We start from the raw sequence: 56,466 nt of genomic DNA on the forward strand, positions 1-56,466 counted from the left end.
GCGGTACCCACCTCGACGGACGGTACGGTCGGTGCGCTCATGATCGGGGCTCCCATGCGTACAGGGTCCAGGCCGGGCTGATGTCACTGTCCGGGAAGTCGAGATATGTTGCGCTGACGGGCATCCCGATCTTCACGTCGACGGGATCGACGCCCCGGAGTTCGCCGAGCATGCGGACGCCCTCCTCCAGTTCGACGAGTGCGATCACGAACGGCAGCGTCCGCCCGGGCACTTTCGGCGCGTGGTGGACGACGTAGCTGTACACCGTGCCGTTGCCGCTGGCGACGACGTAGTCGACCGGGTCGTCCTTATCGGCCCACACCGCGGGTACCGGCGGATGCTGCAGGCTGCCGTCGGGGCGGCGTTGGATGCGCAACTCGTGCGCAGCGACCCCGTCCCAGAAGAACTTGGTGTCCCGGGACGACGCCGGGCGCATCAGTTTGTCGGGGTCGAGATCGTCGGGAACAGCCGGTGCGTCCTTGACGCGAGGCGCGAATTTCATGATGCGCCACTTCATCTCCGCGACCTTCTCACCGTCACCGGTGACCCAGGTGATCAGCTGGTTGATGAAGTAACCCTCGCCCAGCGCGGTCTGTTTCGGTCCGACCACGTCGGTGATCTCGGCGTGGATCTCGACCTCTTCGCCGGGACGTAGATACCGGTGATAGGTCTGTTCGCAGTTGGTGGCGACCACGCCGACGAAGCCGGCATCGTCGAAGAGCGCCATCATCTTCGACAGCGGATCGTCGTCGGAGCGGCCCTCGCCGAGCCCGCCCATCGTCCAGACCTGGATCATCGCCGGCGGGGCGACGATGCCGGGATGGCCGGCCGCCCTGGCCGCCTCCTCGTCGACGTAAATCGGATTCTTGTCGCCGATCGCGTCCACCCAGTGGTGGATCATCGGGAGGTTCACCGGATCCGGGCCGCGGCGCGGCTCACTCCGGCCCGCCGCGGTGACCTCGTCGATCGCGGCGCGCAGATCACTCACCGCGACCCTCTACTCTTCGCGCAAGCGCTCATCGTGACACCCTCGGCACCTTCAGACCCGACGCCGCGATCTGTTCGCGCATCACCTCGTTGACACCACCACCGAAGGTGATGACCAGGTTGCGCTTGGTCATCTTGTCCAGCCAATCGAGCAGTTCGCCGGTCTCGGGGTCCGCGGGATTGCCGTAGGCGCCGACGATTTCCTCGGCAAGCCGGCCCACATCCTGAACCCGTTCGGTGGAGAACACTTTCGTGGCGGCCGCGTCGGCGACGGCGATGGTCTCACCCGAGGCGGCCACCTGCCAGTTCAACAACTCGTTGACCCGCCAGATCGTCTTGATCTGTGCCAGCAGACGCCGGACATCCGGCTGCTCGACCGGCGTGACGCCATCCGAGCCGGGCTTCGACGCCCACACGTGCACTCTGTCGTAGATGCCGGCGATGCGCCCGGCCGGACCGAGGCCCACCCGCTCGTGGTTGAGCTGGGTGGTGATCAGCTTCCAGCCGCCGTTCTCCTCGCCGACGAGCATGTCGGCCGGCACCCGGACGTCGTTGTAATAGGACGCGTTGGTGTGGTGCGCCCCGTCGGACAGGATGATCGGCGTCCAGGAGAAGCCTGGATCCTTGGTGTCGACGATGAGGATCGAAATGCCCTTGTGCTTGGCCGCTTCCGGATCGGTGCGGCACGCGAGCCAGATGTAGTCGGCGTCGTGTGCGCCGGTGGTCCACATCTTCTGCCCGTTCACGATGTATTCGTCGCCATGCCGGACAGCGGTCGTCCGCAGCGACGCCAAGTCGGTACCGGCATCCGGCTCGGAGTAGCCGATCGCGAAATGGATGTCACCGGAGAGGATTCCGGGCAAGAACTTCTTCTTCTGCTCGTCGGTGCCGTAGACCTGCAGCGTCGGTCCGACGGTCTGCAGCGTCACCAGCGGCAGCGGAACGTCGGCGCGGTTGGCCTCGTTGACGAAGATCTGCTGCTCGATGGGGCCGAAACCCAGACCGCCGTACTCCTTGGGCCATCCCATGCCGAGCTTGCCATCAGTTCCCATGCGCTTGATGACCGCGCGGTAGGCCTCGTTGTGCCGATTCGACTCCATGGCCTCGGCCTCGTCGGGCGTGATCAACGTCGAGAAGTACTGGCGCAGTTCGGCTTGCAGTGCGCGCTGCTCGGGGGTCAGTTCGATGTACATTTACGCTCCCACCAGATCGAGACGGTGCGTCGGACCACCCAGCGCGCGGGTCAGGTCTTTGATCGACGAGAAATAGCGGTCCATCGGATAGGTGATGTCCATACCCATTCCGCCGTGCAGGTGATGGCACAGCCGCATGGCCGGCGGAGCCTGCGAGGTGAGCCAGTAGCCGAGGATCGCCAGATCGTCATCGGCGTCGAGCCCCTGGGCCAGCAGCCACGCCGCCGAGGTCGACACCAGCGAGATCGTCCGGGACGCGATGTACACCTCGGACAGCTGAGCCGCCACGGTCTGGAAAGTCGACAGCGGGCGGCCGAACTGCTCGCGGGTGGCGACGTAGTCCGCGGTCAACCGCAGCGCGCCGGCCACCAGTCCCGCCGCGAACGCGCCGAAAGCGGCCAGCACCACTTGGTTCACCCGGTGCGCGTCGACGCCGGCCAGCACGTCGACGTCGGCGACCGCCACGGCGCGGAACGTCACCACGAACTCGTCGGCGCCGCTGGCCGACGGTGTCTTCGTCGTCGAGACACCCTCGGCATCACCGCGCACCACCACGACGCCCGAATCTGTGGTGACGACCATCCATTCGGCATCGGCAGCGAATCCGACCGCGAGCTTGGTGCCGTTGAGGACTCCCCCGGCCAACGTGGTGGCGGGCCGGTCGGGCTGGGACGCGCCGGGCTCGTTCAGAGCGACCGTGAGGACTGACCCTTTGGCCAACCCGGAGAGAAAACGGTCCTGTTGCTCAGCAGACGCCGAACTGAGAAGCACGGCCGCCGCGGCGAGCGTCACCGGCGCTGGGCTGACGGTGCCGTGCCTGCCGATCTCGGTCAACGCGGTCGCGATCTCGGCGAGTCCGAGACCGTCACCGCCCAGGCGCTCGGGAGCCGCCAGCGCCAGCACGCCGCCGGAAACCAGGGCGTCCCAGGTGTTGTCGCGGTCCAGCACGGACGTGACCACGTCGGCAACAGCCTGCTGGCCCTCGTCTGGAGTGAAATCCACCCGACTCCTCCTCGAGTCTTCTTCTGCGTCAGTGCTTGACCGGACAGCCCTGCCCGGTGTAGTCCACCTGCCAGTGCTTGATGCCGTTGAGCCAGCCCGACTTTAACCGTTCGGGTTCGCCGATCGGTTGGAGATCCGGCATGTGGTCGGCGACGGCGTTGAAGATCAGGTTGATCGTCATCTTCGCCAGGTTCGCGCCGATGCAGTAGTGGGCGCCCGTACCACCGAATCCGACGTGCGGGTTGGGGTTGCGCATGACGTCGAACTTGTCCGGGTCGGTGAAGACGTCCTCGTCGAAGTTGGCCGAACGGTAGGACATCACCACCCGCTCACCCTTCTTGATGCTCACTCCGCCCAGCTCGGTGTCCTCCAGCGCGGTGCGTTGGAACGCCGACACCGGCGTGGCCCAGCGCACGATCTCGTCGGCCGCGCTCTCCGGACGTTCCTTCTTGTAGAGCTCCCACTGATCGGGATTCTGCGAGAACGCGATCATGCCGTGGGTGATCGAATTGCGGGTGGTCTCGTTGCCGGCCACCGCCAGCATCACCACGAAGAAGCCGAACTCGTCGTCGGAGAGCTTCTCCCCGTCGAAGTCGGCTTGGATCAGCTTGGTCACGATGTCCTCGGTCGGGTTCTTGGCCCGCTCCTCGGCCATCTTCATCGCATAGGTGATCAGCTCGAACGACGACATCGCGGGATCGACGTCCGCATACTCGGGATCCTCGCCTGCGGTCATCTCGTTGGACCAGCGGAAGATCTTGTCGCGGTCATCCTGCGGCACGCCGAGCAGTTCGGCGATCGCCTGCAGCGGCAGTTCGCAGGACACCTGTTCGACGAAGTCACCAGCGCCCTCCGCGCGGGCGCTCTCGGCGATCTTCTGTGCGCGGGCGCGTAGTTCGTCCTCGAGGCGCCCGATCGCCCGCGGCGTGAATCCCCGGGAGATGATCTTGCGCAACCGGGTGTGCTGCGGCGCGTCCATGTTGAGCAGAACGGCCTTCTGCAGGTCGATCGCATCGCGGGTCATGTCCGCCGGCCAGGTGGGGATCGCGCCGTCGGGCGAGCTGCCGAAGATGTCGTTGCGCTTGGACACCTCTTTGACGTCGGCGTGCTTGGTGACGAGCCAATAGCCTTTGTCTCCGAAGCCGCCGGTGCCGCCGGGGATGTCGACCCAGTGGACGGGCTCGGACTTGCGCAGCTCCGCCAACTCCTCCACCGGTAGACGCTCGAGATTCAGGCTCGCGTCGAGGAAGTCGAAGTGGGGGCTGATCGGGCAGGTGTTCGGGCCTGGCATAGGGAAGCGCTCCTCAATTGCAACGTGTTCTAGTGCCAGTAAAACATGCCTCTACCGCAGATAAAAGGCACAGCGGCATCGCCGCTTGTCAGAGTAATGAAACGTGTTCTAGCCTGACGCCATGGGTAACCCTGTCATCGTCGAAGCCACCCGTAGCCCCATCGGCAAGCGCAATGGATGGCTCTCCGGACTGCATGCCACCGAGCTGCTGGGGGCGGTACAGAAGGCGCTGGTCGACAAGGCGGGCGTCGACGCGGCGGGCATCGAACAGGTGATCGGCGGCTGCGTCACCCAGTACGGCGAGCAGTCCAACAACATCACCCGGGTGGCGTGGTTGACGGCCGGGCTTCCCGAACACGTCGGGGCCACCACGGTGGACTGCCAGTGTGGCAGCGGCCAGCAGGCCAACCATCTGATCGCCGGGCTGATCGCCGCCGGGGCGATCGACATGGGCATCGCGTGCGGCGTCGAGGCGATGAGCCGGGTCGGTCTGGGCGCCAACGCCGGCCCCGACCGGTCGAAGATCCGCGCGGAATCCTGGGACATCGACATGCCCAACCAATTCGAAGCGGCCGAGCGGATCGCCAAGCGCCGCGGCATCACCCGTGAGGACATCGACCGCTTCGGGTTCGAGTCGCAGCGCAAGGCCAAGCAGGCGTGGGCTGAAGGTCGTTTCGACCGCGAGATCAGCCCCATCGAGGCGCCTGTGCTCGACGAGAACAAGCAGCCCACCTCCGAGAGGGCGCCGGTCACCCGCGACCAGGGTCTGCGGGACACCACGCTGGAAGCCCTGGCGTCGCTGAACCCGGTGATGGAGGGCGGTATTCACACCGCGGGCACCTCGTCGCAGATCTCCGACGGGGCCGCGGCGGTGCTCTGGATGGACGAAGACGTCGCCAAGGCGCACGGGCTGCGGCCCCGGGCGCGCATCGTCAGCCAGGCCTTGGTGGGAGCCGAGCCGTACTACCACCTCGACGGACCGGTGCAGTCGACCGCGAAGGTGCTCGAGAAGGCCGGCATGAAGATGGGCGACATCGACATCACGGAGATCAACGAGGCGTTCGCGTCCGTCGTGCTGTCCTGGGCCCGGGTGCACGAGCCCGACATGGACACGGTCAACGTCAGCGGTGGGGCGATCGCGTTGGGCCACCCGGTGGGGAGCACTGGTAGCCGCCTCATCACCACCGCGCTGCACGAGTTGGAGCGCACCGACAAGACGACGGCGCTGATCACCATGTGCGCCGGCGGTGCACTGTCGACCGGGACCATCATCGAGCGCATCTGATGGCCGTCCCGGACGCCGAGCGGATCGCCGCGGCGCAGGCGTACATCAGTGCATTGGCCAGCCACCGGGCCGACGACGTGCCGTTCGCGCCCGGGTGCACCCGGGTCGAGGTCGGGCTCAAGACCGGGTTCTCGGGAGATCATCTGCGGCGCAGCCTCAATCGTGGGCTGCAGTACCGCGTCATCGAGAAGGTCTCCACCCCGGAGTTCACGATCGACGGGGACACGGTGCGCGCGCGGTTCGAACTCTCCACCAAACCGAAGCTGGGCGGGCGCAGTGTCGGGGCCCGCATCGACGAGACGTTCCTGATACCGGCTTCCGACGGGTTGATCCACCACATCAACGCCTCGATCCGGCCCTTCCTGACGAGATAGGGTGCATCCATGGCCAATCCGCCTCGCCCGCTGAGCCCCAGACAAATCGAAGGCCTCAATTCGGCCAAGGTCGGCACCGCGATCAAATGGATGTCGAAGGCCAACACGTGGCTGTTCAAGAAGTCGGGCGGCAGGCTCGGCAACAAGTTCCTGCGCGGCGCCGAAGTCGGCATCCTGACCACGATCGGCCGCAAATCCGGCGAGGCTCGGGACAGTCCGCTGCTGTTTCTCCAAGAGGGCCGTCGCATCGTGCTCGTCGCCTCACAGGGCGGCCGAGCCACCAACCCGATGTGGTACCTCAATCTCCGAGCCAATCCCGAGGTCACCTTCCAGACCAAGAAGGAAACCCTCACATTGGTCGCCCGCGATGCCACCGACGCTGAACGCGACGAATACTGGCCCAAGCTCGACGCCATGTATCCCGACTTCGCCAACTACCGGTCCTACACCGACCGCAAGATCCCGATCGTCATCTGCGACCCGGCTTGAGTCAGGCCCCGTAGACCGGTACCGCCGGACGGGCTTTGCCGAGCAGGTCGGCGACCACGGGACCCAGCTCGGCCGGGTCCCACTTCGCCCCCTTGTCGATCTCCGGCCCGTGCGCCCACCCCTCGGCGACGCGAATCTTTCCGCCTTCCACTTCGAACATCTTCCCAGTGACGTCGCGAGATTCCACACTGCCCAACCACACCACCAGAGGCGAGATGTTCTCCGGAGCCATCGCGTCGAAATCCTGCCCCTGCGTGGACATCATGTCTGCGAACACCGTCTCCGTCATCCGGGTGCGTGCCGACGGCGCGATCGCATTGACCGAGACGCCGTAGCGCCCCATCTCGGCTGCCGCGACGAGCGTGAGTGCCGCGATCCCGGCTTTGGCCGCGCTGTAATTCGCCTGTCCGACGCTGCCCTGCAGACCCGCCCCCGAGCTCGTGTTGATGATGCGGGCGTCGACGGATTCGCCCGCCTTGGACTTGGCGCGCCAGTACGCGGCCGCATGCTTCATCGTGGCGAAGTGGCCTTTCAGATGCACCGCGGTGACGGCGTCGAACTCTTCTTCGCTGGTGTTGGCGAACATGCGGTCGCGCACGATTCCGGCGTTGTTCACCACCACGTCGAGTCCGCCGAAGGCATCGACGGCGGTCTGGATCAGCCCCTCGGCCTGAGCCCAGTCGGCGACGTTGGCGCCGCTGGTGACGGCTTCGCCTCCCGCAGCGGTGATTTCATCGACGACGGACTGAGCGGCACTGCCACCCCCGGCCGGCGACCCGTCGAGGCCGACACCGATGTCGTTGACGACGACGCGCGCCCCCTCGGCGGCGAAGGCGAGAGCATGCGCGCGGCCGATGCCGCCACCCGCGCCCGTCACGATGACCACGCGGCCGTCGAGCAATCCCATTCCCGTTGTCTCCTCTACTTCTTGATGTCGGCGGTGGTGGTGGACAAGTAGTGCGGCGGCTCCCCGCCACCGTGCACTTCCAGCGATGCCCCGCTGATGTACGAGGCCGCCGGTGAGGCGAGGAATGCCGCGGCCCAGCCCACGTCGCTGGGTCGGGCGAGTCTGCCCAGAGGCACATTGCGGGAGATCGCGGCGATCGAATCGGCGTCACCGTAGAAGAGGTCGGCCTGCTCGGTCTCCACCATGCCGACCACCACCGAGTTCACCCGGACCTTCGGGGCCCACTCGACCGCGAGTGTGCTGGTGATGCTCTCGATGCCGGCTTTTGCGGCACCGTAGGCCGCGGTTCCAGGTGTGGGCCGCCGGCCGCTGACGCTGGAGATGTTGATGATCGATCCGCCCGAATCCTGCTGTTGCATAACGGTGTTCGCATGGTTGGCCACCGACAGAGCGCCGAGCAGGTTCAGCTCCACGATCTTGCGACTGAAGTTCGCCGAGGCTTCGGCGGCGGGCACATACGGCGATCCGCCGGCGTTGTTGACCACGACATCGAGCCGTCCGTGATCGGCGGCGATTCCCGCGATCAACCCTGCCACCGCATCGTCGTCGCGGATGTCGCAGGCGCGGAACTCGAACGGTGACCCGTCGACGGCGCGGCGGGCGCAGGTGACGACGACGGCACCCTGCTCGGCGAACACCGTGCTGATGCCCGCCCCGACGCCGCGGACACCGCCGGTCACCAACACGACGCGGCCACTGAGGGCGAGGCTGATGGCGCTGTCGAGGGCGTCGGTCACTGTGCTAGCGTACCAAGCAAGTGCTTGCTTAGGTAGCCACCCAGGAGTTGCGCATGCCGATCACCACCGCGACGGTGGAACCGGGAATCGTCTCGGTGACCGTCGACTACCCACCCGTCAACGCGATTCCGTCGAGGGGCTGGTTCGAACTCGCCGACGCGATCACCGCCGCCGGGCGTGAGCAGAGCACGCATGTGGTGATCCTGCGGGCCGAGGGTCGCGGCTTCAACGCCGGTGTCGACATCAAGGAGATGCAGAACACCGAGGGCTTCACCGCATTGATCGACGCCAACCGCGGGTGCTACGAGGCGTTTCGGGCCGTGTACGAGTGCGCGGTACCGGTGATCGCCGCGGTCAACGGCTTCTGTGTCGGCGGGGGCATCGGGCTCGTCGGCAACGCCGACGTCATCGTCGCCTCCGACGACGCGAAGTTCGGGCTGCCCGAGGTCGAACGTGGCGCTCTCGGCGCTGCGACGCATCTGTCCCGTCTCGTGCCCCAGCACATGATGCGTCGACTGTTCTTCACCGCCGCCACCGTCGACGCGAACACGTTGCACCACTTCGGTTCTGTGCACGAGGTCGTCCCGCGCGCCGATCTCGACGAGGCCGCCCTGCGGGTGGCCCGCGACATCGCGGCCAAGGACACCCGGGTGATCCGTGCGGCCAAGGAAGCGCTGAACTTCATCGACGTGCAGCCGGTCACCGCGCGCTACCGGATGGAGCAGGGCTTCACCTTCGAGCTCAACCTGGCCGGCGTGTCCGACGAACATCGGGATGCGTTCGCGGGCACGGACAAGGGGTCAAAATAGTGTCAGATAAAAGAACCACTCTCGACGAGGCCGTGGCCGGCGTCGAAAGTGGCATGACGATCGGCATCGGCGGCTGGGGATCACGGCGCAAGCCGATGGCGTTCGTACGGGCGCTGCTGCGCACCGACGTCACCGATCTCACCGTGGTCACCTACGGCGGACCGGATCTCGGCCTGCTGTGTTCTGCAGGCAAGGTCAAACGGGCCTACTACGGCTTCGTCTCGCTGGACTCCCCGCCGTTCTACGATCCGTGGTTCGCCAAGGCGCGCACCAGCGGTGCCATCGAGGCGCGCGAGATGGACGAGGGCATGCTCCGCTGCGGTCTACAGGCCGCCGCACAGCGCCTGCCGTTCCTGCCGATCCGCGCCGGCCTCGGCAGCGATGTGCGTGCGTTCTGGGGCGACGAACTCAAGACCGTACGGTCGCCGTATCTGACAGGCGAGGGCTACGAGGAGCTCATCGCGATGCCCGCCCTGAATCTCGACGCAGCGTTCGTGCACATGAATCTCGGTGACGCGCAAGGCAATGCGGCCTACACCGGCATCGATCCGTACTTCGACGATCTGTTCCTGATGTCGGCGCAGCGCCGGTTCCTGTCGGTCGAGAAGGTGGTCTCGACGGAGGAACTCGTCAAGTCCGTTCCGCCGCAGGCCCTGCTGATCAACCGGATGATGGTCGACACGGTGGTCGAGGCGCCCAACGGGGCGCACTTCACCACCGCCGAGCCCGATTACCGCCGCGATGAGAAGTTCCAGCGGCACTACGCCGAGGCGGCCGGCTCCGACGAGACGTGGACGACGTTCGTCGAGACCTATTTGTCCGGCAGCGAATCCGACTATCAGGCAGCAGTGCGCACATTCCAGGAGGCGGCCCAGTGATCTCGGCAACCCGTGCAGAGGTGTGCGCCGTCGCCTGCGCCGAATTGTTCCGCGACGCAGGCGAGATCATGGTCAGCCCGATGACGACGATCGTCTCGGTCGGGGCGCGGCTGGCCCGGCTGACGTTCTCGCCCGACATCGTGCTCACCGACGGTGAGGCCCGGCTGATCGCCGACACCCCCGCCATCGGAGCGGCCGCCGCCATCGAGGGGTGGATGCCGTTTGGCCGTGTGTTCGAGACGCTGGCCTGGGGCCGTCGCCATGTGGTGATGGGCGCCAACCAGATCGACCGCTACGGCAACCAGAACCTCTCGGCGTTCGGCCCGATGCAACACCCGAAACGGCAGATGTTCGGGGTGCGGGGCGCGCCGGGAAACACCATCAACCATGCGACCAGCTACTGGGTGGGCAACCACTCGACGCGGGTGTTCGGTGAGTCCGTCGACATCGTCTCTGGAATCGGCTGGGACAAGATCGATTCCGACAATCCCGCCTACCGATTCGTCAACGTCTTCCGGGTCGTGACCAATCTGGGCGTCTTCGACTTCAACGGTCCCGACCATCAGATGCGCGCGCTGTCGCTGCACCCCGGCATCGAGGCCGAGCAGGTCGCCGAGAACACCTCGTTCGAGGTACACGGGCTCGGTGACGCGGACACCACGCGGCTGCCCACCGAGGAGGAACTTCGCCTTCTTCGTGAGGTCATCGATCCGAAGTCGCTGCGGGACAAGGAAGTGAAGTGAGCAGTCTGCGCACCCCGCTCACGGAGCTGGTGGGCATCGAGCATCCGGTCGTGCAGACCGGCATGGGCTGGGTCGCCGGAGCACGGCTGGTGTCGGCGACGTCGAATGCCGGCGGCCTCGGCATTCTCGCGTCGGCGACGATGACTCTCGACGAGCTCACGACCGCGGTCGCCAAGGTCAAAGCCGCCACCGACAAGCCCTTCGGCATCAACATCCGTGCCGACGCCGGCGACGCGAACGACCGCGTCGACCTCCTGATCCGCGAGGGAGTCAAAGTCGCCTCCTTCGCCCTGGCTCCCAAGCCCGACCTGATCGCCAAGCTGAAAGACGCCGGCGTAGTGGTGATTCCCTCGGTGGGCTTGGCCAAGCACGCCAAGAAGGTGGCCGGTTGGGGTGCCGATGCGGTGATCGTGCAGGGCGGCGAAGGCGGCGGCCACACCGGTCCGATCGCCACGACGCTGCTGCTGCCCTCGGTGCTCGACGCCGTCGCCGATACCGGGATGCCGGTGATCGCGGCGGGCGGCTTCTTCGACGGCCGGGGCCTCGCCGCCGCGCTGTCCTACGGTGCCGCGGGCGTCGCGATGGGTACCCGCTTCCTGCTCACCTCCGACTCCACCGTGCCCGACGCCGTCAAACAGCGCTATCTGCAGACAGCCCTGGACGGAACGGTCGTCTCCACGCGTGTCGACGGCATGCCGCACCGGGTACTGCGCACCGGCCTGGTCGAGAAGCTGGAGGGCGGATCGCCGGTGCGCGGGCTCGCCGCCGCGGTCGGCAATGCGCAGAAGTTCAAGAAGATGAGCGGGATGACGTGGCGGTCGATGCTGCGCGACGGCATGGCAATGCGGCACGGCAAAGATCTGACCTGGGCTCAGGTGGTGATGGCCGCCAACACGCCGATGCTGCTGAAAGCCGGCCTGGTCGAGGGTAATACGGACGCCGGCGTGCTGGCCTCCGGGCAGGTCACCGGGATCATCGACGACCTGCCGTCGTGTGCCGACCTGGTTCCGGCGATCGTGGCCGAGGCCATCGAGCACCTGCAGTCGGCCACCGCTCACATCACGCCGTGAGCGGCACCACCGCAGAGGACAGACTCCCTCGGCCCATACAGAAGTGAAGTGTCCGGCTTCATCTTCTCAATATGAAGTTATCATCTTCATATGGCACGAATGAAGTCGGCGTCTTCAGCGCCACGCGCGACGCTCATCGGTGACGTCGTCGGCTCCCGCACGTTCCCCGATCGACGCGCCCTGCACCGCCGTGTCACCACCGCGTTGGCCGCCGTGGCCGAGGGTGCCCTCGACCCGCCGTCGCTCACGGTTGGCGACGAGTTCCAGGGCGCGTACCCGACGGTCGGGCTCGCGATCGACGCCGCACTCACGCTGCGCCTGACGCTGGCGCCCGATGTCGACATCCGCTTCGGACTCGGTTGGGGCGCTGTGACCGCGCTCGACGAGGCGTCCGGGATCCAGGACGGGCCGGGCTGGTGGGCGGCGCGCGCGGCCATCGAGTGGACCGCCACCAGTCAGCAGCAACCGGGGATGACACACGTGCGCACCGCGTTCCGCAACGAGACGGGCGGAGGAGCCGACCCCCACGCCATCAATGCCGCCCTGATGTGTCGGGACCATCTGCTTGGCTCACTCGACGATCGCTCCCTGCGGATACTCGCCGGGATGCGCGCGGGACGCACCAAGAAGGAGTTGGCGATGGCGGAAGGCATCAGCGCATCGGCGGTATCCCAGCGCGCCGGCAGGGACGGGCTCGATCTGCTCCTCGCAGCCGCCGCCGAACTGCGGGAGCTGTGATGGGTGTCCTGGCGGTGTTCCTCATCGCCGTCGGTGTCGCCGACATCGTCCGCAAGCTCAGCGGCCGCCGATGGCCTGCACTGGTCGCCGGACCGCTCATGGTGATCGTCGGCGCTACCGCGGCGGGGCTCTGGCACCTCGGCGACATCGCCCTGCTCGCCGTCGCCGCCGCGGTCTCGGTCGTCTGGGTGGTCCTCGGCGACGCCGCGGAGCGCACCGGGACGCGGCAGGGTCGTGCACTCGCGGTGTTCGGCGCGGGCGCCGCACTGATCGTCGCGTTCGGCGGCTCGGCCTCGCCGGCGGCGGGCCCGCTCGGGTGGTGGCTGCCGTGGATCGGTTTCGCCGAGGTCGAGCCGGACCGGGCTCTGATGATCGCCGGCGTGGTTCTGCTGCAGCTGGTCACCGCGAATCAGCTGGTGCGGCTGATCCTCGGCGCGGTCGGCGCGGTCCGCCCGGTCGGCATGCCCCAGCCGTCGGACCGCCTCAAGGGTGGCCGGTTGCTCGGCCCGATGGAGCGACTGCTGATCCTCGGGCTGGCGCTCGGCGGCGAGTTCGGTGCGGCCTCGGCGGTGATCGCAGCCAAGGGCATCATCCGCTTTCCCGAGCTCACCGCGGCCCGTCGAGAGTCCGCGGAGACCACCGATCTGAAGGGCCTCGGCATCGATGAGGTGACCGAGTACTTCTTGGTCGGCAGCTTCGCGAGCTGGTTGATCGCTCTGGCGGGGCTGGCGCTGACCGCGGTCTGACACGTGTCGGGCGAAATCGCCGCGGGCGGGCCGGAGCGCTTCTTAGACTCGGCCGATGAAGACCAACGCCGCGATTCTGTGGGAGTACGGCTCGGACTGGAGCGTCGAGGAGATCGATCTAGATCCGCCCGGTGACGGCGAGGTGCTGGTCTCCTGGGAGGCCACCGGTCTGTGCCACTCCGACGAGCACATCCGCACCGGTGACCTCCCCTTCCCCCTGCCGATGATCGGCGGGCACGAGGGAGCGGGGATCGTCCGCGAAGTCGGTCCGGGCGTGCGCGATCTGGCCCCGGGCGACCATGTGGTGGCGTCGTTCCTCCCGGCATGCGGCCGCTGCCGGTTCTGCTCGACGGGCCACCAGAACCTCTGCGACCTCGGCGCGATCATCATGGCCGGCACCCAGCTGGACGGCACCTACCGGCGACGCGCCCGAGGGCAGGAGATCGGCGTCATGTCGTTGGTGGGCACGTTCTCGCAATACGGCACCGTGCCGGAGGCCTCCATCGTCAAGATCGACGACGACGTACCGCTTTCCCGAGCCTGCCTGCTCGGCTGCGGCGTGACGACCGGGTGGGGATCGGCGGTCAACACCGCCGATGTTCAGCCCGGCGACACGGTCGTGGTGATCGGGTTCGGCGGGATCGGCAGCGGCGCAGTGCAGGGCGCGCGGCTGGCCGGCGCCGAGAAGATCGTCGTGGTCGAGCCGGTCGAGGACAAGCGCGCCAAGGCTTTACAACTCGGTGCCACGCACTTCGTCGCATCACTGCCCGAGGCGACCGCACTCGTCGCGGAGCTGACCCGCGGAGTGATGGCCGACTCCGCGATCCTGACCGTCGGCCTGCTCGAGGGGACGATGATCGACGACGCGGTCAACATCATCCGCAAGGGCGGGGCGGTCGTCGTGACCGCGCTGTCGACGATGGCCGACAATCAAGCCACGTTGTCGATGATGATGTTCACGCTGTTCCAGAAGCGGCTGCTCGGGAGCCTCTACGGTGAGGCCAACCCGCGCGCCGACATCCCGCGCCTGCTCTCGCTCTACCGCGAGGGCAAACTGCTGCTCGACGAGACCGTGACCCACGAGTACAAGCTGGCCGAGGTGAACGAGGGCTACGAGGACATGCGTGCCGGGCGCAACGTCCGCGGCGTGATCCTGCACGACCACTGACGTTCCTTCGGCGAGGGGCCCCCCGTTCCTTCGGCGTGGGGCCCCCACGGAGTAGGGGACAGACGCGAACTCGAGCGGACACGCCGCTGAATCACTCGAGTTCCTGTCTTCTCGCGGGAGAAACGGGAGCTGCAACATCGCGGAAACGTGCGCGTCACGGTAGGTGAGCGCAGCTGTCGGATCCTGAACCGATGTCGACACCGACCGCCCGCGGCACGAGCAAGCGCACCCATCCAGTCGACGAGGTGCTGCCCGTCCCGAAGCTCGCCACCTACGGGTTCCAGCACGTCGTCGCGTTCTACGCGGGCGCCGTCCTCGTGCCGATCATCATCGCCGGCGCGGTCGGACTGTCCCAGCAAGAACTCGTCAAGCTGATCACCGCCGACCTGTTCACCTGTGGCATCGCCTCGATCATTCAGGCCGTCGGCTTCCGCAACATCGGCGTGCGCCTGCCGCTGCTGCAGGGCGTCACGTTCGCGGGGGTGTCACCGATCATCGCGATCGGCCTCGCCCACGGCGGGGGCGCGGCGAGCATGCTCTACGTGTACGGGGCGGTGATCGTCGCCGGTGTGTTCACCTTCCTGATCGCGCCGGTGTTCATCAAACTGCTGAAGTTCTTCCCGCCCGTCGTCACCGGCACCCTGATCACGATCATCGGCCTGTGCCTGGTACCCGTCGGCGCCATGGACGCCGTCACCAACCCGCGCACGCACGAGCCCGACCCGACCAACATCCGATGGTTCCTCTACGCCGTCGGCACCATCGCGGTCATCGTCGCGATCCAGCGCATCTTCCGCGGCTTCCTGGCGACCATCGCTGTGCTGCTCGGCCTGGTGATCGGGTGCGCTGTCGCATTCGTGTTGGGCGACATGGACTTCGCGCGAGTAGGCGAGGCGTCCGCGATCGGCTTCACGCCGCCGTTCCTGTTCGGGTTGCCCAAATTCGACTTCGTGGCCTGTTTGACGATGATCATCGTGCTGATGATCACCGCCGTCGAATCGACGGGGTCGACCATCGCCACCGGCGAGATCGTCGGCAGGCGGGTCAAGGCCTCCGACATCGGCAACGTGCTCCGCGCCGACGGGCTGGCCACCACGATCGGCGGCGTCTTCAACTCCTTCCCCTACACCGCGTTCTCCGAGAACGTCGGCCTGGTGCGACTCACCGGGGTCAAGAGCCGCTGGGTGGTCGCCGCGGCCGGGGTGTTCATGATCCTTCTCGGCTTCCTGCCCAAGGTCGCGGCTGTCGTTGCCTCCATCCCCAATCCCGTGCTGGGCGGCGCCGCACTGACGTTGTTCGCCACCGTCGCCGTCGTCGGCATCCAGACACTGGGCAAGGTCGACTTCACCGACCACCGCAACCTCATCATCGTCACCACGAGCCTCGCACTGGCGCTGTGGGTCACGGCCTACCCGGACATCGCCAAGGCCATGCCCACCGGCCTCGACCTGATCTTCGGCAGCGGCATCAGCATCGGCGCGGTCAGCGCGATCCTGCTCAACATCGTGTTCTTCCACACCGGTTCGGCCGGTCCGCGGGTCGCCGGCGGCGGCTCGATCACGCTCGGCGAGGTCAACGCGATGACCAAGGAGCGCTTCACCGAGGTGTTCGGCCACGTGCTACAGGACGTGCCGTGGGCCGTCGAACGCGCGTACGAGCAGCGGCCGTTCGCCGACACCGCCGCACTGCGCGAGGCGTTCCAGGACGCGGTGCTCACCGGCACGTCCGACCAGCAGGCCGAACTGCTCGACGCGTTCCCCGATCTGGGCGCCGAGGACGAGACGGGCCAGGTGCTCGCCGTGGACCACGTGGCCCTGTCCAATCTCGACGACGACGACCACAATGACGTCGTGGAGCTCGCCACCGCGTACCGAAGCCATTTCGGCTTTCCGTTGATCATCTGCGCCAAGGAAACCGAGCGCTTCGACCGGGTGCTGCGTAACGGGTGGTCCCGCATGGACAACTCGCCGGCGGCGGAGAAGGCGTTCGCCCTGATCGAGGTCGCCAAGATCGTCAACCATCGGTTCACCGATCTGGTCGCCGACGCCAATCCCGTTGCGGCTGACCGTTTCAGCAGGCTCAACGAACTCTCGTGAGAGCGGTCGGGCTGACAGGCTTCAACGCCGCCTCCGAGCGCCGGCAGATGCATCTGCTGTTCGAGGTGTGCTCGTCGCCGATCTGGGCGCGACGGGTGTTGGCCGCCGCGCCGTTCCGCGACGCCGACGCGCTCTACGACCGCGCCGATCGGGTGCTGGCCGAGCTGCCCGACGCCGAGCTCGACGCCGCCCTCGACGGGCATCCCCGGATCGGCGCCGCCCCCGACAATCCGTCGTCGGCACGCGAGCAGGCCCGCGTCGCAGGTGCCGACGACGAGGTCAAGGCGGCGCTCGCGGCCAAGAACCGCGAGTACGAAGACCGCTTCGGTTACGTGTATCTGGTGTGCGCCAGCGGTCGCTCGGCCGAGGAGTTGCTGACGATCCTGACCGAACGGCTGAACAATGACCCGGACACCGAGCGTCGGGTGATGCGCAGCGAACTGGCGAAGATCAACCGGCTGCGGCTGGAGCGTCTGCTCAGCGAGCCGCACACATGAGCCCGGATCGGGGATGCTGATCCCATGAGCCTGTCCACCCATGTTCTCGACGCCACCACGGGCCGCCCCGCCGCCGGCGTCGCGGTCACCCTCACCCGATCCGGCAGCGAGGTGTCGGCCGGTGTGACCGACGACGACGGCCGCATCGGGGTGCTGGCCGCCGACCTCGAAACCGGCACGTATCGGTTGCGCTTCGACACCGCAGGCTATTTCGCGGCCCAGGGCGTCACCGGGTTCTACCCCGAGGTCGTGATCGCCTTCGAGGTCACCGATCCCGCGGCACACCACCACGTTCCGCTGCTGCTCTCGCCCTACGCCTACTCCACCTACCGAGGGAGCTGACCGTCGTGAAAGCCGTGATCATCGGTGCCGGCATGGGAGGTATGAGCGCGGCGATCGCGTTGAGGCAGATCGGCGTCGACACCCACGTCTACGAACGCGTCACCGAGAACAAGCCCGTCGGCGCGGCGATCTCGGTGTGGTCCAACGGTGTCAAATGCCTGAACTACCTCGGCCTCGCCGAGGAGACGGCCGCCCTGGGCGGCCGCGTCGAGACGATGAGCTACGTCGACGGGCACACCGGGGCGACGATGTGCCGGTTCTCGATGCAGCCGCTGATCGACCAGGTGGGCCAACGCCCCTACCCGATCGCGCGTGCCGAACTGCAGTCGATGCTGATGAACCACTACGGCATGGACGAGATCCACTTCGGCAGGAAGATGGTGGCGGTCGAGGACGGGCCCGACGCCGCGGTGGCGACGTTCGCCGACGGGACCACCGTGTCCGCGGATCTGATCATCGGCGCCGACGGGGCGAACTCGATCACGCGCGAGTACGTCCTGGGAGGTCCGGTCACGCGTCGGTATGCGGGGTACGTGAACGTCAACGGGCTCGTACCGGTCGACGAGGCGATCGGGCCCGCCACGGAGTGGACGACCTATGTCGCTGAGGGGCAACGAGTTTCGGTGATGCCGGTCGCCCGCGGCAGGTTCTACTTCTTCTTCGACATCGTCGGGGATCCGGCCGGGGTCGTCGGCGGCGATGTCAAGGAGACGCTGCGCCGCCACTTCGCCGGGTGGGCGCCCGGGGTGCACCGGCTCATCGAGATCCTCGATCCCGCCACCACCAATCGCGTGGAGATCCTCGACCTGGACCCGTTCGACACGTGGGTGAAGGGGCGCGTCGCGGTGCTGGGGGATGCCGCCCACAACACCACGCCCGACATCGGGCAGGGTGGCTGTTCGGCGATGGAGGACGCGGTGGCGTTGCAGTGGGCGCTACGCGACCACCCTGGCGACGTGCACGCCGCGCTGCTGGCCTACCAGAGCGCACGCGCCGAGCGGGCCGGAGATCTGGTGCTGCGGGCCCGCCGTCGCTGCGACGTGACGCACGCCAAAGATCCCGATGTCACCGCCTCCTGGTACGACGAGCTCCGAAAAGAGGACGGCAGCACCATCATTCGCGGAATCGTCGGCAACATCATGGGCGGGCCCCTCACGCCCCCGTGAGCTTGCGGCCCTGCACGTAGACCTGCGCGATCGCAGCCTCGCGCAGGCCCAGCAGCAGCGTGAACAGCAGCCGGTCTGCGTTCTCGGGGTCCTCGGGCACCACCCGCTCGAGCAGCTCGGGCAGCAACGGCTGGCGCTGCGGGTCGATGACCAGGAAGTCGGCCTGCTTGCCTGCGTCCAGATTGCCCACCCGGTCCTCGATGTCCAGCGCCCTGGCGCCCGCCAGGGTGGCGGTGAACAGCAGCTGGGCCGGTGGGATCGAGAGCCCCGCGCCACCTGGCTCGCTGATGTGCACCTTGAAGCAGTCGTTGGCCACGCGCGCCATCAGCCATTCGTCACCCGCGCCCACATCGCTGCCGAGCGCCACCGTCACGCCGCCGGCTGTCGTGCGCAGCCACGGCATCGTGCCCGACCCGAGGAACTGCTGCGAGGTCGGACAGTGCGCTATCGAGCTGCCCGTCTCGGCGAGGCGAGCCAGCTCGTGGTCGGTGCAGTGCACGGCGTGCGCGAGCACGCTGCGCGGGCCGAGAAGCGTGGGCGATCCCGTCGGGCCGATGCGCCCGTCATACGCGTCGAGGTAGCAGGAGACGTCCAACGCGCTTCGGACGGCGTCGATCTCGCGCAGATTCTCGGAGAGATGACTGTGGAAGTACACCCCCGCGGCACGCACCGAGTCGTAGAGCTCCCCCAGCGCGGCCAGCGTCCGTGCGGTCACCGACAGTGCGAAGCGGGGCACCAGGGCCACCTGCAGCAGCGGGTCGACCGCATGCCACCGGTCGATCTCCTCGACCGACAGCTCGATCGCGGTCGCCTCGTCGGTGAGCAGCGGCTGCGCCGCCTCCGGGCCCACCGTCTGGATGCCGCGACCGGAGATGGTGCGGAGGCCGATGCGCAGCGATTCGGTGAACAACGCGTCCTGCGCGTCGGGAAAGGCGGACCCGAACACGAGCGCGGTGGTGGTGCCGACCTCGATCCTGCGGCGGCAGAAGTCCCGCGCCGTGCGCTGGGCCAGCTCCGCGTCCGCGAGCATCGCCTCGGCGGGAAAGATGCACCGCTGCAACCAGTCCAGCAGCTGTCCGCCGCCGTAGGTGTCGGTGCAGTAGGTCTGCGGGAAGTGGATGTGGGTGTCGATGAACCCCGGCAGCAGGAACCCCGGCCGGCAGTCGATCAGCTCGGCGTGGGCCAACTCTGTTGGGAGCCGCGAGTGGGCACCGCTGAACGCGATCACACCGTCGTCGTCGACGACCAGCACTCCGTCGGGCTCCGACACGAGATGCTCGCTCGCCTGCTGGAGCCGGGGCGCGCCACCGATGTGCAGCAGATGACCGCGGTAGGCACGCACCGGCCGATTGTCCCAGCGTCGCGGCCAACTCGCAGTTCGGCCGCTTGCCCTGCACCGCGACCACCCGCGATCTACGGTGCAGTGATGGACCTCAACACCGTCGAGGCGGTGCACACCCCGCCGTCCCGCGACGAGGTGTGGCCACTGGGGCCCACGGACGCGATCCTCGCAGGCGGCACCTGGCTGTTCTCCGAACCCCAGCCGCACATCGCCCGCCTGATAGACATCACCTCGCTGAACTGGCCGCCGATTGTGCTGTCGGACAACGGTATCGAGATCGCCGCCACCTGTACGCTGGCCGATCTCGCCGAGCTGTCGACCACCCTGCCCGGGCGTCGCCGGGACTGGACCGCGGCACCGCTGTTCGCGCAGTGCTGCACTGCGCTGGTGGCCGGGTTCAAGATCTGGCGCACCGCCACCGTGGGCGGCAACATCTGCCTGTCCCTGCCCGCGGGCTCGATGATCTCGCTGGCCACGGCACTGGACGGCACCGCGCTGATCTGGCAGCCCGATGGCGAGACGCGTACCGTGCCGGTCGCCGACTTCGTCACCGGGGTCATCTGCAACGTGCTGGCCATCGGCGAGGTCCTGCGGTCGGTACATCTTCCGGCGGCGGCCCTGCGCGGTCGGATCGCGTACCGCAAGCTGGCGCAGTCGCCGCTGGGACGGTCAGGCGTGGTCGTCATCGGCCGTCGCGACGCCCCGGCCGACGGCGGCGCACTCACGATCTCGGTGACCGCGGCGACAGTCCGCCCGTACGTCCTGCATGTCACCACCGTGCCGTCCAGGGATGCGCTGCGGGAGGCACTGTCGGTGATCCCGGACGACGCGTGGACCCGCGATGCCCACGGCGACCCCGACTGGCGCGCCGCGATGACGCACCGGCTGGCCGAGCAGATCGTCGACGAGCTGTCATGACGGTGACCGTCAACGGGATTGCCCGCGACGATGTTCCACGCCCGGGCCAGTGCCTGCGCACCTTCCTGCGGGAGCTGGGCCACTTCGAGGTCAAGAAGGGGTGCGACGCCGGCGATTGCGGCGCCTGCTCGGTACTCGTCGACGGCGCGGCCGTGCATTCGTGCGTGTACCCGGCTTTTCGCGCGGCCGGTCGGGAGGTGACCACCGCGGCCGGTCTCGGCGACGCCGGTGATCTACACCCGATGCAGCGTCGCTTCGTCGAGGCTGCCGGTTTCCAGTGCGGCTTCTGTACGGCGGGCATGGTGACCACTGCGGCGTCCCTGTCGGCCGTCGACCCGGAACAGCTCCCCCAGCAGTTGAAGAACAACCTGTGCCGATGCACCGGTTATCGGGCCATCACCGATGCCCTCTCGGGCACGGTGAACGTCGAGAAATCCGACGGCCAGGATGCGGGACGGTCGATCGGCGCGCCCGCCGCGGTCCGGGTGGTGACCGGAACCGAGGAGTACACCATGGATTTCGCGCCACCGGGGCTGCTGCACCTGGCGGTGCTGACCAGCCCGGTGGCCCATGCCCGTATCGTCTCCATCGACGCCTCGGCTGCCGTCGCCCTTCCGGGAGTGCGGCTGGTGCTGACCCACGCCGACAGTCCGGACGTGCGGTTCTCCACGGCGCGACACCAGAACCGGGACGACGATCCCGACGACACGGTGATCCTCGACGACGTCGTGCGGTTCGTCGGGCAGCGGGTGGCGGCGGTGGTCGCCGACAGCCCGGCGGTCGCGGAAAAGGGCTGCCGCGCACTCGTCGTCACGTACGAGGAGTTACCGGCCGTGTTCGATCCCGAGCAGGCCGCGGCGCCCGGTACACCTGCGCTGCACGGCGACAAGGGTGCGGACGCCCGGATCGCCGACCCGGCCCGCAATCTGGTCGCCGAACTGCACGGCGGGGTGGGCGACGTCGAGCGCGGCCTGGCGTCGGCACAGGGTGGCGCGGTGGTCCGCGGTCGCTGGCACACCCAACGAGTTCAGCACGCGCATCTGGAGACTCACGGGTGCACCGGATGGCGCGACGACGCGGGCCGGTTGGTGATCCGCACCAGCACGCAGGTCCCGTTCCTGGTGCGCGACGAACTGTGCCATCTGTTCGGGCTGTCCACCGACGAGGTTCAGGTGTTCACCAAGCGGGTCGGCGGTGGATTCGGCGGCAAACAGGAGATGCTCGTCGAGGACCTGGTGGCGCTGGCGGTACTACGGCTGGGCGAGCCGGTGCGCTACGAGTTCAGCCGCAGCGACGAGTTCATCAGCGCACCGTGCCGACACCCGTTCCGGGTGGACGTCACCGCCGCCGCCGACGCGTCAGGAGTGTTGACCGCACTCGCGGTCGACGTGCTCGTCGACGCCGGCGCCTACGGCAACCACAGCCCGGGAGTGATGTTCCACGGGTGCGGGGAGTCGATGTCGGTGTACCGGTGTGCGAACAAGCGGGTCGACGCCCGCGCGGTGTATACGAACAACCTCCCGTCGGGGGCTTTCCGCGGCTACGGACTCGGGCAGCTGATCTTCGCGATCGAATCCGCGCTGGACCAGCTCGCCGACCGTCTCGGGATGGACCCGTTCGATTTCCGGCGGCGCAACGTGGTCGTGCCGGGCGACGACTTCGTCGACGCGCACGTGCTCGATGACGATCTGACGTTCGGAAGCTACGGGTTGGACCAGTGCCTCGATCTCGCGCAGGCCGCGCTGCGCCGGGGCAACGGCGTGGCCGCTCCGCCCGGACCGCAGTGGCGCACAGGCGAGGGTATGGCGGTCGCGATGATCGCCACCATCCCGCCGCGCGGCCACCTCGCCGAGGCGGCGGTGAGCATCGACGCCGACGGGCGGTACACCCTGCGCGTCGGGACGGCCGAGTTCGGCAACGGGACCACGACCGTGCACGCGCAGATCGCGGCCACCGCACTCAACACGGTCGTCGACAACATCTCGATCACCCAATCCGACACGGCGGCAACCGGATACGATACCGGCGCGTTCGGCTCGGCCGGCACCGTGGTGGCGGGACAAGCCACGCTGGAAGCCGCGCAGAGACTCCGGTCCCAACTCGAGGCGGCGGCCTCGGAGATGACCGGTGTTCCCCGCGGTGCGTGCATGCTGACCCGCAACGGCGTGCACTGCGCGGGTCAGCTACTCGATTTCGCCGATCTGCCCGTGCCGCTGACCGGCCACGGCCGCCACGGCGGCACCCCCCGCTCGGTCGCGTTCAACGTGCACGCCGTCCGCGTCGCCGTCGACGTCGAGACCGGTGAGGTGCGCATCCTGCAGAGCGTGCACGCTGCCGACGCGGGGGTGGTGATGAACCCGCAGCAATGTCGAGGGCAGGTGGAAGGCGGTGTGGCACAGGGCATCGGCTCGGCGTTGTACGAGGAGATGCACGTCGGCCCCGACGGCGCGGTGTGGACGACCACGTTGCGCAACTACCATCTGCCACAGCTGGCCGACATCCCGGCGACCGAGGTGTACTTCGCCGACACCTACGACACGTTGGGGCCTTTCGGCGCGAAGTCGATGAGCGAAGCGCCCTACAACCCGGTCGCCCCCGCGCTGGCGAATGCCATCGCCCGCGCCACCGGCGCACGGGTGTACCGCCTCCCGATGACGCCGGCCCGGATCTGGCGAGCGCTCAGTTCTTCCGGCGAACAGACATGAACTCGAGCAGACACGCCGCGGAATCACTCGAGATTGTGTCTGTTCGCCGGAAGAACTAGAGCCGCTCGATGATCGTGACGTTGGCGGTGCCGCCGCCCTCGCACATGGTCTGCAGGCCGTAGCGGCCGCCGGTACGTTCCAGCGTGTTCAGCATGGTCGCGAAAAGCTTTGCCCCCGTGGCGCCGAGCGGGTGACCGAGCGCGATCCCGCCACCGCTGGGGTTCACTTTCGCGGGATCGGCCTTGATCTCCTTGAGCCAGGCCTGCACCACCGGCGCGAACGCCTCGTTGATCTCGACCGTGTCGATGTCGTCGATCGTCAGCCCGGTCTTCTCCAGCGCGTAGCGGGTGGCGGGAATCGGCCCGGTCAGCATGAACACCGGGTCGGCACCGCGGGCGCTGATGTGGTGGATGCGGGCGCGGGGCTTGAGGCCGTGCTCCTTGACCGCCTGCTCGGACGCCAGCAAGACCGCGCTGGCGCCGTCGGAGATCTGGCTGGCCATCGCCGCGGTCAGCCGGCCGCCGTCGACGAGGGTGTTCAGCGCGGCCATCTTCTCCAGGGAGGTGTCACGCGGGCCCTCGTCGACCCGGAAGCCCTCCACCTCGAGGATCTCGTTGTCGAAGTGGCCCGCCCGGATCGCCGCCTGCGCGCGCTGATGACTGGTCAGCGCGAACTGCTCCATGTCCTCCCGGCTGATGTCCCACTTCTCGGCGATCATCTCGGCCCCGCGGAACTGGGAGATCTCCTGATCCCCGTAACGATGGAGCCAGCTCTTGGATTCGTTGGTGGGAGAGGTGAACCCGAACTGTTCGGCGACGGTCATCGCCGAGCTGATCGGGATCTGGCTCATGTTCTGCACGCCGCCGGCCACGATGAGATCGGCCGTGCCGGACATGATCGCCTGGGCGCCGAACGAGATGGCCTGCTGGCTCGATCCGCACTGTCGGTCGACGGTCACGCCCGGCACCTCTTCGGGGAAACCGGCCGCCAGCCACGACAACCGCGCGATGTTGCCGGCCTGCGGACCGATCGCATCGACACAGCCGGCGATCACGTCGTCCACGGCACCCGGATCGACGTCGTTACGGTCGAACAGGCCGCGCCAGATCACCGCGCCCAGGTCGACCGGATGTACACCGGCCAGCGATCCGTTGCGCTTACCGATGGCGGTGCGGACGGCGTCGATGACATATGCGTCAGCCATTGTGGACTCCTTCTGTCGGGGTGATTCCACCGAGAACGATCGAAAGGTATTGCCGGCCGACCTCCTCGGCGGTCAGCGGACCGCCCGGCTGGTACCACCGGACCGACACCCAGGTGGTGTCGCGGATGAATCGGTAGACGAGGTCGACGTCGACATCCGGACGGAAATGCCCTTCCTCGATGCCCTGGGTGAGCACGTCGATCCACATCTTGCGCTGTTCTTTGTTGCGTTCCTCGACGTAGGCGAACCGTGGCTGCGCGGAGAGCCGCTTGGCCTCGTCCTGATAGATCACCACCTCGGCGTGCCGGGTCGCGATGGCCTCGAACGACGCCATGAACAGCCCCTTGAGGCGTTCGAGCGGGTTCGGTTCCGTCTCGACGATCTGCCGGTAACGGTCGAAGAGCCAGTCGAGGAAGCCGCGCAGCACCTCGTCGACCATCTCCTCCTTCGACGAGAAGTGGTGATAGAGGCTGCCCGAGAGGATTCCGGCCGAGTCCGCGATGTCGCGCACGGTGGTGGCGCGCAGGCCACGCTCGGCGAACATCGTCGCGGCGAGCGCGAGGAGCTCGTCGCGACGGGTGTTGGTGGCTCCGGCGCTCATGGGTGCTGGCTCGACACCGAGATCACCTCACCGGTGAGGTAACTGGAGTAGTCACTGGCCAGGAACGCGATGGTGGCCGCGACCTCCCACGGTTCGGCGGCCCGGCCGAACGCCTCGCCCTGGGCCAGCCGGTCGAGCAGCTCGGAGCTCGACGTCTTCTCCAGGAACTTGTGCCGGGCGATGCTCGGCGACACCGCGTTGATCCGCACGCCGTACTCGACCGCCTCGATCGCGCTGCACCGTGTCAGCGCCATGACACCGGCTTTGGCTGCGGCGTAATGCGATTGAGAGTGCTGCGCACGCCAGCCCAGCACGCTGGCGTTGTTGACGATCACCCCGCCGTGCCCGGCGTCACGGAAGTAGCGCAGCGCGGCCCGCGTCGCCCGCATCACCGACGTCAACGTCACGTTGAGCACCCGGTCCCATTCGTCGTCGGTCATGTCGATCACCGGGGTCTGACCGCCGAGGCCTGCGTTGTTGACCAACACGTCGAGCCGTCCGGCTTTGTCGACCGCCTCGGCGAACAGCCCGTCGACCGCCGCGGTGGAGGTGACGTCGCACACCACGGCGTGGACCTTGCCCAGGCCGAGCGCGGCGAGGTCGTCGCGCGTCTCACCCAGGCGGCGCTCGTGGTAGTCGGAGACCACGACGTCGGCGCCTTCGGCCAGCGCACGCCGCGCGGTCGTCGAGCCGATCCCGGTGCCCGCGGCGGCGGTCACCAGCACCACCTTGCCGGACAGCAGGTTGTGGCCCTCGATCTCGGCGGGGGCAACGGACAAGTCACTGGTCACGGGCGGGCCTCTCTGGGCAGGCCGAGCACACGCTCGGCGATGATGTTGCGCTGCACCTCATTCGAGCCGCCGTAGATGGTATCGGCGCGGGAGAACAGGTACAGCCGCTGCCACTCGCTGAATTCTCCCTCGGGCAGTGTGAGGCCCGCCGTGCCCACCACATCCATCGCGATCTCTCCCAGCTCGCGATGCCAGTTGGCCCACAGCAACTTCGACACGGAATCTTGACCCGGCCGTTCGACGTCCATCGTGGCCAGGGCGTACGAACGCATCGCGCGCAGACCCGCCCATGACCGGGTGAGCCGCTCCCGGATCAACGGATCGTCGGCGGCGCCCGTGCGCTTGGCCAGCTCGACGAGGTTGGAATGCTCGCGCGCGTAACGGATCTGCTGGCCCAGCGTGGACACGCCGCGTTCGAACGTCAGCAGTCCCATCGCCACTCGCCACCCGTCACCGGGTTCCCCGACCACCAGGTCGGCATCGGTGCGGGCATCGGTGAAGAACACCTCGTTGAACTCCGAGTCCCCGGTGAGCTGGATGATGGGGCGGATCTCGACGCCGGGCTGATCCAGTGGCACCAGCAGGAACGACAGGCCGGCGTGCCGCTTGGACCCCTTCTCCGAGCGCGCCACCACGAAACACCACTGCGCCCAGTGCGCCAGCGACGTCCACACCTTCTGGCCGTTGAGGATCCACTGGTCACCGTCGAGCACGGCCGTGGTCGACACATTGGCCAGATCACTACCTGCGCCGGGCTCGGAGTAGCCCTGCGACCACAACTCGGTGACGTCGAGGATCTTCGGCAGGAACCGCTTCTGCTGCTCAGGTGTGCCGTAGGCGATCAACGTGGGGCCGAGGAGTTCCTCGCCGAGGTGGTTGACCTTGTCGGGCGCATCGGCCTTCGCGTACTCCTCGTAGAACGCGACGCGGTGGGCCACCGACAACCCGCGGCCGCCGTGCTCCTCCGGCCACCCCAGACACGTCAGACCGGCGGCCGCCAGGTGGCGGTTCCAGGCCAGCCGCTCCTCGAAGGCCTCGTGTTCGCGACCGGGACCGCCCAACCCCTTGAGTGCCGCGAAGTCGCCGACCAGGTTCTCGGCCAGCCAGTCGCGGACCTGCGCCCTGAACTCCTGGACCTCAATCACCCCTGTAGGCTAACCTACCAAGCACTTGCTCGGGTAACCGATCCCCAAGGAGTTCCATGACCACCGCCGCGAGAACCACTCCCGCGGTTCTGGACCACATCGCGCGTGAACTCCCCGACCACCCCGCAGTCGTCACGCCCGCCGGGACGCTGACGTTCGCGCAGCTGCGCGCCGAGGTTCGCCAGGCCGCGGCCGCCTTGATCGCGGCGGGCACCGCTGCCGGTGACCGCATCGCGATCTGGTCGCCGAACACATGGCACTGGGTGGTGGCCTGCCTCGCCGTCCACCACGCCGGCGGCGTGCTCGTCCCTCTGAACACCCGCTACACCGCCAGCGAGGCCACCGACATCCTCGCGCGCACCGCGGCGCCGCTGCTGTTCGCCTCAGGGGCGTTTCTCGGTGCCGACAAGGCGGCGAGCATCGAACGGTCCTCGCTGCCCGCGCTGCGGCACATCGTGCGTATCCCCGTCGACGTCGACGACGGCACGTGGGACGAGTTCATGGCCACCGGAACGGATCTGGCCGCCGTCGACGCCCGCGCTGCGGCCGTCGGCGCCGACGACGTCTCCGACATCCTGTTCACCTCGGGCACCACCGGCCGCAGCAAGGGAGTCCGTTGCGCGCACCGACAATCCCTCGATGCGTCGGCGGCCTGGGCCGCCTGTGGGCAGCTCACCAGCGCCGACCGCTACCTGTGCATCAACCCGTTCTTCCACAACTTCGGCTACAAGGCCGGCATCCTGGCCTGCCTGCAGACCGGTGCGACGCTGTTCCCCGCCCTGACCTTCAACCCCGAGGCCGCGATGCGGGCCGTCGAAGAGCACCGCATCACCGTGCTGCCCGGGCCGCCGACCATCTACCAGACCCTGCTCGACCATCCGCGCCGCGCCGAGTTCGACCTGCACTCGCTGCGTTTCGCGGTCACCGGCGCCGCGACGATCCCGGTGGTGCTGATCGAGCGGATGCAGAACGAGCTCGACATCGACATCGTGCTGACCGCGTACGGGCTGACCGAGGCCGCCGGGTTCGGGACGATGTGCCGCGCCGACGACGACGCGGTGACCGTCGCCACCACGTCGGGCCGGCCGATCGCCGACTTCGAACTGCGCATCGGCGACCAGGGAGAAGTCTTGCTCCGCGGGCCCAACGTGATGCTGGGCTACCTCGACGACCCGGACGCCACGGCCGCGGCGATCGACGCCGAGGGCTGGCTGCACACCGGTGACGTCGGCGAACTCGATGACGCCGGCAATCTCAAGATCACCGACCGGCTCAAGGACATGTACATCTGCGGCGGCTTCAACGTCTACCCCGCCGAGATCGAGCAGGTGCTCGCGCGGCTGCCCGGTGTCGCCGAGGTCGCCGTCATCGGCGTACCCGACGAGCGGCTCGGGGAGGTCGGCAAGGCGTTCGTCGTGACGCTGCCCGGCACCGAGCTGACCGCCGCGTCGGTGATCGATCACGCGCGCGCCCACCTCGCCAACTTCAAGACCCCGCGCTCGGTCGAGTTCCTCGACGCGCTGCCCCGCAACCCCGGCGGCAAGGTGGTCAAACCTCAACTGAGAGAGAGGAACTGATGGACCTCCACATCGACGACGACACCGAGGCGTTCCGCGCCGAGGTTCGCGCATTCCTCGAGGGTCACACCGGCGACTTCCCCACCGAGTCCTACGACACCGCCGAGGGTTTCGAACAGCATCGACGGTGGGACAAGATCCTCTTCGACGCCGGGCTGTCGGTGATCACCTGGCCGCAGCGCTACGGCGGCCGCGACGCCTCGCTGCTGCAGTGGATCGTGTTCGAGGAGGAATACTTCCGCGCCGGCGCACCGGGACGCGCCAGCGCCAACGGCACCTCGATGCTCGCACCCACGCTGTTCGCGCACGGCACCGAAGAGCAACGCGATCGCATCCTGCCGAAAATGGCCAGCGGCGAGGAGATCTGGGCGCAGGCGTGGTCAGAGCCCGAGTCGGGCAGCGACCTGGCGTCGCTGCGCTCGACCGCCACCCGCACCGACGGCGGCTGGCTGCTCAACGGGCAGAAGATCTGGAGCTCACGCGCGGTGTTCGGGGAGCGCGCGTTCGGGCTGTTCCGTTCCGACCCAGAGGCACAGCGGCACAAAGGCCTCACCTACGTGATGTTCGATCTGAAGGCCGACGGCGTCACCGTGCGGCCGATCGCCCAACTCGGGGGCGCCACGGGTTTCGGAGAGATCTTCCTCGAAGACGTGTTCGTGCCCGACGAGGACGTCATCGGTGGCGTGCACGACGGCTGGCGCGCCGCGATGAGCACGTCGAGCAACGAGCGCGGCATGTCGTTGCGCAGCCCCGCGCGGTTCCTGGCACCTGCCGAACGGCTTGTCGCCCAGTGGAAGAACGATCCGAAGCCGGAGTTCACCGATCGGGTGGCCGATGCGTGGATCAAGGCCCAGGCCTACCGGCTGCACACCTTCGGTACCGTGACACGCGTGGCGGCCGGCGGCGAGCTCGGTGCCGAGTCGTCGATCACCAAGGTGTTCTGGTCCGACTTGGACGTGGCACTGCACCAGACCGCGCTGGATCTGCGCGGTGCCGACGGCGAGCTGATGGACAGCGTCACCGAGGGGCTGCTGTTCGCGCTCGGCGGCCCGATCTACGCGGGTACCAACGAGATCCAGCGCAACATCATCGCCGAGCGGCTGCTGGGCCTGCCCCGAAAGTAGACGAGACGTGAACTTCGAGATCGACGACCAACAGCGGGACTTCGCCGCGAGCATCGACGCCGCCCTCGGTGCGGCCAACGTCCCGGACGCGGTGCGGGCATGGGCGGCCGACGACACCGGGCCCGGCCGCAAGATCTGGGCGCAACTGGCCGACCTGGGCGTGACCGCGCTGATGGTGGCCGAACGATTCGACGGCATCGACGCCCACCCGGTGGATCTCGTGGTCGCCCTGGAACGGCTGGGCCGGTGGAACGTTCCCGGCCCGGTCGTCGAATCCATCGCTGTCGCACCGGTTCTGCTCGCCGACGACGAGCGGTCCGGTGCGCTGGCTGCGGGTGAGCTGATCGCCACGGTCGCCGCACCCCCGAGAGTCCCCCGCGCCGTCGACGCCGACACCGCCGGGCTCGTGCTGCTGATCGACGACGAGACGGTGGCAGAGGCCACGCCCGCCGAGCCGCACGCGTCCGTCGACCCCAGCCGCCGCCTGTTCGAGGTGACCCCGAGCGGGGCCGCGCATCCCGCCGACGGGGCGCGCGCGTTCGAGTTCGGTGCACTGGCGACGGCCGCACAACTGGTGGGAGCGGCGCAGGCCATGCTGGACGCGTCGGTCTCCTATGCCAAGCAGCGCAGCCAATTCGGCACCGTCATCGGCACGTACCAGGCCATCAAGCACAAGCTCGCCGACGTGCTGATCGCCGTCGAGATGGCGCGCCCGCTGGTGTACGGGGCAGCGCTCGCACTGGCCGACGGCTCCCCCGACACCGCGCGTGATGTGAGCGCCGCCAAGGTCGCCGCCGCCGATGCGGCGTTGCTCGCCGCCCGCTCGGCGCTGCAGACCCACGGCGCGATCGGATACACCCAGGAACACGACCTGTCGCTGCTGCTGCTCCGGGCGCAGGCCCTGCGGCCCGCCTGGGGTGACCCCACGTGGCACCGTCGACGAGTGTTGGAGGCATTGTGACGTCGAGCGACGAACGGGAGATGCTGCGCGACACCGTCGCAGCGCTGATCGACAAGCACGCCTCACCCGAGGCGGTACGAACGGCCGCCGCGTCCGAACGCGGCTACGACGAGTCGCTCTGGGCGATGCTGTGCGAGCAGGTGGGTGCCGCGGCGCTGGTGGTGCCCGAGGACCTCGGCGGCGCGGGCGGTGAACTCGCCGACGCCGCAGTGGTACTCGGCGAACTGGCCAGGGCACTGGTGCCCACGCCGCTGCTGGGCACCACGCTCGCCGAACTCGCCCTCCTCTCGCGGCCCGAGCCGCCCGCAGATCTGCTGGAGTCGCTGGCCGAGGGCAGCGCGATCGGCACCGTCGTGTTCGACCCCGGCTACGTCGTCAACGGCAACGTGGCCGACGTCGTCATCGCCGCCGACGGGGAAAACGTGAGCCACTGGCGGACATTCACCTCGACCGCGGCCGTCGCGATGGACATCACCCGTCCGCTGGCTGCGCTGGAACCCGGCGACACTGTGGTGCTCGGACCGGACCCGGGGATGGCCGACATGGCGGCGATCCTCCTCGCTGCCGAACAGGTCGGCGCGGCATCGCGCTGCCTGGACCTGACAGTCGCCTACACGAAGGACCGGGTCCAGTTCGGCCGGCCGATCGGCAGCTTTCAGGCGCTCAAACACCGGATGGCCGATCAGTACGTCGCGGTCGAGACCGCCCGCGCGATCGTCGACGAGGCCATCGAGGAGTACACCGCGGCACCCTCGCCGGTGGCGGCGGCACGGGCCCGGCTGGCTGCCAGCGAGGCGTTCACCGGTGTCGCCGCCGAGGCGGTGCAGATGCACGGCGGTATCGCGATCACGTGGGAGAGCGACATCCAGCTCTATTTCAAGCGGGCCCATGGCAGCGCGCAGCTGCTCGGAGCCCCCCGCGAGCAGGTGCGCCGCCTCGAATCTGAACTGTTCTAGCCTGGCTGCATGAGCGTTTCGCTGCGGTCCGGCATCCCCCCGTTCTATGTGATGGATGTCTGGCTCGCCGCGGCGGAGCGGCAACGCACGCACGGCGATCTGGTCAATCTGTCCGCCGGGCAGCCCAGCGCGGGCGCGCCGACGGCCGTTCGCGAGGCGGCGATCGCAGCGCTGAACAACGATCGTCTCGGCTACACCGTCGCACTCGGCATCCCCGAGTTGCGTGCTGCGATCGCCGCGACCTACGACCATCGGCACGGCCTGGCTGTCGCCCCCGATGACGTCGTGATCACCACCGGCTCCTCGGGCGGGTTCCTGCTGGCGTTCCTGGCCTGCTTCGACGCCGGCGACCGGGTCGCGATCGCCAGTCCCGGCTACCCCTGCTACCGCAACATCCTGACCGCGCTCGGCTGCGACGTCGTGGAGTTGCCCTGTGGACCCGACACCCGCTTCCAGCCGACCCTGGACATGCTCACGAACCTGGACCCACCCGTGGCCGGCGTCATCGTGGCGAGCCCGGCAAACCCCACCGGGACCGTGATCCCGCCTGCCGAGTTGGCGGCGATCGCGACGTGGTGCGCCGAGTCCGGTGTGCGCTTGATCAGTGACGAGGTGTACCACGGCCTGGTCTACCCAGGGGCTCCCGACACCAGCTGTGCATGGGAGACATCACGCGAAGCCGTTGTGGTGAACAGTTTTTCGAAGTACTTCGCGATGACCGGATGGCGGCTGGGGTGGCTGCTGGTGCCGGAGGAGTTACGCAGGGCCGTGGACCGGCTGACGGGGAACTTCACCATCTGCCCGCCGGTCCTCCCCCAGCTGGCGGCCGTCGCCGCGTTCACCGAGGACTCCATCGCCGAGGCGGAGGCGTTGCTCGACGGCTACGGCGCCAATCGCACATTGCTGCTCGACGGTCTGCGCGGGCTCGGAATCGACCGCCTCGCACCCGCAGACGGCGCGTTCTACGTCTACGCCGACGTCTCCCACGTGACCACGGATTCGCTGCGCTTCTGCTCGACGCTGCTGTCGGACACCGGCGTCGCGATCGCGCCGGGAGTCGACTTCGACACGGTGCGGGGAGGAGCGTCGGTGCGGCTGTCCTTCGCCGGACCGTCCGCCGACATCTCCGAGGCGCTGCGCCGCATCGGCGCGTGGCTGCGGTGACGCTCAGCCGAGCCCGGTCGACGAGCGACGCCGCCGCGAGATCGCGTCGACGCTCGCCGCGAGCAGCAGCACACCGCCGGTGACCAGGAAGTTGATGTAGGACGACTGGTTGAGCAGGCCGAGCCCGTTGGCGATGGTCGCCACCACCACACCGCCGATCACCGCGTCGACCGCGCGACCGCGCCCACCGAACAGCGAGGTGCCGCCGATGACCGCCGCACCCACTGCGTACAACAGCGTGTTGCCTGCACCCGAGGACGCCGACACCTTACCGGCGTAGGACGCGGCGATGATGCCGCTGAGCGCCGCCATCGACGACGCCACGACGAACACGGACACACGGATGCGGTTGACTGAAATGCCCGCGCGGCGAGCGGCTTCCGCGTTGCCGCCGACAGCGTAGACATGCCTGCCGTACGACGTGCGCTGCAGCACGAACGTCATGACGATCAACAGCACCACGATCAGCGGAAGAACGTAGGGCACGCCCCGGATCTGCACGTTGGGGTTGACGCTGCGGTTGACGCTCATCACGAACGTCACACCGAGCACCACAGCCGCGACGGCTGCGATGCGCGCCGCGACCACACCGGACGGCGCATGGGCCAGGTTCAGGGCGCGCTTGCGCCGGTACTGCACGACCTCCAGCACGGCGAAACCCACCACGACCAGCCCGGCGATCGTCCACCCCACCGGCACCGCCAGATTGCTGATGGTCAGCCCGCGGATCACCGGATCGTCGACCCGCACCGATCCGCCCTCACCGATGAGCTTGAGCGTCACGCCCTGTAGTCCGAGGAAGAACGCCAACGTGACCACGAACGACGGGATTCCGAGCTTGGCCCGCAGCACACCGATACACAGACCGATCACCGCGCCGGACGCGATCCCGGCGAGCACCGCCGCCCACCACGGCCAGCGCAGATCGACCATCGTCAACGCCATCACGCACGCCGACACCCCACCGGCGACGCCGGCGGACAGGTCGATGTCGCCGAGCAGCAGCACGAACACCAGACCCATCGCCAGCACGCAGATGGCCCCGGCCTGGGTGACGAGGTTGGCCAGGTTCAGCGCCGACATGAACCGGTCGTTGGCGAACCCGAACACCACGAAGAGCACGATCAAGCCGAGAACCGCAGGCAGTGAACCCATGTCACCGCCGCGGACCCGGCGCACGTAGGAGCGCACCGCATCCGCGAAACCTGCGTCGGAGCGTGCGTCGATCGCGAAGTCCGAGTGCGCGGTGGCGCCGGTGACTGTCGCCATGGTGGGGGTGTCCTTCCCGGGTGTCACAGGGTTTCGGAGGCGTCGACCGGGGCCAGTCCGAGGGAGCCCGACCGGCCCGCGGTGATCAGCTCGACCACCTGACCGTGGGTGACGTCGCCGGCCTTCACGTCGGCGGCGACCCGGCCGAGGTACAGCGCGCAGATCCGGTCGGCCACCGAGAACACGTCGGCCAGATTGTGGGAGATCAGCACGACTCCCACACCCTGGTCGGCGAGCCGACGCACCAACTCGATCACCTGCTGGGTCTGCGCGACCCCGAGTGCGGCGGTGGGCTCGTCCAGCAGAACGACTTTCGACTTCCACAGCACCGACTTCGCGATCGCGACGGTCTGCCGTTGACCACCCGACAGACTCGACACCGTCTGCCGCACCGAAGCGACCGTCCGCACCGACAGCGAGGTGAGCGCGTCGCGCGCCATCGTCTCCATCCGTGCCTCGTCGAGCATGCCGCGCGTGGTGAGTTCCCGGCCCAGGAACATGTTCTCGACGATGTCGAGGTTGTCGCACAGCGCGAGATCCTGGTACACCACCTCCACCCCGAGCGCCGACACATCGGTGGGTCCGTGCACGGTGACCGGACTCCCGCCGAACAGATAGGTGCCGCTGTCGATGGGGTGTATTCCGGCGATCGCCTTGACCAACGTCGACTTCCCGGCACCGTTGTCCCCCACGAGGGCGGTGACCTGCCCGGGATACACGCGGAAGTCGATGTCGTGCAACACATGGACGACGCCGAAACTCTTGTTGACGCCGCGCAATTCGAGGATGGGCTCGCTGGCCGAGAGCCTGTCATCCATGGGTGCTCAGACTCCTGCCGCCGAGCACATCGCCGCGAACTGGCCCGCGCACACCTCGTCCTTGGACTGGCCGCCGTCGGTGAACACGACGTCGACGTTGTCCTTGGTGATCGACTTCGGAGTCAGCAGCACCGATGGCACGTCTCGGTTGCCCTGATCGTCGCGTGAGGTGCTGTTGGTCTCCGGCGTCTGCCCGTTGGCCAAGGCGATCGCCGCCTTCGCCAATGCTCCCGCCTCCTCGGTCGCGGACTTATACACCGTCATGCACTGTGTCCCGGCGAGGATGTTCTGCAGCCCTTCGACCGTGGCGTCCTGTCCGGTGACCGGCACCTGTCCGGCCCGCTTGTTCTTGTCCAGGATCGAGATCACCGAACCGGCGAGGCCGTCGTTCGCGGCGTACACGCCGTCGACCTTTCCGCCGGCGGCGGTGTAGAGCTGCTCGAAGATGGTGACCGCCTTGTCGTTGTCCCAGTCGGGGACGGCCTGTTCGCCGACGTTGGTGATGGTCGGTGTCGCATCGATCACCGAATGCGCACCGGAGGAGAACAGCGTCGCGTTGTTGTCGGTCGGCGAGCCGTTGAGGAACACCACGTTGGCCGGCTTGCCGCCGAGGCAGTCGACCAACCCCTGGCCTTGCAGCTCACCGACTTTGGTGTTGTCGAACGAGACGTAGGCGTCGGCGGAACCACCGAGGGTGAGGCGGTCGTAATCGATGGTCTTCACGCCCTGGGCGGCCGCCTTCTGCTGGATGGAGGCGCCGCTGTCTGAGTCGAGGTTCACGATGGCCAGGACGGTGACCCCGTCGGCGATCATGCCGTCGGCGATGGTGGCCATCTGATCGGCCGAGCCCTCGGCATTCTGGATGTTGTACGGCACCCCGGCTTCTTTGAAGGCCGCCTCCAGCGCCGGCCGATCCTTGGATTCCCACCGGACCGAGGACTTCGTGTCGGGCAGGATGACGCCGACCTTGCCGGCGCCGGCCTGCGCGTTGTCCCCTCCGGAGTCGGAGCTGCTGCAGGCGCTGAGGGTGGCCGCCACCACCGTGGTGGCGAGAAGGGCGGACAGCAGAGTGCTCGATCGTTTCACGGGATTCGCCTCCGGTGCAGTTTTGTTATCGTGGGCAACTTATAACGTGATACACGTCACGTCCAGAGTGTCAGCGGGCGCCCATCAGGTGCTCCAGGGCCAGCTGGTGCAACCTGACGAAGCCGAATCCCTTTGCGCCGAAGTAGGAGTCGGCGTCGAACTCCTCGTACGCCGACCGGTCGGCCAGCAGGTCGGCGTATGTTTCGCCGGGATCGAGCGTCGGCGTCCGGAGTTCGGCGACCTTTGCCTGCGACATCGCCTCGGCCACCGCGGGATCCGCCCGGAAGGCCGCCGCGCGTTCTTTGAGCAACAGGTACATGCGCATGTTCGCAGCCGCCGATTCCCAGACCCCGTCGACGTCCTCGGTGCGGCTGGGCTTGTAGTCGAAGTGGCGCGGACCGGTGTAGGCGGCGCCACCGTCGACACCGCCGTGCTCGAGGAGGTCGACCAGAGCGAACGCGTTGGCGAGATCCCCGTGGCCGAACACCAGATCCTGGTCGAACTTGATGCCGCGCTGCCCGTTGAGGTCGATGTGGAACAGCTTGCCACTGTAGAGCGCCTGACCGATGCCGTGCACGAAGTTCAGGCCGGCCATCTGTTCGTGACCCACCTCCGGGTTGACTCCCACCATCTGCGGGTGAGCGAGTGTGTCGATGAACGCGAGCGCATGTCCGACCGTCGGGAGCAGGATGTCGCCGCGCGGCTCGTTCGGCTTGGGTTCGATGGCGAACCGGATCTCGATGTTCTGGTCGATGACGTACTCGCACAGCAGGTTCAGTGCCTCGCGGTAACGCTCGAAGGCAGCGTGGACGTCTTTGGCGGAATCGTATTCGCTGCCTTCACGCCCACCCCACAGCACGAAGGTCTGTGCCCCGAGTTCGGCGGCCAGATCGAGGTTGCGCAACACCTTGCGCAGCGCGAAACGACGCACGCCGCGGTCGTTGCTGGTGAATCCCCCGTCCTTGAACACCGGCTGGCTGAACAGATTCGTCGTCACCATCGGCACCGTCATGCCTGTCGCCGACAGCGCTGAGGTGAGCCGCTCGATCATCCGTCGACGCTCGGCATCGGAACTGCCGAACGGGAAGAGGTCGTCGTCGTGGAACGTCAACCCGTACGCGCCGAGTGCTGCGAGTCGCTCGACCGCCTCGACCACATCCAGCGAGGGGCGGGTCGCGACGCCGAACGGATCGCCGGCCGTCCAGCCAACGGTCCAGAGCCCGAAGGAGAATTTGTCCGCCGGTGTCGGGGTGAGGTTCTGGGTGGTTTCGGTGCCGGACTCCACCAAGGTCATGTCGAAAGCCCTCCGAAAGCTGTAGTTTGTTCTCTGCGCGAACATAAGATGTGCTCTGTACCACTGTCAAGGCCTGGAGGTGACCCGTGACATCCCCGCGGTCTGGTGCGGGCGCCGACGGTGTGCGGCGTCGAAACCTGTCGAACGTGCTGACTCTGGTGCACCGCCACGGCGCGCTGAGCCGCGCCGAACTGACCCGCCGCACGGCGTTGTCCCGGTCGACCATCAAGGATCTGGTCGAAGAGTTGGTGGCGCGAGGTCTGGCCGAGGAGCTGCCGGCCGCGCCGGTCTCTCAAGTGGGCAGGCCGAGCCCCATCGTCCGCCCGGGGCGGCGGGTCGTGGCAGCGACCGTCATCCCGGAGGTCGACGCGGTCACCATCGGCGTGGTCGCAATGGGCGGCACCGTACTGGAGGTGGTCCGGTGCCCGACCGAGAGTGTGCCGACGCCCGATGAGGCCGTGTCGGTGGCCGCCGAGATCGTGCAACGAATCGCCCGCACGCTGCCCGAAACCAGCGCACTCACCGCAATCGGTGTCGCGGTGCCGGGTTTGGTGCACAGCCCGGAATCGACGGTGCAACTCGCGCCCAATCTCGACTGGCACGACGTCAAGATCGGCGAATTGCTCAGTGCAGCAACGGGTTTACCGGTCTATGCCGCCAACGACGCCAACGCCGGAGCGATCGCGGAACATCTTTTCGGCCGACATCACGGCGCCGATCACCTCATCTACGTCAACGGCGGAACAACGGGCATCGGCGCCGGATTCGTGGTCGCCGGTGGCCTTCTCCAGGGCGTCGCCGGTTATGCGGGGGAATTGGGACACACGTTCGTCGGTGGAGCGGAACCCTGTCACTGCGGCAGCACCGGATGCCTGGAGACCGAAGTGACCCAGGCGCCGCTGGCACGGCTGATCGCCGAATCGGAACGCGTCGAACCCGGCGACGCGCAACCATGTCCGACCGATGCCGAACGTGATGTCTTACAACGCCAGGCCCGGTCGCTGGCGATCGCGCTGGGCAACGCCATCAACATGCTGAACCCCAGACTGGTGGTCCTGGGTGGTTTTCTGCGCGCCTTCCCCGCGTACGCCGGCGCGATCCTCCGGGAAGAGTTGAGCCGCCGCAGCATGGGCGGGCCTCGCGATCTCGTGCGGATCGTGCCGGCGACGCTGGGTGGCGAGACGGTCGTGATCGGCGCGGCCGAGCTCGCGTTCGCGCCGGTGTTGGCTGATCCGGCGAGGGCCTGACGGGACGGGGATCAGAACGGAACGTCGACGGCGCCGTTGGAGGTGTTGGCCTCGTCATGATTGCTGTCGATGTAGCCCAGGTGAACCGGTGACATCGGTTCGGTGCCGAATGGGATCAGCGGGTCGGCGCCGCCGTTCTGGCCGGTCGCCATCACATGACCGTCGGCGAGGGCTGGGGTGACGGCTGCCCCGGCGGGCGCGAACGCGATCAGCAGTCCCGCCAGGGCAGTGGCGAGGCCCGCGAATCCGGCGGCTTTGGTGGTGGTCATGTCGTCCTCCTGGCTGTGCGAATGTTGCTTCTCCGATCCTCATCTGTCGGTGGGTCGGCGTCGCCATGGCTGGCCACCAATTGCCCGGTAGTGCTAGCAGGAATGACGTGATGCTCCTATCTCTGTTAAGCGTCAAGCGACATCGATGAGCTGGGTGTTTAGCCAGCGGCGGTAGTTGGTGGCGAGGGTGTCGTCGCGTTTGAGGCCACGTTCGAGTCGGGAGATCTGGGTGGGCCAGACCCCGAAATGGTTGGCGACGGTGGTGAGGGTGATCTTGCGGGCTTGTCGGGTGGGGCGTAGATCGCTGTAGTCGTCGATCGGGCTGGGTGCGGTGAGGTGTCGAAACATTTCGCGGGCGATGGCTCGTTTGAGCAGCCGCAGGACGTCCTTTTTGGAACGTCCGACAGCCAGTTGTCGGGCGACGTAATCGCGGGTGCGCGGCTCATGGGACCAACGCACTAGAGCGATGCGGTGCAAAGCGTTGTTGGCGGCGCGGTCTCCACCGCGGGAGAGCCGATGCCGGGTGGTCTTTCCCGAGGAGGCGGGTATCGGCGCGGCGCCGGCGAGCATCGCGAACGCTGCCTCGCTGCGGAGGCGGTGGCTGTTGGTGCCGGCGGTGATAAGCAGTTGGGCGGCAGTATCGGGCCCGACGCCGTAGGCCGCCCGCAGGGCGGGGTTGAGCGCTGTGGTCAGGGAATCGAGCTCGGCGGCCAGGTCGCGGTCTTGGCGCTCGAGGAACTCGATGCGCTGTGCCAGTGCTTTGCAGGCGATCAGCACCGATACGGCGGTAGGGTCCTCGTGCGCGGTGGGGCGACACCGCGCCAGCGCGTCGATCAGGCGCAGCGTCGTGGGGTAGCGGCGATAACGCTCGCGGAGCTCGGCCGGAGCGGTGACCAGGAGGTCTTTGATCTGATTGATCGCTGCAGTGCGGGCTTTGATCGCGCCGCGGCGGGCGACCAATAGAGCTTTGAGCGCCCCGGCGTGGGGGTCTTTGGGCACGGCTAGGCTGTGGCCGGCCAACACCGCGCGGGCAGCGCTGTAGGCATCGAGTGGATCAGATTTCCCTTGCTTACGCCGTGCGGCGCGGTCGGGACGATTGACCTCGACGGTGTGAATATCGTTGGCCTGCAATGCCTGTGTGATGCCCGCGCCATAGGAGCTGGTTCCCTCAACGCCGACGGAGACGACCTCGCCGAAGCTACGCGCCCAGCAGATCGCCGCCCAATACCCGGTCGGGCTGGTGGCAAATTCGGCATCACCGAGCAGTTGACTGGTATCGGTGATCGCGGCCAGGTGAATGGTGTCGAGGTGGGTGTCGATGCCGATGACGACGCGACGTCGGGGTGTCACGATGGTGGTGTCCTCTCCGTGCAATGAACCGTGCGATGAGTGACAACCCGGTAGGGCGGGCAGACAAGACATTGATGAGGCAGCGGACAGGCTCCTGATTAAGTCATGTCCGCCCTACCAGGGCTGTTGCGGTGCTTGCCCGCACGTCGCCGGTGAGACAAATCAATTGGAAGACAACCCAACAGGGCGTCAGTCAGCGGACGAGTCATCACCGGCGGCGAACGAGCAAGACCATCCTCACCCGAAACTGATTAACAGCATCAATGTCGGTGGGGGGTTGTACGTTGGCGGCATGTTCGCACAGATGTTCGATGTCGATGGTTCGGCCTCCGAGGCTGAGCTGCGCGAGGTCGTGGCGCACTGCGAACGTGTGAAAGCTCGCGCGGCCGCGGTGCAGGCCCGCGCCACCGCGCTGTGGGCGGAGAAACGCCGCGCCGCCGAAACCGCTGCCGGGATGCCGGCCGCGAAGCAGGGGCGCGGGCTCGCCTCCGAAGTCGCGCTGGCCCGGTCTGATTCGCCCGCCCACGGTAACCAGCACCTCGGGTTCGCCCGCGCGCTGGTCGAGGAGATGCCCCACACTTTGGCCGCCCTGGCCGCCGGGGTCCTGACCGAGTGGCGAGCCACCCTGATCGTCAAACAATCCGCCTGCCTGACCGTGGAGGACCGGCGGACGTTGGATGCCGAGCTGTGCGCTGACCAGCAAGCGCTGGTGGGGTTGGGCAATGCCCGCATCGAAGCCGCCGCCGCGGCCATCGCAGCCCGCCTCGACGCCGCCGCGGTGGTTCAACGGAAAGAACGCGCGGCGGCGTCTGCGCGGGTGTCGACCCGGCCCGCGCCGAACGGCATGGTGCAGCTGACTGCGCTGATGCCACTGTCCCAGGGCATCGGGGTGTATGCCGCCTTGAAGCGTGAGGCTGACCTGTGCGGGGACGGGCGCCCGCGCGGACAGATCATGACCGACACCCTCTACCAACGGGTCACCGCCCGCCCGGCCGAGACGCCGGCGCCGATCGCGGTGAACCTGGTCATGGCCGACGCCACCCTCTTCGGCGACGACGACAGCCCCGGCTGGGTCGAGGGCTACGGGCCCGTGCCGGCGGCGGTGGTGCGCGACCTGGTGTCGGATGCCGTGGCTGATGAGACGGCGAAAGCGACACTGCGGCGGCTCTACCGCCACCCCACGTCGGGGCAGCTGGTCGCGATGGAATCGCGGGCGCGGATCTTCCCGACGGGGTTGGCGGCGTTCATCGGGCTGCGGGATCAGACGTGTCGCACCCCGTACTGCGACGCCCCCATCCGCCACCACGACCACGCAGTTCCCGCCCGCCACAGCGGACCCACCTCAGCGCTCAACGGATTGGGTGCCTGCGAAGCCTGTAACTACGCCAAAGAAGCCCCCGGCTGGACCGTCACCACCCACGACACCGAGGGCCGCCACACCGCCACCTACCGAACCCCCACCGGCGCGACCTACCACTCCACCGCACCACCACTACCCGGACCACCGACGGCCCGCCGCTACAGCGTGGTCGAGGGAATCCTCGCGATCGACTTGGTCAGGCGCGACGTTGCGTGACGTACCAGTCGAGCAGATCGGGATCGTCGACGGCACTGCGATCGACGACGGTGGCGGCATCGCGGCCCTGGAACAGTTTCTTGATCGGGACCTCGAGCTTCTTGCCGGTGCGGGTGTGCGGCACACCCGGCGCGACGATGATCTCGTCGGGCACGTGGCGGGGCGAGACCTCGGTGCGGATGGCTTCATTGATGCGTTGTCGCAGCGCATCATCGAGCTCGATTCCCCCGGCGAGAACCACGAACAGCGGCATCCAGTAACCGCCGTCGGGCTGTTCGGCCCCGATCACCAGCGCCTCGGCGATCTCGGGGAGGCGCTCGACAGCCTGGTAGATGTCGGCACTCCCCATCCGGATGCCGTGCCGGTTCAGGGTGGAATCGGAGCGGCCGTGCACGATGACGCTGCCGTGCTCGGTGATCGTGATCCAGTCACCGTGCCGCCACACACCCGGGTAAGTGTCGAAATAGGCCTCGCGGTAACGGCTTTGATCGGGATCGTGCCAGAACGCGATCGGCATCGACGGCATCGGCTTGGTGATGACGAGCTCGCCGACCTCGCCGCGGACCGGGTGACCCGACTCGTCCCAGGCGTCGAGCGCGACGCCGAGAAACGGCGCCGACAGCTCGCCGGGCCAGACGGCAACAGTGCGCACGCCGCCGATGAAGGCCGACACCACATCGGTGCCTCCGCTGATCGACGCGATCTGCACGCCGACGTTGTCGGCCAACCACAGGGACGACGACGCGGGCAGCGACGAGCCGGTGATCCCGATGCTCCGCAGTGCGGACAGATCATGGGTGACCGCAGGACGGGCATCGGCCTTGATGCAGCCGAGTACGTAGCCGGGGCTGGTGCCCAGCACCGTGGCGCCGACGCGAGCCGCAATGGCCCACAGTGCGTCGGGCTCCGGTGCGCTCGGGCTACCGTCGTAGCAGACGATCGTCGCACCGACCAGCAGCCCGGCGACCTGGAAATTCCACATCATCCAGCTCGGGCTGGTGTACCAGAAGAAGGTGTCGGCGGGTCCGATATCGGATTGCAGCGCAACAGCTTTGAGATGTTCGACGACGACGCCGCCATGGCCGTGCACGATGCCCTTCGGCAATCCCGTGGTGCCCGAGGAGAACAGGACCCACAGCGGATGGTCGAACGGCACGGCGACACTGTCGAGGCCGTGCGAGCTCACCTCATCGAGATCAGCGAGCGTGAACGTCGCCCTCAGCGTGGGCATCCCGTCCCGCAGCGCCGCGACGTCCGCACGCTTGTCGCGGTACTTGCCGGCGAAGTGATAGCCGTCGGCGGCGACGAGCACCGTGGGTTCGAGTTGGCCGAGCCGATCCAACGCTGCCTTCGCCGAATAGTCCTGACCACACGCACTCCACACCGCGCCAATGCTTGCCGTCGCGAGGAACGCGATCACCGCCTCGGCGATGTTGGGCAGGTAGCCGACCACCCGGTCACCGGCCGCTACACCGGTGGCGCGCAGCTTGTCGGCGAACGCCGCGGCGCGGCCGAGCATCTCCGCCCACGACACCTCGCGATCCGGCCCGTTCTCGCTGACCGAGATGATCGCGGGCCGGTCTGCGCGGGCATTGCGGACGACCGCGTCGACGTAGTTGCACGTGGTTCCGCGAAACCATTGCGCGCCAGGCATCTCCGCGTCTTCGAGCACCGTCGGTCCACGCTCACCGAGGTCGAAGTAGTCCCACAGCGTCGACCAGAACCCCTCGAGGTCATCGATCGACCACTGCCACAGCGCGTGGTAGTCCGGGTAGATGCCACCCGTCCGCCGCTCGGCGAAGCGCGCGAAATCTGTGACCCGGGCTTGGGCGACGTCGTCGTCGGAGGGCACCCACTGCGGCGCGTCGGTCGTCGCCGTCACCGAGCGCTCCATCCACCGTCCATCGTGTACGACGCGCCGGTCACCATCCCCGCCGCAGGTGTCGCAAGCCACGCCACCAAAGCACTCACCTCCTCGGGCTCGACCAGCCGCTTCACCGCACTCTCCTTGAGGAGGATGTCCGTGATGACCTGATCCTCGGCGATGTTATGCGTTCGCGCCTGATCGGCGATCTGCTTGGTCACCAACGGGGTCCGCACGTAGCCCGGGTTGACGCAATTGCTGGTGACGCCGTGCGGGCCGCCTTCGAGCGCGGTCACCTTGGACAGCCCCTCGAGCGCGTGCTTGGCCGTCACGTAGGCCACCTTGAACGGCGACGCCCGCAGCCCGTGGATGGACGAGATGTTGATGACGCGCCCGTAGCCCTCGCGGTACATGTGCGGTAGCGCCGCCCGGATCAACAGGAACGGCGCCTCCACCATCAGCGCCAGCATCGCGCGGAAGCGGTCAGGGGGGAACTCGGCGATCTCGCTGATGCTCTGGATGCCGGCGTTGTTGACCAGGATGTCGACCTCGAGGCGCAGGTCTTCCAGCGCGGCGACATCCGACAGGTCCAGCGACCAGGCCGTCCCGCCGATCTCCTGGGCCAGCGCCTTGGCACCCACGTCGTCGATGTCGGCGACCGTGACCGACGCCCCACGAGAGGCGAGTTCGCGTGCGCACGCGGCGCCGATCCCGCTGGCCCCGCCGGTCACCAGCGCGGTGCGGCCACCCAGCTCGCTCATGCCGTGCCCACTCACGCGACGCCGGTCTTGGCGAGCTGTTCACGGTCGGCCTCGTCGAGCGTCTCGAGGTCCAGGCCCCTCGTCTCGCGCGTGAACCAGGCGGCGATCAGCGTGATGACGGCGGCGCCGGCGAGGTACACCGCGATCGGCACCCAGGTCCCGAAGTCGTCGAGCAGCCAGGTCGCGATCGCCGGCGCCAGCGAGCCGGCCACGATCGAGGTCACCTGGTAGCCGAGCGACACCCCCGAGTAGCGCATCCGGGTCGGGAACATCTCGGCCATGATCGCCGGCTGAGGCGCGTACATCAGCGAGTGGATCATCAGGCCGAGGATGATCGCGGCCATGATCAGCAGGTAGCTGCCGCTGTTCATCATCGGGAAGGCGAAGAACCCCCACGTCGCGGCCAGCACGGCACCGGTGATGTACACCGGGCGACGACCGAACCGGTCCGAGAGCCGGCCGACCTGCGGGATGACCAGGAAGTGCACGAAGTGCGCCGCGAGCAGCCACCACAGGATGTCGCTGGTGTCGGCGCCGACGTGGGTCTTGAGGTAGACGATCGAGAACGTGACGACGAGGTAGTACATGATGTTCTCGGCGAACCGCAGCCCCATCGCCGTGAACACCCCACGGGGATAACGCTTCAGCACCTCGACCACGCCGTAGGACACGGACTTGACCCGCTCCACCTCCTGCTGCGCCTCCACGAAGATCGGTGCGTCGGTGACCTTGGTGCGGATGTAATAGCCGATCAGCACGACCACTGCCGAGAGCCAGAACGCCACTCGCCAGCCCCACGACAGGAAGGCCGCATCGGACAGCGTGCCGGTGAGCACCAGCAGAACCACGGTCGCCAGCATGTTGCCGACGGGCACTGCGGCCTGCGGCCAGCTGGCCCAGAACGCCCGGTCCTTGCTCGGACTGTGCTCGGCGACGAGCAGCACGGCGCCGCCCCACTCACCGCCGACCGCGAAGCCCTGCAGGAAACGCAGGACCACGAGCAGGATCGGTGCCCACACCCCGATCTGGGCGTACGTGGGCAGGCAGCCCATCAGGAACGTCGCCACGCCGACGAGCAGGATCGCGAACTGGAGCAGCTTCTTGCGGCCGTGCTTGTCGCCGAAGTGCCCGAACACCACCCCGCCCAGCGGACGGGCGACGAAGCCGACCGCGTAGGTCAACAATGCCGCGATCAGTCCCGCGGCCTCACTCGTGCCTTCGGCGAAGAACACTTTGTTGAACACCAGCGTCGCGGCGGTGGCGTAGAGAAAGAACTCGTACCATTCCACGACGGTGCCGGCCATCGATGCGGCGACGACGCGCTTGAGACCGGTCGTGACCGACCCGTCGCCCTGTTGCGTACTCAATTCACACCCCTTTGTTGTGATGCCCACCACAGACCTCAATGAGTATTCCTGCAGCTACCCACCGCAGCAATGGCCAAAACCGCACGCGAGATCTGCAAAAATGCAGAAATGTCCTCGCCCGTGCGCCGCCCCAGCGCCGACGATCTGCTCGTTCTCCTCGCCGTCGGACGCACCGGTCGATACACCACCGCGGCAGAGGAACTCGGCCTCAACCACACCACGATCAGCCGTCGCATCACCGCTCTGGAGCGGGCGATGGGCGGACGCGTGCTCGCGCGAGTGGCCGGCGGCTGGGAACTCACCGAGCTCGGCCGCGACGCCCTCGCGGCAGCCGAGGCGGTCGAGTCGGCCGTACGCTCACTCACCGCCGACGCCGCGGGCAACCGCGTGCTCGAAGGCGTCGTCCGGCTGTCGGCCACCGACGGGTTCTCCGCCTACATCGCCGCACCCGCCGCCGCGGCGGTGCAGCGCAGGCACCCCGACGTCGCGGTCGAGATCGTCGCCGCCACCCGGCGCGCCACCCAGCAGCGCTCAGGACTCGACCTCGAAGTCGTGGTGGCAGAACCCGGCAGCGAACCTCGCGTGCACCGCGCCACCGCCCAGCGGTTGGGCGACTACTGCCTGGGCCTCTACGGTTCGCGCGACTACCTGGCCGAGCACGGGCCGCCCGCGGATGTGGCCGATCTACAGCGCTTTCCGCTGGTCTACTTCATCGACTCCATGCTGCAGGTCGACGATCTGGACCTGGCGACCAGCTTCGCCCCCGCGATGCGCGAATCGGTGACCTCCACCAATGTGTTCGTCCACGTCGAGGCCACCAGGGCGGCGGCGGGTCTCGGGCTGCTGCCGTGTTTCATGGCCGACCGGCACGGCGATCTGATCCGGGTGCTGTCCGAGACCGTGTCGGTCCGGTTGGCCTATTGGCTGGTCGCCAGGCCGGAGACACGGCGCCGGCCCGAGGTGGCTGCCGTCATCGAGGCGATCGAAGCGCAGATGAGCGCGCAGCACGACGCCCTGCTCGGCGTGGTGCTATAGGCCCAGCGCTTCCGCCGCCCGGTCCGCGGCCCGCGGGCCGGCCAGGTGACGCATCAGCAGGAGCCCGTCGATCAGCGCCAAGGTCGCTTCCGCTTCGCGCGTGCGCCGCGCCTGGGGACCTGTGAAGTAGTCGGCCAGCCACCCGACCCACGCCGTCATGAGCTGCGGCGCGACCTCGTGGAACGGGGCAACGCGCGCCGCGGCGAGGCCACACGCCTCGAAGTACACCGCGAACAGCGGATCCACCCTAGGGTCGGCCAGCGCCGGGTATGCCGCGGTGGCCATCTGCCGGTGATCCTCGGCGGTCGCCGGGAACGCGTCCGCGAGGACGCTCTGCAGCCGGATGCCGATGGCCACCAGGACATCGGTGACGAGAGCGTTCTTCGTCGGGAAGTAGTAGACGATGACGCGGTCGCTCGTCCCCAGGTGCCTCGCCAGCCGTCCGAAAGACAGGGAACTGAGGCCGTGCTCGACCGCGGTCCGCACTGCCCCTTCGAGGATCTCGTCGCGAGAATATTTGTGGCCCATCGGCCTTGATCGTAGTGGTTACTACAATCTAGAGTTTGTAGTAACCACTACAAACGTTGAGGAGCAACATGTCATCACCCGCAACACAGTCGACCGCCCACCGCGCCACGACCGCCATGGCAGTGCTCCGAGCCTTCGCCGGAGCGTTCTCCTGGATCAGTCCACGTCACGCCTGGCGGACGTTCCTGCTCGGAGCGATGCCCGCCGACGGCAGCACCGGGTTGATATCGCGCCTCTTCGGTATCCGGGATCTGCTGCTGGCGGCAGGGCTGCGCCACCCAGACGCGTCGGTTCGCCGCGCAGTCCTGCGCGCGGGGATCGTCATCGACAGCGCGGACATCGCCGCAACGGCGCTCGCCGTGCGCGCCGGGGCGCCGAGAGGAACGTTGCTCGGGGTCGCGGCCGGCGCGGGGCTGTTCGTGGCGATCGGCGCGGCCGCTCTCGCGGAGGGCGACTGACAAGCCGCGCGTTCATCCCCAGGGTTATCCACATTGGGGATGAATGACAGCCGTGTGATTCGGCGTGATCAGAGCCAGGTGTCGTCGGTGGTCGCGGTCAGGAACGCCTCGAGGTCGTTGCGCCAATCGGCCGGGGTCGTCTTGTCGGGCTCGATGCCCGTGTACTGGCCCTGGTAGAACAGCAGCGGCCGCGGCTTGGTTCTGGGCACGTCGGACAGCGAATGCACCGCCCCGAACACCACGAAATGGTCGCCACCGTCGTGCACCGAGGCCACCGTGCAGTCGATGTGGGCCAGCGTGCCGTCGATGATCGGCGACCCCAGCGGCGAGCGCGACCAGTCGATCTCGGCGAACTTGTCCGGCTCCCGCGACCCGAAGCGCGCCGACACCGGCTTCTGGTTCTCGTGCAGGATGTTCACGCAGAACCGGCCGCTCGCCTCGATCGCCTGCCAGGACCGGCTCACTTTGGTCGGGCAGAACAGCACCAGCGGCGGGTCCAACGACAACGCGGCGAAGGACTGGCAGGCGAACCCCACCGGGACGTCCTCGTGCACGGTCGTTATCACGGTGATGCCGGTGCAGAACTGCCCCAGCACATTGCGGAACGTGCGCGGGTCGATCGGTGCGCCGGACACCGCTACTTGAAGCCCACGCTGAAGTCGTGCCCCCACAGCGAGACCGCGGTGCTTTCCCGCGCCACCCAGCTGTGATCGTCGACTTCGAGGCCCTCGCAACCGAATTCGATGTCGAACCCGCCCGGTGTCTTCATGTAGAACGACAGCATCTTGTCGTTGACGTGCCGGCCGAGGGTCGCCGACATCTTGACCTTACGGCGCAACGCCCGGTCCAGGCAGAGGCCGACGTCGTCGGCGTTCTCCACCTCGACCATCAGATGCACGATGCCACTGGGGGTTTCGCCGGGCATGAACGCCAAGCTGTGGTGGCGGGGGTTCACCCCGAGGAAGCGCAACCATGCCGGCGCGCCGTCGGCGGGCCGGCCGACCAGCTGCGGCGGTAGCTTCATCGAGTCGCGCAGGCTGAAGCCGAGCACGTCACGGTAGAAGTGCAGCGTCTCGACGTCGTCACGGGTGGTGAGCACGACGTGCCCGAGCCCCTGCTCCTCGGTGACGAACTTGTGCCCGTACGGGCTCACCACGCGGCGGTGCTCCAACGCGACACCGTGGAACACCTCGAGTGTGTTCCCGGACGGATCGTCGAACGTGATCATCTCGTCGACGCGGCGCTCAGCGAGTTCGGAGGCGGTGCCCTCCTTGTAGGGCACCCCCTGTACGTCGAGTCGCTGCCGAACCTCCTGCAGCGCTGCGGCGTTCGCGGTCTCCCAGCCGGAGACCATGAGCCGGTCGTGCTCACCGGGGACGATGACGAGCCGAGCGGGGAACTCGTCCATCCGCAGGTAGAGCGCACCTTCGGTGGGACCGTTGCCCTCCACCATGCCGAGCACCTTGAGCCCGTACTCCCGCCACGCGGCGACATCGGTGCTCTCGATACGCAGGTATCCGAGTGAACGGATCGTCACGACGTCACCCTCCGAGGAAATCGATGGTCAGCTTGTTGAATTCGTCGAACTTCTCCAGCTGCGCCCAGTGGCCGCACTGCCCGAACACATGTAGCTGCACGCGCGGGATCTGCTTGAGCGCCACCAGCGCACCGTCGAGCGGATTGACGCGGTCCTCGCGGCCCCAGATCAACAGCACCGGCTGGCGCAGCTTGTACACGTCGCGCCACATCATGCCGAGCTCGAAGTCCGCACCCGCGAACGACTTTCCCATCGCCTTGGTGGCAGCCAGCGACTCGGGGGTGCTGGCGATCTGGAACCGCTCCTCGACCAGCTCCGGGGTGATCAGCGACTGATCGAAGACCATGATGCGCAGGAACCTCTCGATGTTCTCCCGCGTCGGATCGTTGGCGAAACGGCCCAGCAGCTTCACACCCTCGGTGGGGTCCGGGGCGAACAGGTTGACGCTCAGCCCACCCGGCCCCATCAGCACCAGGCGGCCCGCGCGCTTGGGATTGTCCAGCGCGAACCGCACCGCGGTTCCGCCGCCGAGCGAATTGCCCACCAGCGCAGCACGTTCGATGCCCAGATGATCGAACAACCCGAGCAGTGCGGTCGCGCTGTAGCGGTTGTACTGCTCGTGTTCGGTGTGCTTGTCGGAGTGCCCGTAACCGGGCTGATCGACCGCGAGCACATGGAAATGCTGGGCCAGCACGCCGATGTTGCGGCTGAAGTTCGACCAGCTCGACGCACCCGGCCCTCCCCCGTGCAGCAGCACCACCGTCGGCGAGGCCGGGTCACCCGCCTCGTGGTAGTGCAACCGCATGTCGTCTCTCACCTGCGCGTAGCGCGAGGTGGATTCGAACGTGATCTCCTGCTGCTGAGCAGCTTCGGCGGCGAACGACGTCACTAGACCATCGTGTCCTGGGGCGGGAGACCGAACGCATCGTTGCCGAAGATCAGGTAGGCGCGCTCGGGCTCGTTGGCCGCGTGCACCCGCCCGGCGTGCGCATCCCGCCAGAACCGCTGCACCGGCTGATCAGAGTTCAGCGCCGTCGCACCCGAGGCCTCGAAGAGCAGATCGATCGACTCGATGGCGCGCTTGGTGGCGCGCACCTGGTCGCGGCGGGCACGCGCGCGCAGCGAGAACGGGATCTCCTGACCCGACTGCAGCAGCCCGTACTCCTCGCCGACATTGCCGATCAGCTGCCGCCAGCCGGCGTCGATGTCGCTGGCCGCCTCGGCGATCCGGATCTTGGCGAACGGATCCTCTTTGGACTTCTCGCCGGCGAACGCGGCGCGCACCCGCTTGCCCTGGTGCTCGACGTGAGCGTCGTACGCGCCATAGGCCATACCCATGATCGGCGCGCTGATCGTCGTCGGATGCATGGTGCCCCACGGCATCTTGTAGACCGGCGCGGAGTTGGTCTCGTAGCCGCCGGCCGTGCCGTCGTTCATCGCCTTGTACGACAGGAACCGGTGCCGCGGGACGAACACGTCCTTGACGACAACGGTGTTGCTGCCGGTGGCCTTGAGCCCCACCACGTTCCACACATCGTCGATGCGGTAGTCGGAGCGCGGGATCAGGAAGCTGCCGAAGTCGACCGGGCGCCCGTCCTTGATCACCGGGCCGCCCAGGAACGCCCACGTCGCGTGGTCGCAGCCGGAGGACCACTGCCACGCGCCGCTGACCAGGTAGCCGCCATCGACGACGGTTCCTGCCCCCATCGGGGCGTAGGACGAGGAGACCCGGACCGTGGGATCGTCGCCCCACACGTCTTCCTGGGCCTGCTGATCGAACAGCGCGAGATGCCAGTTGTGCACGCCGATGATCGAGCTCACCCAGCCCGTCGAGCCGCAGGCGCTCGCGATGCGGCGCACGGCCTCGTAGAACACCGTCGGGTCGCACTGCAGGCCTCCCCACTGCTCGGGCTGCAGCAGCTTGAAGAAGCCGACCTCGTCGAGCTCGGCGACGGTGTCGTCGGGCAGGCGGCGCAGCTCCTCGGCGGCCGCGGCCCGCTTGGCGATGCGCGGCAGGAGATCGTCGATGCCGGCGAGAACGGACTGCACGTCGCGCTGTTCAATGGACGTCACTGGTTGAGCCTTCCCAGGAGTAGGGACCTGCACAAAGATTAGAACACGTTACGATTTGTGTCGAGTAGCGGTGTCCTGTGGTGGCTGGACCAGCGGACATGCGTTTCTGTAACCTGTTCTAGTTATCAGCCCCCGACGGTGTGGAAGAGAGAGCCGCCTGTGACCGACGAGCCATTGGGTGCGCACGTGCTCGAGCTGGAGATCGCGAAGGTGATCGACGAGACGGCCGACGCCCGCTCGTTGGTGTTCACCGCGACCGACGGGGTGCCCGCCGACAAGCTGCGGTACTCGCCCGGGCAGTTCCTGACCCTGCGCGTGCCCAGCGACAAGACCGGCTCGGTGGCTCGCTGCTACTCGCTGTGCAGCTCACCGCACACCGGAGACCCCCTCACCGTCACCGTCAAGCGCACCGTCGACGGCTACGCCTCCAATTGGCTCTGCGACAACGCCTACCCCGGCATGCGCATGCACGTGCTGGCCCCGTCCGGCACCTTCGTGCCGGCCGACCTCGACAAAGACTTCCTGCTGCTGGCCGCGGGCAGCGGCATCACGCCAATGATGGCGATCCTGAAGTCCGCTCTCGCCCGGGGCAGCGGACAGGTCACCCTCGTCTACGCCAACCGCGACCAGGACTCGGTGATCTTCGCCGCCGCGCTGCGCGAACTCGCCGCCGCGCACCCCGACCGGCTGACCACGGTGCACTGGCTCGAGTCCGTGCAGGGGCTGCCGACCGCCTCGGCGCTCGCTGCACTGCTCGCGCCGTACCGCGACCGCGAGGCGTTCCTCTGCGGGCCCGGCCCGTTCATGGCCGCCGCCCAGGAGGCGCTCAGCGCGTGCGGCTCGGCTCCCGAACGCGTGCACATCGAGGTGTTCAAGTCGCTGGACTCCGACCCGTTCGCCGCCGTCGTCCTCGACGACACCGATGACGGCGACGAGGGCCCCGCGACCGCGGTGGTGACCCTCGACGGCACCACCCACGAACTGAGCTGGCCACGGCGCGCGAAGTTGCTCGACGTGCTGCTGGACAAGGGGCTCGACGCACCGTTCTCCTGCCGAGAGGGGCATTGCGGCGCCTGCGCGGTGGTCAAGAAATCGGGTGACACCGAGATGGAGGTCAACGATGTGCTCGAACAACAGGATCTCGACGAGGGTCTGATCCTGGCGTGTCAGGCGCATCCGCTCTCGGATTCGGTCGAAGTGACCTATGACGAGTGAGCCGCGCGCTAGGTTCGCCAGAATGAAGCGGCTCGCGGTGGTAGGTGCGACGGCCCTGGCGATGGCGGCCCTGATGCAGCCGGCGACGGCGTCCGCCGCATCGGACACCAAGACCAGTTCGATCGCCGTCGACCCCGCCACGTCCATCCAGATGCAGGTCTCGGCCAACTGTGACGCGGCCCAGAACCGGTGCTTCTTCACCACCACCGCGAGCCTGCTCACCCCGAGCGGGCCCACCGGGTTCCCCGGCGACACCTGGGCGCGTCAGACCGTCACGTTGCGCAGTTCGGACCGCGACGTGTGGCAGCAGGCGTGGTACAGCGCACCGTCGGGCAATCCGCGCGAACTCAAGGGCGCCAACCACCAGAACGTGCTGTCCAAGATGTACCGCTCGCTCAACGACGTCGAGCTGTCGATCACCTACTTCGGCGGTGGCGACATCGCACGATTCACCTCCGACGGCGACTCCGTGCCCACCCAGTGGCAGAACGGCTTACCGGCCACCGGCGCCGACTTCATCGCGTGCTCGCAGATCCAGGTGGTCTACAGCGGGGTCAATCTGACCACGCCGACCGCTTGCGCGCAGACCCGCTTCGGCTAGCGCGGCAGCCCGAGCAGCCGCTCGCCCGCCATCGTCAGCAGGATCTGCTCCGTGCCTCCGGCGATGGTCAGGCACCGCGTGTTCAGGAAGTCGTGCACCTGCTGGTTCTCCACCGCACCGGCACCGTCGGAGAGCTCCATGCGGAATTCCGCGAGCGCCTGGCGGTACCGCACACCGATGAGCTTGCGGGCGCTGGCCTGCGGGCCGGGGTCCCGGCCACCGACCGCGAGCTGCGCGATGCGCTGATCCAGCAGTGAGCCCACCTGGGCGGTGCAGATCAGCTCACCGAGCCGATCCTGTTGCGCGTCATCGACATCCGCCTCTGACAGCGCGCGCAGCAGCTCTTCCATCGGGTTGCCCAGCGCGGTGCCCTGGGCCATCGCGACCCGCTCGTTGGCCAGCGTGGTGCGCGCCAGCTTCCACCCGTCGTTGACCGCACCCACCACCATCTCGTCGGGCACGAACACGTCGTCGAAGAACACCTCGTTGAACAGTTCGTCGCCGGTGATCTCACGCAGCGGACGGATCACGATGCCGGGGCTGGTCATGTCGATCAGGAAGTACGTGATGCCCTTGTGTTTCGGCGCGTCGGGGTCCGTTCTCGCCAGACACACACCCCAGTGCGCCTTCTGCGCCGCCGAGGTCCACACCTTCTGTCCGGTGAGCTTCCAACCGCCTTCGGCACGAACAGCTTTGGTGCGAAGCGCGGCCAGATCCGAGCCGGCGCCCGGCTCGCTGAACAGCTGGCACCACTGCAGGTCGCCGCGCAGCGTCGGCGGGACGAACTGCTCGATCTGCTCGGCGCTGCCGTGCTCGAGGATCGTCGGGACCGCCCACCACCCGATCACCAGATCCGGGCGGGTGATGCCGGCCGCCGCCAGCTCGGAGTCGATGAGCAGCTGCTCGGCCGGGCCCGCGTCGCGGCCGTGCGGGCGCGGCCAGTGCGGTGCCAGCAGGCCCGTCTCGGCCATCACGACCTGCCGACGGTCTTGCGGTGCAGCGGCGACTTCGGCTACCGCAGAAGCGATCTCGGGTCGCAGATCGGCCACCGAGGCGAGGTCGACGTGCAGTTCGCGGCGCACCCCCTGCTGAGTCAGCGCGGCGACCCGGCGCAGCCAGTGAGACCGGCCGCCCAGGAAGTGCCCGATGCCGTAGGCGCGCCGTAGGTACAGGTGCGCGTCGTGCTCCCAGGTGATGCCGATACCGCCCAGCACCTGGATGCAGTCCTTGGCGTTGGCCGTGACTGCCTCGATACCAACCGACGCGGCCAGCGCCGCGGCGATCGACAGCTGCTGGTCGTCGGATTCGCTTGCCGCGCGGGCGGCGTCGGCGGCGGCCACCGAGGCCTGCTCGCTGCGCAACAGCATCTCGGCGCACATGTGCTTGATCGCCTGGAAGCTGCCGATCGGCTTGCCGAACTGCTCGCGCACCTTCGCGTACTCGGTCGCCGTCGTCAGCAGCCAGCGCGCCACTCCGGCGGCCTCGGCCGCCGCGACCGTCGCCGCGAGGTCCACCACGCGTTGTGGGGAACACGCGAGCACCGTGGCAGGCGCCCCGTCGAGAGTCACCCGGGCCAGCGGGCGGGAGAAGTCCGTGGCCTTGCGGGCTTCGACGACGACTCCGTCCGCGGTCGCATCGACCAGCACCCACACGTCGCCGGCAGGGAGCAGAAGCACCCCGTCAGCGGTCGCGCCCAGCACGGTCGGGGCAGTGCCCGACACCGTGTCACCCGTCAGCGTCAGCTTCGCGCGCACCGCGACGCCGGCCGTGCGCGCTCCGGCAGCCAACGCTTCGACGAGCTCGCGGTGGGCACCGTCGAGCAGGAGCGTGGCCAGGGCGGTGGTGGCCACCGGACCCGGGATCAGACCGGCGGCGGCTTCCTCGAGCATCGCGCAGAGGTCGGCGATCGTGCCGTCGGCGCCGCCGACGTCCTCGGGAAGCGCCACCCCGAACATGCCCAAGGCAGCCAGCGCATCGAAGGGTGCGCGCCAGGCGTCGGTCGAGCCCTGCTCCACGTCGCGGACCGCCTCCAGCGACGTCGAACCCGCTGCCCAGTCACGGACGAGTTCGCGTGCCGCGGACTGCTCGTCGCTGATCGTTGCCGACACCGTGACTCCTAGGCTTTGGGTGAGAACCCCGTGCTTCCCACTAGAACGTGTTCTAATAGTGCCAGTGTTCGAACGTCAAGTCGAACGCCATCGCAGCAGACCAGATCGTTGGTGACGGGCAGAGGGTGGCGAGAAAGTCGCGACCGGAATGCGTATCGTTTTCCTTCGGTTGCATTCCCATGCATCTGCCGCAGAACACCGAAGGAGTCACGCCGCATGTCCGGGTCGTCTCAGTCCGCAACAGGGTCGTCGGCGCGCGCCGACGGCGCGGGAGCGGACGCCCGCCCCCGGCAGGTGATGAACGTCGCGGTGCTGGCGGAATCCGAACTCGGCTCCGAGGCGCAGCGCGAACGGCGCAAGCGCATCCTCGACGCGACGCTGGCGATCGCGTCGAAGGGTGGCTACGAGGCCGTGCAGATGCGGGCGGTGGCAGAGCGGGCCGACGTCGCGGTGGGCACGCTGTACCGCTACTTCCCGTCGAAGGTGCACCTGCTGGTCTCTGCGCTCGGCCGCGAGTTCGAACGCATCGACGCCAAGACCGACCGCTCCGTACTGGCCGCGGGCGCGACTCCGTATCAGCGGCTCAACATCATGGTCGGCAAGCTCAACCGCGCCATGCAGCGCAATCCCCTGCTCACCGAGGCGATGACACGCGCGTTCGTGTTCGCCGACGCCTCGGCCGCCGGCGAGGTCGACTACGTCGGCAAGCTGATGGACTCGATGTTCGCCCGGGCGATGAGCGAGGGCGAGCCGACCGAGGACCAGTACCACATCGCGCGCGTGATCTCCGACGTGTGGTTGTCGAATCTGCTGGCCTGGCTCACCCGCCGCGCCTCGGCCACCGATGTGAGCAAGCGACTGGATCTCGCGATGCGACTGCTCATCGGCGACGGTGAGCAACCCAAGATCTGAGCCGCCTAAGATCGGCCCTGTGTTACCCCCCG

General features: G+C 67.9%; 56 protein-coding genes (2 of these 56 running past the window's edge). 29 read left to right on the forward strand and 27 right to left on the reverse strand.

All coding sequences use genetic code 11. From position 1 onward, the window contains the following. The 5 genes in view from ACXYX3_RS22875 to ACXYX3_RS22895 are tightly spaced (at most 28 nt apart) and all read right to left on the reverse strand, a layout consistent with a single transcriptional unit that may run on beyond the window. Positions 1–41 carry the start of a MaoC family dehydratase gene (locus ACXYX3_RS22875; protein WP_458609120.1) on the reverse strand. The gene continues 373 nt to the left of window position 1, outside the view, so only the first 41 of its 414 coding nucleotides appear in the window; the start codon lies at positions 39–41; the stop codon falls past the left edge of the window. Then, positions 38–988 carry a bifunctional MaoC family dehydratase N-terminal/OB-fold nucleic acid binding domain-containing protein gene (locus ACXYX3_RS22880; RefSeq protein ID WP_458609121.1) on the reverse strand — a complete coding sequence of 317 codons (951 nt, stop codon included), beginning with the start codon at positions 986–988 and terminating at the stop codon, positions 38–40. The genes ACXYX3_RS22875 and ACXYX3_RS22880 overlap by 4 nt, the downstream gene beginning before the upstream one ends. Before the next feature lie 28 nt (positions 989–1,016). Then, positions 1,017–2,180, reverse strand: a complete 1,164-nt coding sequence (gene fadE29, locus ACXYX3_RS22885; protein ID WP_458609122.1) for an acyl-CoA dehydrogenase FadE29 — start codon at positions 2,178–2,180, stop codon at positions 1,017–1,019. Further along, positions 2,181–3,182, reverse strand: coding sequence for an acyl-CoA dehydrogenase family protein (locus tag ACXYX3_RS22890; RefSeq protein WP_458609123.1), 1,002 nt, complete (start codon positions 3,180–3,182; stop codon positions 2,181–2,183). A 28-nt stretch (positions 3,183–3,210) separates the two neighbouring features. Then, on the reverse strand, positions 3,211–4,473 hold the full coding sequence (locus tag ACXYX3_RS22895) for a cytochrome P450 (RefSeq protein WP_458609124.1): 1,263 nt from the start codon (positions 4,471–4,473) through the stop codon (positions 3,211–3,213). A 121-nt stretch (positions 4,474–4,594) separates the two neighbouring features. Here ACXYX3_RS22895 and ACXYX3_RS22900 point away from each other — a divergent pair, with 121 nt between their 5' ends. The 3 genes from ACXYX3_RS22900 to ACXYX3_RS22910 are packed head-to-tail and all read left to right on the forward strand — an operon-like array spanning position 4,595 to position 6,621. Then, positions 4,595–5,758, forward strand: coding sequence for a steroid 3-ketoacyl-CoA thiolase (locus tag ACXYX3_RS22900; RefSeq protein WP_241205429.1), 1,164 nt, complete (start codon positions 4,595–4,597; stop codon positions 5,756–5,758). After that, positions 5,758–6,132 carry a DUF8021 domain-containing protein gene (locus ACXYX3_RS22905; RefSeq protein ID WP_458609125.1) on the forward strand — a complete coding sequence of 125 codons (375 nt, stop codon included), beginning with the start codon at positions 5,758–5,760 and terminating at the stop codon, positions 6,130–6,132. Before ACXYX3_RS22900 ends, ACXYX3_RS22905 begins: the two co-directional genes overlap by 1 nt. A gap of 9 nt (positions 6,133–6,141) precedes the next feature. Further along, on the forward strand, positions 6,142–6,621 hold the full coding sequence (locus ACXYX3_RS22910) for a nitroreductase family deazaflavin-dependent oxidoreductase (RefSeq protein ID WP_458609127.1): 480 nt from the start codon (positions 6,142–6,144) through the stop codon (positions 6,619–6,621). A gap of 1 nt (position 6,622) precedes the next feature. Here the strand turns inward: ACXYX3_RS22910 and ACXYX3_RS22915 are convergent, their stop codons facing one another. Further along, positions 6,623–7,528: an SDR family oxidoreductase gene (locus ACXYX3_RS22915; protein ID WP_458609128.1), complete on the reverse strand. Its 906-nt coding sequence runs from the start codon at positions 7,526–7,528 to the stop codon at positions 6,623–6,625. 14 nt (positions 7,529–7,542) lie between these two features. Further along, complete coding sequence (locus tag ACXYX3_RS22920) at positions 7,543–8,325, reverse strand: SDR family oxidoreductase (protein WP_241205425.1); 783 nt, start codon at positions 8,323–8,325, stop codon at positions 7,543–7,545. Positions 8,326–8,378: 53 nt separating this feature from the next. Between ACXYX3_RS22920 and echA20 the strand changes: the two genes are divergently transcribed. The 11 genes from echA20 to hpxO all read left to right on the forward strand — a co-directional run bounded on the left by echA20 (position 8,379) and on the right by hpxO (position 18,578). Beyond that, the gene (echA20, locus tag ACXYX3_RS22925) at positions 8,379–9,134 is read left to right on the forward strand and encodes a (7aS)-7a-methyl-1,5-dioxo-2,3,5,6,7,7a-hexahydro-1H-indene-carboxyl-CoA hydrolase (protein ID WP_241205424.1); all 756 of its coding nucleotides are present in this window, start codon (positions 8,379–8,381) and stop codon (positions 9,132–9,134) included. Further along, positions 9,134–10,012: a cholesterol ring-cleaving hydrolase subunit IpdA gene (gene ipdA, locus ACXYX3_RS22930; RefSeq protein WP_458609129.1), complete on the forward strand. Its 879-nt coding sequence runs from the start codon at positions 9,134–9,136 to the stop codon at positions 10,010–10,012. The genes echA20 and ipdA overlap by 1 nt, the downstream gene beginning before the upstream one ends. Then, entirely contained in the window at positions 10,009–10,755 is a 747-nt protein-coding gene (gene ipdB, locus ACXYX3_RS22935) for a cholesterol ring-cleaving hydrolase subunit IpdB (protein WP_458609130.1), read from the forward strand. Before ipdA ends, ipdB begins: the two co-directional genes overlap by 4 nt. Further along, a complete protein-coding gene (ipdC, locus tag ACXYX3_RS22940) occupies positions 10,752–11,825 on the forward strand; it encodes a (3aS,4S,5R,7aS)-5-hydroxy-7a-methyl-1-oxo-octahydro-1H-indene-4-carboxyl-CoA dehydrogenase (protein WP_458609131.1) in 1,074 nt (357 codons plus the stop codon). Before ipdB ends, ipdC begins: the two co-directional genes overlap by 4 nt. 90 nt (positions 11,826–11,915) lie before the next feature. Continuing rightward, positions 11,916–12,563, forward strand: coding sequence for a SatD family protein (locus ACXYX3_RS22945; RefSeq protein WP_458609132.1), 648 nt, complete (start codon positions 11,916–11,918; stop codon positions 12,561–12,563). Next, positions 12,563–13,309, forward strand: coding sequence for a hypothetical protein (locus tag ACXYX3_RS22950; protein ID WP_458609133.1), 747 nt, complete (start codon positions 12,563–12,565; stop codon positions 13,307–13,309). Before ACXYX3_RS22945 ends, ACXYX3_RS22950 begins: the two co-directional genes overlap by 1 nt. 55 nt (positions 13,310–13,364) lie before the next feature. Continuing rightward, positions 13,365–14,477, forward strand: coding sequence for an NDMA-dependent alcohol dehydrogenase (locus ACXYX3_RS22955; RefSeq protein ID WP_221351599.1), 1,113 nt, complete (start codon positions 13,365–13,367; stop codon positions 14,475–14,477). Between the two features lie 191 nt (positions 14,478–14,668). Further along, positions 14,669–16,573, forward strand: coding sequence for a solute carrier family 23 protein (locus ACXYX3_RS22960; RefSeq protein WP_458609134.1), 1,905 nt, complete (start codon positions 14,669–14,671; stop codon positions 16,571–16,573). A gap of 47 nt (positions 16,574–16,620) precedes the next feature. After that, positions 16,621–17,070, forward strand: a complete 450-nt coding sequence (gene uraD, locus ACXYX3_RS22965; RefSeq protein WP_241205496.1) for a 2-oxo-4-hydroxy-4-carboxy-5-ureidoimidazoline decarboxylase — start codon at positions 16,621–16,623, stop codon at positions 17,068–17,070. A 24-nt stretch (positions 17,071–17,094) separates the two neighbouring features. Next, entirely contained in the window at positions 17,095–17,412 is a 318-nt protein-coding gene (gene uraH / locus ACXYX3_RS22970) for a hydroxyisourate hydrolase (RefSeq protein WP_458609135.1), read from the forward strand. 5 nt (positions 17,413–17,417) lie between these two features. Continuing rightward, positions 17,418–18,578 (forward strand): FAD-dependent urate hydroxylase HpxO, encoded by a 1,161-nt coding sequence (gene hpxO, locus ACXYX3_RS22975; protein WP_458609136.1) that lies wholly within the window; start codon positions 17,418–17,420, stop codon positions 18,576–18,578. Here the strand turns inward: hpxO and ACXYX3_RS22980 are convergent. Further along, complete coding sequence (locus ACXYX3_RS22980; protein ID WP_458609137.1) at positions 18,565–19,920, reverse strand: guanine deaminase; 1,356 nt, start codon at positions 19,918–19,920, stop codon at positions 18,565–18,567. The two genes, hpxO and ACXYX3_RS22980, sit on opposite strands and share 14 nt — an antisense overlap. Positions 19,921–20,004: 84 nt before the next feature. Between ACXYX3_RS22980 and ACXYX3_RS22985 the strand changes: the two genes are divergently transcribed. After that, complete coding sequence (locus tag ACXYX3_RS22985; RefSeq protein ID WP_458609138.1) at positions 20,005–20,838, forward strand: FAD binding domain-containing protein; 834 nt, start codon at positions 20,005–20,007, stop codon at positions 20,836–20,838. Then, positions 20,835–23,543, forward strand: coding sequence for a molybdopterin-dependent oxidoreductase (locus ACXYX3_RS22990; protein ID WP_458609139.1), 2,709 nt, complete (start codon positions 20,835–20,837; stop codon positions 23,541–23,543). The genes ACXYX3_RS22985 and ACXYX3_RS22990 overlap by 4 nt, the downstream gene beginning before the upstream one ends. 55 nt (positions 23,544–23,598) lie before the next feature. Here the strand turns inward: ACXYX3_RS22990 and fadA6 are convergent, their stop codons facing one another. Genes fadA6 through ipdE1 form a run of 4 tightly spaced genes read right to left on the reverse strand, consistent with a single transcriptional unit; the run spans position 23,599 to position 27,284 of the window. Then, the gene (gene fadA6, locus ACXYX3_RS22995; protein ID WP_241205412.1) at positions 23,599–24,747 is read right to left on the reverse strand and encodes a steroid 3-ketoacyl-CoA thiolase FadA6; all 1,149 of its coding nucleotides are present in this window, start codon (positions 24,745–24,747) and stop codon (positions 23,599–23,601) included. Beyond that, a complete protein-coding gene (gene kstR2 / locus ACXYX3_RS23000) occupies positions 24,740–25,348 on the reverse strand; it encodes a TetR family transcriptional regulator KstR2 (protein ID WP_458609140.1) in 609 nt (202 codons plus the stop codon). Before kstR2 ends, fadA6 begins: the two co-directional genes overlap by 8 nt. Continuing rightward, positions 25,345–26,139: a (5R,7aS)-5-hydroxy-7a-methyl-1-oxo-2,3,5,6,7,7a-hexahydro-1H-indene-carboxyl-CoA reductase gene (ipdF, locus tag ACXYX3_RS23005; protein WP_458609141.1), complete on the reverse strand. Its 795-nt coding sequence runs from the start codon at positions 26,137–26,139 to the stop codon at positions 25,345–25,347. The genes kstR2 and ipdF overlap by 4 nt, the downstream gene beginning before the upstream one ends. Then, the gene (gene ipdE1 / locus ACXYX3_RS23010) at positions 26,136–27,284 is read right to left on the reverse strand and encodes an acyl-CoA dehydrogenase IpdE1 (RefSeq protein WP_241205409.1); all 1,149 of its coding nucleotides are present in this window, start codon (positions 27,282–27,284) and stop codon (positions 26,136–26,138) included. Before ipdE1 ends, ipdF begins: the two co-directional genes overlap by 4 nt. 56 nt (positions 27,285–27,340) lie before the next feature. On the opposite strand from ipdE1, the gene fadD3 reads away from it, so the two are divergent. From fadD3 to ACXYX3_RS23035, 5 genes are read left to right on the forward strand one after another with little or no spacing between them, the layout of a single operon-like run. Beyond that, on the forward strand, positions 27,341–28,861 hold the full coding sequence (fadD3, locus tag ACXYX3_RS23015) for a 3-((3aS,4S,7aS)-7a-methyl-1,5-dioxo-octahydro-1H-inden-4-yl)propanoate--CoA ligase FadD3 (RefSeq protein ID WP_458609142.1): 1,521 nt from the start codon (positions 27,341–27,343) through the stop codon (positions 28,859–28,861). Then, positions 28,861–29,985 carry an acyl-CoA dehydrogenase family protein gene (locus tag ACXYX3_RS23020; protein ID WP_458609143.1) on the forward strand — a complete coding sequence of 375 codons (1,125 nt, stop codon included), beginning with the start codon at positions 28,861–28,863 and terminating at the stop codon, positions 29,983–29,985. The genes fadD3 and ACXYX3_RS23020 overlap by 1 nt, the downstream gene beginning before the upstream one ends. Positions 29,986–29,992: 7 nt before the next feature. Continuing rightward, positions 29,993–30,946 carry an acyl-CoA dehydrogenase family protein gene (locus ACXYX3_RS23025; protein ID WP_458609144.1) on the forward strand — a complete coding sequence of 318 codons (954 nt, stop codon included), beginning with the start codon at positions 29,993–29,995 and terminating at the stop codon, positions 30,944–30,946. Between the two features lie 20 nt (positions 30,947–30,966). Then, positions 30,967–31,902, forward strand: a complete 936-nt coding sequence (gene ipdE2 / locus ACXYX3_RS23030) for an acyl-CoA dehydrogenase IpdE2 (RefSeq protein ID WP_458612193.1) — start codon at positions 30,967–30,969, stop codon at positions 31,900–31,902. A gap of 9 nt (positions 31,903–31,911) precedes the next feature. After that, complete coding sequence (locus tag ACXYX3_RS23035) at positions 31,912–33,066, forward strand: pyridoxal phosphate-dependent aminotransferase (RefSeq protein WP_458609145.1); 1,155 nt, start codon at positions 31,912–31,914, stop codon at positions 33,064–33,066. Positions 33,067–33,069: 3 nt separating this feature from the next. Here the strand turns inward: ACXYX3_RS23035 and ACXYX3_RS23040 are convergent, their stop codons facing one another. The 4 genes from ACXYX3_RS23040 to xylA form a co-directional block, all read right to left on the reverse strand. Next, positions 33,070–34,335, reverse strand: a complete 1,266-nt coding sequence (locus ACXYX3_RS23040) for a sugar ABC transporter permease (RefSeq protein WP_241205404.1) — start codon at positions 34,333–34,335, stop codon at positions 33,070–33,072. 23 nt (positions 34,336–34,358) lie between these two features. Then, positions 34,359–35,153, reverse strand: a complete 795-nt coding sequence (locus tag ACXYX3_RS23045; RefSeq protein ID WP_241205403.1) for an ATP-binding cassette domain-containing protein — start codon at positions 35,151–35,153, stop codon at positions 34,359–34,361. 6 nt (positions 35,154–35,159) lie between these two features. Next, positions 35,160–36,239 carry a sugar ABC transporter substrate-binding protein gene (locus ACXYX3_RS23050; protein ID WP_458609146.1) on the reverse strand — a complete coding sequence of 360 codons (1,080 nt, stop codon included), beginning with the start codon at positions 36,237–36,239 and terminating at the stop codon, positions 35,160–35,162. 70 nt (positions 36,240–36,309) lie between these two features. After that, on the reverse strand, positions 36,310–37,533 hold the full coding sequence (gene xylA / locus ACXYX3_RS23055) for a xylose isomerase (RefSeq protein WP_458609147.1): 1,224 nt from the start codon (positions 37,531–37,533) through the stop codon (positions 36,310–36,312). An 86-nt stretch (positions 37,534–37,619) separates the two neighbouring features. Here xylA and ACXYX3_RS23060 point away from each other — a divergent pair, with 86 nt between their 5' ends. Further along, positions 37,620–38,780, forward strand: a complete 1,161-nt coding sequence (locus ACXYX3_RS23060; RefSeq protein WP_458609148.1) for an ROK family protein — start codon at positions 37,620–37,622, stop codon at positions 38,778–38,780. 11 nt (positions 38,781–38,791) lie between these two features. Here ACXYX3_RS23060 and ACXYX3_RS23065 read toward each other — a convergent pair whose 3' ends face one another. Both ACXYX3_RS23065 and ACXYX3_RS23070 read right to left on the reverse strand, forming a co-directional pair. Next, positions 38,792–39,049 (reverse strand): hypothetical protein, encoded by a 258-nt coding sequence (locus ACXYX3_RS23065; RefSeq protein WP_458609149.1) that lies wholly within the window; start codon positions 39,047–39,049, stop codon positions 38,792–38,794. A gap of 132 nt (positions 39,050–39,181) precedes the next feature. Beyond that, positions 39,182–40,399 (reverse strand): IS110 family RNA-guided transposase, encoded by a 1,218-nt coding sequence (locus tag ACXYX3_RS23070; RefSeq protein WP_458609150.1) that lies wholly within the window; start codon positions 40,397–40,399, stop codon positions 39,182–39,184. A gap of 292 nt (positions 40,400–40,691) precedes the next feature. Between ACXYX3_RS23070 and ACXYX3_RS23075 the strand changes: the two genes are divergently transcribed. After that, positions 40,692–41,975 carry an HNH endonuclease gene (locus ACXYX3_RS23075; RefSeq protein ID WP_458609151.1) on the forward strand — a complete coding sequence of 428 codons (1,284 nt, stop codon included), beginning with the start codon at positions 40,692–40,694 and terminating at the stop codon, positions 41,973–41,975. Here the strand turns inward: ACXYX3_RS23075 and ACXYX3_RS23080 are convergent. From ACXYX3_RS23080 to ACXYX3_RS23090, 3 genes are read right to left on the reverse strand one after another with little or no spacing between them, the layout of a single operon-like run. Next, complete coding sequence (locus ACXYX3_RS23080; RefSeq protein WP_458609152.1) at positions 41,956–43,869, reverse strand: acetoacetate--CoA ligase; 1,914 nt, start codon at positions 43,867–43,869, stop codon at positions 41,956–41,958. The genes ACXYX3_RS23075 and ACXYX3_RS23080 overlap by 20 nt on opposite strands. Beyond that, entirely contained in the window at positions 43,854–44,600 is a 747-nt protein-coding gene (locus tag ACXYX3_RS23085; RefSeq protein ID WP_458609153.1) for a 3-hydroxybutyrate dehydrogenase, read from the reverse strand. Before ACXYX3_RS23085 ends, ACXYX3_RS23080 begins: the two co-directional genes overlap by 16 nt. Before the next feature lie 11 nt (positions 44,601–44,611). After that, entirely contained in the window at positions 44,612–45,904 is a 1,293-nt protein-coding gene (locus ACXYX3_RS23090; protein WP_241205494.1) for an MFS transporter, read from the reverse strand. Positions 45,905–46,036: 132 nt separating this feature from the next. Here ACXYX3_RS23090 and ACXYX3_RS23095 point away from each other — a divergent pair, with 132 nt between their 5' ends. Further along, positions 46,037–47,002, forward strand: a complete 966-nt coding sequence (locus ACXYX3_RS23095) for a LysR family transcriptional regulator (protein ID WP_458609154.1) — start codon at positions 46,037–46,039, stop codon at positions 47,000–47,002. Here ACXYX3_RS23095 and ACXYX3_RS23100 read toward each other — a convergent pair. Next, on the reverse strand, positions 46,997–47,530 hold the full coding sequence (locus ACXYX3_RS23100; protein ID WP_458609155.1) for a TetR family transcriptional regulator: 534 nt from the start codon (positions 47,528–47,530) through the stop codon (positions 46,997–46,999). The two genes, ACXYX3_RS23095 and ACXYX3_RS23100, sit on opposite strands and share 6 nt — an antisense overlap. A gap of 68 nt (positions 47,531–47,598) precedes the next feature. On the opposite strand from ACXYX3_RS23100, the gene ACXYX3_RS23105 reads away from it, so the two are divergent. After that, complete coding sequence (locus tag ACXYX3_RS23105) at positions 47,599–47,988, forward strand: hypothetical protein (RefSeq protein WP_458609156.1); 390 nt, start codon at positions 47,599–47,601, stop codon at positions 47,986–47,988. Positions 47,989–48,056: 68 nt separating this feature from the next. On the opposite strand, the gene hsaB is transcribed toward ACXYX3_RS23105, so the two are convergent. Genes hsaB through hsaA form a run of 4 tightly spaced genes read right to left on the reverse strand, consistent with a single transcriptional unit; the run spans position 48,057 to position 51,598 of the window. Next, positions 48,057–48,623: a 3-hydroxy-9,10-secoandrosta-1,3,5(10)-triene-9,17-dione monooxygenase reductase subunit gene (gene hsaB / locus ACXYX3_RS23110; protein ID WP_241205393.1), complete on the reverse strand. Its 567-nt coding sequence runs from the start codon at positions 48,621–48,623 to the stop codon at positions 48,057–48,059. A 2-nt stretch (positions 48,624–48,625) separates the two neighbouring features. Then, positions 48,626–49,525 (reverse strand): iron-dependent extradiol dioxygenase HsaC, encoded by a 900-nt coding sequence (gene hsaC, locus ACXYX3_RS23115; protein WP_241205392.1) that lies wholly within the window; start codon positions 49,523–49,525, stop codon positions 48,626–48,628. 4 nt (positions 49,526–49,529) lie between these two features. Continuing rightward, positions 49,530–50,414 (reverse strand): 4,5:9,10-diseco-3-hydroxy-5,9,17-trioxoandrosta-1(10),2-diene-4-oate hydrolase, encoded by an 885-nt coding sequence (hsaD, locus tag ACXYX3_RS23120; RefSeq protein ID WP_458609157.1) that lies wholly within the window; start codon positions 50,412–50,414, stop codon positions 49,530–49,532. Next, positions 50,414–51,598 carry a 3-hydroxy-9,10-secoandrosta-1,3,5(10)-triene-9,17-dione monooxygenase oxygenase subunit gene (gene hsaA / locus ACXYX3_RS23125; protein WP_241205390.1) on the reverse strand — a complete coding sequence of 395 codons (1,185 nt, stop codon included), beginning with the start codon at positions 51,596–51,598 and terminating at the stop codon, positions 50,414–50,416. The genes hsaD and hsaA overlap by 1 nt, the downstream gene beginning before the upstream one ends. A 159-nt stretch (positions 51,599–51,757) precedes the next feature. Here hsaA and ACXYX3_RS23130 point away from each other — a divergent pair, with 159 nt between their 5' ends. Continuing rightward, complete coding sequence (locus tag ACXYX3_RS23130; protein ID WP_458609158.1) at positions 51,758–52,813, forward strand: 2Fe-2S iron-sulfur cluster-binding protein; 1,056 nt, start codon at positions 51,758–51,760, stop codon at positions 52,811–52,813. A gap of 22 nt (positions 52,814–52,835) precedes the next feature. Beyond that, a complete protein-coding gene (locus ACXYX3_RS23135) occupies positions 52,836–53,414 on the forward strand; it encodes a hypothetical protein (protein WP_458609159.1) in 579 nt (192 codons plus the stop codon). Here the strand turns inward: ACXYX3_RS23135 and ACXYX3_RS23140 are convergent. Further along, on the reverse strand, positions 53,411–55,522 hold the full coding sequence (locus ACXYX3_RS23140) for an acyl-CoA dehydrogenase family protein (protein ID WP_458609160.1): 2,112 nt from the start codon (positions 55,520–55,522) through the stop codon (positions 53,411–53,413). The genes ACXYX3_RS23135 and ACXYX3_RS23140 overlap by 4 nt on opposite strands. 297 nt (positions 55,523–55,819) lie before the next feature. Here ACXYX3_RS23140 and kstR point away from each other — a divergent pair, with 297 nt between their 5' ends. Both kstR and otsB read left to right on the forward strand, forming a co-directional pair. Then, positions 55,820–56,434: a cholesterol catabolism transcriptional regulator KstR gene (kstR, locus tag ACXYX3_RS23145; protein ID WP_172835681.1), complete on the forward strand. Its 615-nt coding sequence runs from the start codon at positions 55,820–55,822 to the stop codon at positions 56,432–56,434. A gap of 19 nt (positions 56,435–56,453) precedes the next feature. Continuing rightward, positions 56,454–56,466, forward strand: the 5' portion of a protein-coding gene (otsB, locus tag ACXYX3_RS23150; protein WP_458609161.1) for a trehalose-phosphatase. It continues 734 nt past the right edge of the window; 13 of the gene's 747 nt are visible here — the first part of the coding sequence; the start codon lies at positions 56,454–56,456; the stop codon falls past the right edge of the window.

This window comes from Mycobacterium sp. Panama NTM2 (genome assembly GCF_054355555.1).

Coding starts and splice junctions, on each gene's coding strand:
- fadE29 (WP_458609122.1), bottom strand. CDS start 2,180: ATGTACATCGAACTGACCCCCGAGCAGCGCGCACTGCAAGCCGAACTG.
- ACXYX3_RS22895 (WP_458609124.1), bottom strand. CDS start 4,473: ATGCCAGGCCCGAACACCTGCCCGATCAGCCCCCACTTCGACTTCCTC.
- ACXYX3_RS22900 (WP_241205429.1), top strand. CDS start 4,595: ATGGGTAACCCTGTCATCGTCGAAGCCACCCGTAGCCCCATCGGCAAG.
- ACXYX3_RS22905 (WP_458609125.1), top strand. CDS start 5,758: ATGGCCGTCCCGGACGCCGAGCGGATCGCCGCGGCGCAGGCGTACATC.
- ACXYX3_RS22910 (WP_458609127.1), top strand. CDS start 6,142: ATGGCCAATCCGCCTCGCCCGCTGAGCCCCAGACAAATCGAAGGCCTC.
- ACXYX3_RS22915 (WP_458609128.1), bottom strand. CDS start 7,528: ATGGGATTGCTCGACGGCCGCGTGGTCATCGTGACGGGCGCGGGTGGC.
- echA20 (WP_241205424.1), top strand. CDS start 8,379: ATGCCGATCACCACCGCGACGGTGGAACCGGGAATCGTCTCGGTGACC.
- ACXYX3_RS22945 (WP_458609132.1), top strand. CDS start 11,916: ATGGCACGAATGAAGTCGGCGTCTTCAGCGCCACGCGCGACGCTCATC.
- ACXYX3_RS22950 (WP_458609133.1), top strand. CDS start 12,563: ATGGGTGTCCTGGCGGTGTTCCTCATCGCCGTCGGTGTCGCCGACATC.
- ACXYX3_RS22955 (WP_221351599.1), top strand. CDS start 13,365: ATGAAGACCAACGCCGCGATTCTGTGGGAGTACGGCTCGGACTGGAGC.
- ACXYX3_RS22960 (WP_458609134.1), top strand. CDS start 14,669: ATGTCGACACCGACCGCCCGCGGCACGAGCAAGCGCACCCATCCAGTC.
- uraD (WP_241205496.1), top strand. CDS start 16,621: ATGCATCTGCTGTTCGAGGTGTGCTCGTCGCCGATCTGGGCGCGACGG.
- uraH (WP_458609135.1), top strand. CDS start 17,095: ATGAGCCTGTCCACCCATGTTCTCGACGCCACCACGGGCCGCCCCGCC.
- ACXYX3_RS22985 (WP_458609138.1), top strand. CDS start 20,005: ATGGACCTCAACACCGTCGAGGCGGTGCACACCCCGCCGTCCCGCGAC.
- ACXYX3_RS22990 (WP_458609139.1), top strand. CDS start 20,835: ATGACGGTGACCGTCAACGGGATTGCCCGCGACGATGTTCCACGCCCG.
- fadA6 (WP_241205412.1), bottom strand. CDS start 24,747: ATGGCTGACGCATATGTCATCGACGCCGTCCGCACCGCCATCGGTAAG.
- kstR2 (WP_458609140.1), bottom strand. CDS start 25,348: ATGAGCGCCGGAGCCACCAACACCCGTCGCGACGAGCTCCTCGCGCTC.
- fadD3 (WP_458609142.1), top strand. CDS start 27,341: ATGACCACCGCCGCGAGAACCACTCCCGCGGTTCTGGACCACATCGCG.
- ACXYX3_RS23020 (WP_458609143.1), top strand. CDS start 28,861: ATGGACCTCCACATCGACGACGACACCGAGGCGTTCCGCGCCGAGGTT.
- ipdE2 (WP_458612193.1), top strand. CDS start 30,967: ATGCTGCGCGACACCGTCGCAGCGCTGATCGACAAGCACGCCTCACCC.
- ACXYX3_RS23035 (WP_458609145.1), top strand. CDS start 31,912: ATGAGCGTTTCGCTGCGGTCCGGCATCCCCCCGTTCTATGTGATGGAT.
- ACXYX3_RS23040 (WP_241205404.1), bottom strand. CDS start 34,335: ATGGCGACAGTCACCGGCGCCACCGCGCACTCGGACTTCGCGATCGAC.
- ACXYX3_RS23045 (WP_241205403.1), bottom strand. CDS start 35,153: ATGGATGACAGGCTCTCGGCCAGCGAGCCCATCCTCGAATTGCGCGGC.
- xylA (WP_458609147.1), bottom strand. CDS start 37,533: ATGACCTTGGTGGAGTCCGGCACCGAAACCACCCAGAACCTCACCCCG.
- ACXYX3_RS23065 (WP_458609149.1), bottom strand. CDS start 39,049: ATGACCACCACCAAAGCCGCCGGATTCGCGGGCCTCGCCACTGCCCTG.
- ACXYX3_RS23075 (WP_458609151.1), top strand. CDS start 40,692: ATGTTCGCACAGATGTTCGATGTCGATGGTTCGGCCTCCGAGGCTGAG.
- ACXYX3_RS23080 (WP_458609152.1), bottom strand. CDS start 43,869: ATGGAGCGCTCGGTGACGGCGACGACCGACGCGCCGCAGTGGGTGCCC.
- ACXYX3_RS23085 (WP_458609153.1), bottom strand. CDS start 44,600: ATGAGCGAGCTGGGTGGCCGCACCGCGCTGGTGACCGGCGGGGCCAGC.
- ACXYX3_RS23090 (WP_241205494.1), bottom strand. CDS start 45,904: ATGGCCGGCACCGTCGTGGAATGGTACGAGTTCTTTCTCTACGCCACC.
- ACXYX3_RS23095 (WP_458609154.1), top strand. CDS start 46,037: ATGGCCAAAACCGCACGCGAGATCTGCAAAAATGCAGAAATGTCCTCG.
- ACXYX3_RS23100 (WP_458609155.1), bottom strand. CDS start 47,530: ATGGGCCACAAATATTCTCGCGACGAGATCCTCGAAGGGGCAGTGCGG.
- ACXYX3_RS23105 (WP_458609156.1), top strand. CDS start 47,599: ATGTCATCACCCGCAACACAGTCGACCGCCCACCGCGCCACGACCGCC.
- ACXYX3_RS23135 (WP_458609159.1), top strand. CDS start 52,836: ATGAAGCGGCTCGCGGTGGTAGGTGCGACGGCCCTGGCGATGGCGGCC.
- kstR (WP_172835681.1), top strand. CDS start 55,820: ATGAACGTCGCGGTGCTGGCGGAATCCGAACTCGGCTCCGAGGCGCAG.